This is a genomic window from Ehrlichia minasensis (assembly GCF_004181775.1).
In the GTDB taxonomy this organism is placed as follows: Bacteria; Pseudomonadota; Alphaproteobacteria; order Rickettsiales; family Anaplasmataceae; genus Ehrlichia; species Ehrlichia minasensis.
This window is the reverse complement of sequence record NZ_QOHL01000004.1, coordinates 1-55,335: the sequence shown is the minus strand read 5'-3', so window position 1 is coordinate 55,335 and position 55,335 is coordinate 1. Positions and strand designations below refer to the sequence as shown.

At 29.8% G+C, this 55,335-nt stretch carries 36 protein-coding genes and 1 tRNA gene; 13 read left to right on the top strand and 24 right to left on the bottom strand.

Annotation, left to right across the window (positions count from 1 at the left end):
• Window positions 1-754 precede the first annotated feature (754 nt).
• The 3 genes from DRF75_RS01565 to gmk all read right to left on the bottom strand — a co-directional run bounded on the left by DRF75_RS01565 (window position 755) and on the right by gmk (window position 2,939).
• Window positions 755-827, bottom strand: a tRNA-Val gene (locus DRF75_RS01565).
• 47 nt (window positions 828-874) lie between these two features.
• Window positions 875-1,777: a bifunctional methylenetetrahydrofolate dehydrogenase/methenyltetrahydrofolate cyclohydrolase FolD gene (gene folD / locus DRF75_RS01560; protein WP_129992543.1), complete on the bottom strand. Its 903-nt coding sequence runs from the start codon at window positions 1,775-1,777 to the stop codon at window positions 875-877.
• A 532-nt stretch (window positions 1,778-2,309) separates the two neighbouring features.
• The gene (gmk, locus tag DRF75_RS01555) at window positions 2,310-2,939 is read right to left on the bottom strand and encodes a guanylate kinase (RefSeq protein ID WP_045171080.1); all 630 of its coding nucleotides are present in this window, start codon (window positions 2,937-2,939) and stop codon (window positions 2,310-2,312) included.
• Between the two features lie 416 nt (window positions 2,940-3,355).
• Between gmk and ccmC the strand changes: the two genes are divergently transcribed.
• The 3 genes from ccmC to ruvB all read left to right on the top strand — a co-directional run bounded on the left by ccmC (window position 3,356) and on the right by ruvB (window position 7,115).
• Entirely contained in the window at window positions 3,356-4,060 is a 705-nt protein-coding gene (ccmC, locus tag DRF75_RS01550) for a heme ABC transporter permease CcmC (RefSeq protein ID WP_045171075.1), read from the top strand.
• An 8-nt stretch (window positions 4,061-4,068) separates the two neighbouring features.
• Entirely contained in the window at window positions 4,069-4,641 is a 573-nt protein-coding gene (gene ruvA, locus DRF75_RS01545) for a Holliday junction branch migration protein RuvA (protein WP_045171081.1), read from the top strand.
• Between the two features lie 1,484 nt (window positions 4,642-6,125).
• Complete coding sequence (gene ruvB / locus DRF75_RS01540) at window positions 6,126-7,115, top strand: Holliday junction branch migration DNA helicase RuvB (protein WP_045171076.1); 990 nt, start codon at window positions 6,126-6,128, stop codon at window positions 7,113-7,115.
• A 724-nt stretch (window positions 7,116-7,839) separates the two neighbouring features.
• Here ruvB and DRF75_RS01535 read toward each other — a convergent pair.
• The 12 genes from DRF75_RS01535 to DRF75_RS01480 all read right to left on the bottom strand — a co-directional run bounded on the left by DRF75_RS01535 (window position 7,840) and on the right by DRF75_RS01480 (window position 23,001).
• Window positions 7,840-9,051, bottom strand: a complete 1,212-nt coding sequence (locus DRF75_RS01535; protein ID WP_045171077.1) for a multidrug effflux MFS transporter — start codon at window positions 9,049-9,051, stop codon at window positions 7,840-7,842.
• 322 nt (window positions 9,052-9,373) lie between these two features.
• On the bottom strand, window positions 9,374-10,231 hold the full coding sequence (gene thyX / locus DRF75_RS01530; protein WP_045171082.1) for an FAD-dependent thymidylate synthase: 858 nt from the start codon (window positions 10,229-10,231) through the stop codon (window positions 9,374-9,376).
• Between the two features lie 997 nt (window positions 10,232-11,228).
• Entirely contained in the window at window positions 11,229-12,005 is a 777-nt protein-coding gene (locus DRF75_RS01525) for a succinate dehydrogenase iron-sulfur subunit (protein WP_045171058.1), read from the bottom strand.
• A gap of 36 nt (window positions 12,006-12,041) precedes the next feature.
• Window positions 12,042-13,838, bottom strand: a complete 1,797-nt coding sequence (gene sdhA / locus DRF75_RS01520; RefSeq protein WP_045171059.1) for a succinate dehydrogenase flavoprotein subunit — start codon at window positions 13,836-13,838, stop codon at window positions 12,042-12,044.
• Between the two features lie 877 nt (window positions 13,839-14,715).
• Window positions 14,716-16,461, bottom strand: coding sequence for an ABC transporter ATP-binding protein (locus tag DRF75_RS01515; RefSeq protein WP_045171060.1), 1,746 nt, complete (start codon window positions 16,459-16,461; stop codon window positions 14,716-14,718).
• Window positions 16,462-16,463: 2 nt separating this feature from the next.
• Window positions 16,464-16,793 (bottom strand): iron donor protein CyaY, encoded by a 330-nt coding sequence (gene cyaY, locus DRF75_RS01510; RefSeq protein ID WP_045171062.1) that lies wholly within the window; start codon window positions 16,791-16,793, stop codon window positions 16,464-16,466.
• Window positions 16,794-16,973: 180 nt separating this feature from the next.
• Window positions 16,974-18,239 (bottom strand): serine hydroxymethyltransferase, encoded by a 1,266-nt coding sequence (gene glyA / locus DRF75_RS01505; RefSeq protein WP_129992542.1) that lies wholly within the window; start codon window positions 18,237-18,239, stop codon window positions 16,974-16,976.
• Between the two features lie 63 nt (window positions 18,240-18,302).
• Window positions 18,303-18,929, bottom strand: coding sequence for a 50S ribosomal protein L9 (rplI, locus tag DRF75_RS01500; RefSeq protein ID WP_045171109.1), 627 nt, complete (start codon window positions 18,927-18,929; stop codon window positions 18,303-18,305).
• A gap of 20 nt (window positions 18,930-18,949) precedes the next feature.
• Window positions 18,950-19,237, bottom strand: coding sequence for a 30S ribosomal protein S18 (gene rpsR / locus DRF75_RS01495; RefSeq protein ID WP_045171107.1), 288 nt, complete (start codon window positions 19,235-19,237; stop codon window positions 18,950-18,952).
• Between the two features lie 13 nt (window positions 19,238-19,250).
• Window positions 19,251-19,580 (bottom strand): 30S ribosomal protein S6, encoded by a 330-nt coding sequence (gene rpsF / locus DRF75_RS01490; RefSeq protein ID WP_011304804.1) that lies wholly within the window; start codon window positions 19,578-19,580, stop codon window positions 19,251-19,253.
• A gap of 137 nt (window positions 19,581-19,717) precedes the next feature.
• On the bottom strand, window positions 19,718-20,320 hold the full coding sequence (locus DRF75_RS01485) for a CvpA family protein (RefSeq protein WP_045171108.1): 603 nt from the start codon (window positions 20,318-20,320) through the stop codon (window positions 19,718-19,720).
• Between the two features lie 8 nt (window positions 20,321-20,328).
• A complete protein-coding gene (locus DRF75_RS01480) occupies window positions 20,329-23,001 on the bottom strand; it encodes a TRAP transporter fused permease subunit (protein WP_240729877.1) in 2,673 nt (890 codons plus the stop codon).
• Between the two features lie 461 nt (window positions 23,002-23,462).
• Here DRF75_RS01480 and radA point away from each other — a divergent pair, with 461 nt between their 5' ends.
• The 5 genes from radA to ligA all read left to right on the top strand — a co-directional run bounded on the left by radA (window position 23,463) and on the right by ligA (window position 28,498).
• Window positions 23,463-24,815 carry a DNA repair protein RadA gene (gene radA, locus DRF75_RS01475; protein ID WP_129992541.1) on the top strand — a complete coding sequence of 451 codons (1,353 nt, stop codon included), beginning with the start codon at window positions 23,463-23,465 and terminating at the stop codon, window positions 24,813-24,815.
• Window positions 24,812-25,309, top strand: coding sequence for a DsbE family thiol:disulfide interchange protein (locus DRF75_RS01470; RefSeq protein ID WP_045171012.1), 498 nt, complete (start codon window positions 24,812-24,814; stop codon window positions 25,307-25,309). The genes radA and DRF75_RS01470 overlap by 4 nt, the downstream gene beginning before the upstream one ends.
• A gap of 566 nt (window positions 25,310-25,875) precedes the next feature.
• Window positions 25,876-26,097 carry a BolA/IbaG family iron-sulfur metabolism protein gene (locus DRF75_RS01465; RefSeq protein WP_045171013.1) on the top strand — a complete coding sequence of 74 codons (222 nt, stop codon included), beginning with the start codon at window positions 25,876-25,878 and terminating at the stop codon, window positions 26,095-26,097.
• Between the two features lie 6 nt (window positions 26,098-26,103).
• Window positions 26,104-26,436 carry a Grx4 family monothiol glutaredoxin gene (gene grxD / locus DRF75_RS01460; protein ID WP_045171015.1) on the top strand — a complete coding sequence of 111 codons (333 nt, stop codon included), beginning with the start codon at window positions 26,104-26,106 and terminating at the stop codon, window positions 26,434-26,436.
• Window positions 26,437-26,464: 28 nt separating this feature from the next.
• Window positions 26,465-28,498, top strand: a complete 2,034-nt coding sequence (ligA, locus tag DRF75_RS01455) for an NAD-dependent DNA ligase LigA (RefSeq protein ID WP_045171016.1) — start codon at window positions 26,465-26,467, stop codon at window positions 28,496-28,498.
• A 1,178-nt stretch (window positions 28,499-29,676) separates the two neighbouring features.
• Here the strand turns inward: ligA and DRF75_RS01450 are convergent.
• The 3 genes from DRF75_RS01450 to DRF75_RS01440 all read right to left on the bottom strand — a co-directional run bounded on the left by DRF75_RS01450 (window position 29,677) and on the right by DRF75_RS01440 (window position 33,605).
• Window positions 29,677-30,855, bottom strand: coding sequence for a ribonuclease D (locus tag DRF75_RS01450; protein WP_045171018.1), 1,179 nt, complete (start codon window positions 30,853-30,855; stop codon window positions 29,677-29,679).
• Window positions 30,856-31,030: 175 nt separating this feature from the next.
• Entirely contained in the window at window positions 31,031-33,205 is a 2,175-nt protein-coding gene (locus DRF75_RS01445; RefSeq protein WP_240729876.1) for a sensor histidine kinase NtrY-like, read from the bottom strand.
• A gap of 136 nt (window positions 33,206-33,341) precedes the next feature.
• The gene (locus DRF75_RS01440) at window positions 33,342-33,605 is read right to left on the bottom strand and encodes a cold-shock protein (protein WP_045171021.1); all 264 of its coding nucleotides are present in this window, start codon (window positions 33,603-33,605) and stop codon (window positions 33,342-33,344) included.
• A 437-nt stretch (window positions 33,606-34,042) separates the two neighbouring features.
• Between DRF75_RS01440 and DRF75_RS01435 the strand changes: the two genes are divergently transcribed.
• The 3 genes from DRF75_RS01435 to ccmA all read left to right on the top strand — a co-directional run bounded on the left by DRF75_RS01435 (window position 34,043) and on the right by ccmA (window position 36,858).
• Window positions 34,043-34,858 (top strand): SDR family oxidoreductase, encoded by an 816-nt coding sequence (locus DRF75_RS01435; RefSeq protein ID WP_129992540.1) that lies wholly within the window; start codon window positions 34,043-34,045, stop codon window positions 34,856-34,858.
• A 300-nt stretch (window positions 34,859-35,158) separates the two neighbouring features.
• Window positions 35,159-35,722: a dCTP deaminase gene (gene dcd / locus DRF75_RS01430; RefSeq protein WP_045171036.1), complete on the top strand. Its 564-nt coding sequence runs from the start codon at window positions 35,159-35,161 to the stop codon at window positions 35,720-35,722.
• Between the two features lie 503 nt (window positions 35,723-36,225).
• Complete coding sequence (gene ccmA, locus DRF75_RS01425; protein WP_129992539.1) at window positions 36,226-36,858, top strand: heme ABC exporter ATP-binding protein CcmA; 633 nt, start codon at window positions 36,226-36,228, stop codon at window positions 36,856-36,858.
• A 527-nt stretch (window positions 36,859-37,385) separates the two neighbouring features.
• Here ccmA and DRF75_RS01420 read toward each other — a convergent pair.
• Window positions 37,386-38,429, bottom strand: coding sequence for a COX15/CtaA family protein (locus DRF75_RS01420; RefSeq protein ID WP_129992538.1), 1,044 nt, complete (start codon window positions 38,427-38,429; stop codon window positions 37,386-37,388).
• Between the two features lie 441 nt (window positions 38,430-38,870).
• On the opposite strand from DRF75_RS01420, the gene DRF75_RS01415 reads away from it, so the two are divergent.
• Window positions 38,871-39,632, top strand: coding sequence for a DsbA family protein (locus DRF75_RS01415; protein ID WP_045171026.1), 762 nt, complete (start codon window positions 38,871-38,873; stop codon window positions 39,630-39,632).
• A gap of 13 nt (window positions 39,633-39,645) precedes the next feature.
• Here DRF75_RS01415 and DRF75_RS01410 read toward each other — a convergent pair whose 3' ends face one another.
• Entirely contained in the window at window positions 39,646-42,969 is a 3,324-nt protein-coding gene (locus DRF75_RS01410) for a hypothetical protein (protein WP_129992537.1), read from the bottom strand.
• Window positions 42,970-43,227: 258 nt separating this feature from the next.
• A complete protein-coding gene (gene hisS / locus DRF75_RS01405; RefSeq protein ID WP_045171028.1) occupies window positions 43,228-44,469 on the bottom strand; it encodes a histidine--tRNA ligase in 1,242 nt (413 codons plus the stop codon).
• Window positions 44,470-44,654: 185 nt separating this feature from the next.
• On the opposite strand from hisS, the gene purC reads away from it, so the two are divergent.
• Window positions 44,655-45,383: a phosphoribosylaminoimidazolesuccinocarboxamide synthase gene (gene purC / locus DRF75_RS01400; protein ID WP_045171030.1), complete on the top strand. Its 729-nt coding sequence runs from the start codon at window positions 44,655-44,657 to the stop codon at window positions 45,381-45,383.
• A 243-nt stretch (window positions 45,384-45,626) separates the two neighbouring features.
• Here purC and DRF75_RS01395 read toward each other — a convergent pair whose 3' ends face one another.
• From DRF75_RS01395 to DRF75_RS05020, 3 genes are all read right to left on the bottom strand, one after another.
• Complete coding sequence (locus DRF75_RS01395; protein ID WP_129992536.1) at window positions 45,627-47,171, bottom strand: hypothetical protein; 1,545 nt, start codon at window positions 47,169-47,171, stop codon at window positions 45,627-45,629.
• A gap of 103 nt (window positions 47,172-47,274) precedes the next feature.
• Window positions 47,275-51,951 (bottom strand): hypothetical protein, encoded by a 4,677-nt coding sequence (locus DRF75_RS01390; protein ID WP_129992535.1) that lies wholly within the window; start codon window positions 51,949-51,951, stop codon window positions 47,275-47,277.
• 287 nt (window positions 51,952-52,238) lie between these two features.
• A partial coding sequence (locus DRF75_RS05020; RefSeq protein ID WP_165375554.1) for a hypothetical protein occupies window positions 52,239-55,335 on the bottom strand: 3,097 nt, incomplete at its 5' end.

The window sequence follows — 55,335 nt, the reverse complement described above, 5'->3', positions numbered from 1 at the left end:
CATACATTTAACTTTAGCTAATTCCTTACAAATAAATTTACTATAAAATTCTATACAGAGAATATAACAGGCCAATTTACACCAAGATATATATTACACCAATCTCAGTTATATTTTAAAATACTTTACACAATAGATTTTTAGCATGCACTATAAAGTCAAAACTGACATAAGTAAGGGATCATTACAAATCACACTGCTAACTGATTAAATTCATACATTTAACTTTAGCTAATTCCTTACAAATAAATTTACTATAAAATTCTATACAGAGAATATAACAGGCCAATTTACACCAAGATATATATTACATCAATCTCAGTTATATTTCAAAATACTTTACACAATAGATTTTTAGCATGCATTATAAAGTCAAAACTGATATAAGTAAGAGATCATTACAAGTCACATTGCTAACTAATTAAATGCATACATTTAACTTTAGCTAATTCCTTACAAATAAATTTACTATAAAATTCCATAATACATCACAGTACACAATGACACAGAACCCAATAATAGAATATAACAAGCTAATCTAGACAAAGATATATTACATCAATTTTAGCTACACTTTTAAGTATTCTAACAATACAATTCACAACATGTAATACACAACAGAAAAAGGTCAATACTGATAAAAGTAAAATAATCAGAGAATTATATTGTCAATTTACTTAATGCATACACTGATAATTACTTTTCAAAAAATTTACAAATAATAAAGAAACATAAATATTAAAAATAAATACAGTGGGCGGTAACAGACTCGAACTGCTGACCTCCTCGGTGTAAACGAGATGCTCTACCAACTGAGCTAACCGCCCTATATTATTTATTTATAAACCATAAACCTATTTACTGCAATAAAGAATTACAAGTCCAGATATTTTTCAACAAAACTCTCAATACCAGATTGATTACAAGCAGCTATTACAGTGTTAACCATTAAGAATGCAATAGTCATAGGACCTACGCCACCTGGAACTGGAGTAATAGCTGAAGCTACATTCTTAGCCTCAGCAAAATCAACATCACCAACAAACTTCTTAACTCCATCTTCTTCAACAGAATTGATTCCAACATCTATAACAATTGCGCCAGGTTTAATCCAATAAGATTTTACAAAATTAGGTATACCAACAGCAGCTACAAGGATATCAGCCTTAGCACAATAATCAGATAAATTACGCGTAGCTGAATGCACTGTAGTAACAGTACAATTTTCACCCAATAACAAACAAGCCATAGGCTTACCTACTATATTTGACCTACCTATAACTACAGCATCACTGCCAGATAAATTATGCGTGACAGTTTTAATTAAATAAAGACATCCACTAGGAGTACAAGGTATTAAACAATTTTTTTTCTGCCCAGTAAAGAGTCTTCCAACATTATCATTGTGAAATCCATCAACATCTTTTCTTGCATCAATAGTATTAATTATTAAATTTTTATCAATGTGCTTAGGTACGGGAAGTTGTACTAAAATTCCATGAACACTATCATCATTATTCAACTCACGTATTTTATCAATCAAACTGCTTTCTGATGTAGTACTTGGTAACAATATTGTTTCAGACCTTAACCCTAACATTTCAGCTTTTCGCTGTTTATTACGTACATATAAATGACTTGCAGGATCATCACCAACAAGTATAACAATCAGGCATGGTACCAAATTATACTGCAATTTTAAATCATTAATACAGGTAGCAAGTATACCGGTAATATCTTCAGCAATAGCCTTTCCATTTATAATATTCGCTTTCATTAAAGCCCAAAAACTATTCTTACATTTACAGATTAGTGTATTTTATAGAAAACTTCAACAAACATTAACAACAAATTTCTGAAGTATCACATCATACATCTTAACAATTTTCTTTAATTTTCATATTCACAATTTTATTTAGTTTATTACCTTTATAATTTATTTATTACTCACAAAACCCTTATATTTTATTTATAATAAACTTAATTAATATACAAAACTCACTTCCAATTAAAAAACTAATGCATTTCAAATTCATATCAAACTAATTTAGCTTCAAATATATCTATATTAAAAATGGTAATTTTCAGGTACAGCACTACAATAATAATCTTTTCATTTAATATAATTATCTGCAAAGCGTTTAAGGGATATTCCATGTTATACTATCAATATTTCTTAAGTAAAAACACATTCAATCTGGTTTACACTACCTCCCATATAATTAAAATCAACTAATGTAATATGTCAGCTTTTAATACACTTATATAAAAGTGTTAATTCTCAACACACATGAACCATACTAATTCTTTCATTTAATATAATTATCTATAAACTGCTTTAGTAATATCCTGCGTTGCACTTTCAACCTTTCTGAAGTGAAAATACACTTAATTTGGTTAACACTTTCTTCTATATCATGATTAACAATCACATAATCATAACGATAACAATGATCAATTTCAAAAGCAGCCTCTCCTAATCTTTTTTTCACGATATCACTTTTACCACTACGATTATATAAACGCCTTTTTAACTCTTCCATAGATGGAGGCAATATAAAAACACTCACTACATGTTCCCTCATAATATCAATTAATTTAAATGCACCTTGCCAATCAATACTAAATAGTACACTAATACCAGTAGTAATATTATCCATAACAAATTTACGAGGTATGCCGTAATAATTCCCAAAAACTTTAGCATATTCCAACATTTGATTTGCATTACATAAATTAATGAACTCATGTTCAGTTACGAAAAAATAATCTCTACCATCAACTTCACCATCTCTAGGCTCACGAGTAGTCACAGAAATTGATCTAACAAGATCATTTTGTAATTTATCAATCAACAAATGTGAGATTGTAGTTTTACCGCCCCCAGAAGGAGAAGATATTACCAACATTATCCCCCTACTTTTTAAATTATTATTCACCTTATACTTACCAAAAACATAACAACTACAATAAAAGTCTTGAGTATAAATATTCAATATAACAAAAATTTCATCATTTAAACAAATCCACACTATACATTATTCAGTAATAACTTAACAAAAAGAAAATCATTCATAACACTTAAAGTGCACTAATATAAAACCAACAGACTATCGATACAATCTAATTGCATAAAAACATATATTTGAGAATATCAATTTGATGTATCAAAATTACTAAAATCTTTCATAAAAGGAAAATTATCGTAATATGCTTACATATATACAACTCACATAAAAGTATACCGAAACTTTTAGGCCATATGACATACTGACATATCACAACAACCTATCATATAGATTGCTTAATCCTGTAATCTATGTTACTTTAAACAATCATGTAATTACTTTATATTATGAGTAAATTTATCAGCTATACAAGGTCAATTTTACCATATACAGTATCATTATTCTTTATTCTCTTAGTATGTAGTTTATACATGGTATTCATTTCTTCTCCACCAGATTATAAACAAGGAGAATTTGTGCGTATTATGTACTTACATGTACCATCTGCGTGGATTTCACTTGGATCTTATACATTAATGGCAATTTTCAGCTTTATCGCACTAGTATGGAGGAATGTGATTTCAGCAATCTTATCCCATGCAATTGCTCCACTTGGTTTAACATTTACATCCATATGTTTAATTACAGGTAGTATATGGGGTAAATGCACATGGGGAACATGGTGGGTATGGGATGCACGTTTAACATCAATGCTAATATTGCTTTCTCTCTATTTAGGATATTTATCACTATGGAACTTTTTTGACAATGAATCTAGAGCAATGAAAGCTGCATCAATATTTGCAATATTTAGTGCAATTAACATTCCAGTGATCAAATTTTCTGTCAACATATGGACAACATTACACCAACCTGCAAGCATACTACGTAAAAGTGGTATCGCCATTGATACATCAATGTTAATACCCCTCTTCACTATGTTTGCTACATTGGGTTTGCTATTTTGCATACTGTTAATACTTAGGTCACACACACTAATCAATTTACGTAAAATTAATTCTAAGCTCATTTTGTTAAATAATATTTTTTGAGGAAAGTATTGATAGGCAGTCTTACAGGCATCATAGAAGAAATATATATTAATCACATTATATTAAATGTAGGTAATGTTGGATACATAGTTCACGTTTCACAGAGGGTCTTACAGAATTGTAAAATTGGAAACAACATTAAACTTTACATAGAAACCCATGTAAATAGAGATAACTTAACACAGTTATATGGATTTTTAGATAAACAAGAGCAAGACTATATGAGAATGCTCATTACAATAAATGGCATTAATTATAAAACAGCAATGTCAATACTAAGTAAGCTATCACCAGAACAAATCTTTTCTGCAGTAGTAAGTAACAATAAAAATGCATTTAGAGGAAATGGAATAGGAGAAAAACTTGCAGGACGCATCACAACTGAACTTCAATACAAAATCAGTAAGATGCCAATAGAAGAAACCATGATAATAAAAGAAGATGATTCATTAGCTGCTCTTATAAGTTTAGGGTACGACAAACTCAAAGCCTTTAACGCAATACAAGAAATAAAATCCAATTTCCCTAATGCTAACATACAAGAAATCATACGTAGAGCATTACAAAAGCTTTCACAATAATTATACTAAGCATGTCACTCATACCATATGAATTAAGACTATAGATCATATAAAACAAAATTCCATTCACTTAGTATCACAGTTTTTTCACATAAACATTATGATTTAAAATTACATTTTTAACAGTTATGCTAAATTCAAGCATATAGCTTATTTGGATAAAATCACCACTCAATATACTTTATACTATGCTATATTTCTAACTATATAATGTTTACACACAAGTTAATATAATTACTTAGATGAAACAAATTTATCTATATAAAATTTATAGTTTTTTTATAGAAAACATCATTTTAAATAGAAGCACTAAGTTATACATGGCATGTCACTCTCAAATAAAGTTTAGTCAATATCTAAACTCTATACTCTCAAGAATCATTCTACATTTACAGGTTACATAAGTTCATATATAAATTGCACAATAGCTCAGATAAAAAAATTTTTTATCTACATAAAATCATCATTCAGGCAATACTAAACTATACAAACATGTCACTCTCAAAGTAAAGCTTATGTAATAACTTATTGCAAAACAAACTTTTTACTAAACCACATTTACAGTTTTTTATATACTTTACCACCAAAATCATATTCTCAATAAATATACTACTCTTTCAAGTTATATAATGTCATATACATATTGATATAATAACTTAAACAAGTTTACTCATATAAAATTTATAGCTTTTTTACAGAATTTCAAACAGCAACACTAAGCAATACAAGTATGGCACTTCCAAATAAAGTTTAGTCAATATTTTTATAACATATCACTAATCACACTTATAGTGCTTTATATATCAACACTTAATACTATACCGTCAAGAATCATTCTGCATTTACAGGTTACATAAGTTCATATACAAATTGCACAATAGCTCAGACAAAAAAATTTTTTATCTACATAAAATCATCATTCAGGCAATACTAAACTATACAAACATGTCACTCTTAAGGTAAAACTTATGTAACAACTTATTGAAAAACAAACTTTTTACTAAATCACACTTATAGTTTCTTTACATATATCATCATTAAAATTACATCCACAGTCTAAGTTATATTTTCAAGCCATATAATGCTCACATACAAATTGATATAATAATTTAGATAAAACAAATTTTAACAAGCAGTACTTTAGTCTTTTAATGCAAAACTTAAGTGATATTATCAGAACTTTCTATCTTTAATTAACAAACTCCTATCTTAATTTTTAATATCCTATTTCAATCAATAAACTTATATCCTTTAGTATCTTATACAGCAAGATATTCTAACAATATGATACTTATATAAACAAATAAGCTTTAATATCACTTGATATAGATTTCATGTAAAACACTTGCTTTTCACAAAATGTAGAAGCCATAATAATGTTTTTTTTAATTATAAAGAAATTACTAATTTATCTATAATAATATATTATACTTTTATACTTTAGGATACACGAAGTTACACATAAAACATGATAAGAAAACCTTATGAAAAATATATTACAAAGTACTGAATGCCTAGAAGATCAACAAAATGTCTCAATGAGACCTAACTTACTAGATGAATTCATAGGACAAAGCAGTGTAGTTAATAATCTAAAAATTTTTATAAATGCAGCTTATACAAGAAAAGAACCAATGGATCATGTACTATTATATGGCCCACCAGGGCTTGGTAAAACAACACTGGCACATATAATAGCTAAAGAATTAAAAGTAAATTTTAGATCTACAGCTGGACCTCTATTAAGCAAAGCAGGAGATTTAGCTGCAATACTCACCAATCTTCAAGCAAAAGACATATTGTTTATAGATGAAATACACCGTCTAAACCGGAATATAGAAGAAATACTATACTCTGCAATGGAAGATTTTTGCCTAGATATAATAGTAGGAGAAGGATGTGGAGCACGTACTCTTAGAGTAGACTTACCACCATTCACTTTAGTGGGAGCCACTACACGCATCGGATTATTATCAAACCCACTACGTGACAGATTTGGAATACCAGTACATTTAGAATTCTACTCAATTGAAGAGCTTATAAAAGTAATACAACGTGCTGCAAAAGTTATTAAGACAAATATTTCTGACAGTGGAGCACAAGAAATATCATTAAGAGCTCGTGGCACACCCAGAATTGCACTTAGATTATTACGCAGGATAAGAGATTTTATAGAAGTAACAGAACACAATAAAATTATTACAGATACATTTGCAGACAAAGCACTATTACGTTTAGGTATTGATAAATTAGGGCTAGATAGACAAGATATTCAATATCTCAAGTTTATATATGATTCCAACAACCCAACTGGAATAGACACAATATCTTCCGGGTTATCAGAAGATACAGGAAATATAGAAGAAACTATAGAACCATATCTTATCAAGATAAATTTTATACAACGTACACCACGTGGCAGAGTAATTACTCAAAAAGCAATATCTTATCTTAAAGAACAATCATACATTTAATAATATTTAGAGAATAAAAACCTATTTCAGACCAAAAATGAAATACCACAAGAACAAAGGTCTTTACATCAAAAAAATAGTGAAAACATACTGCATAAAACTATACAACACAATTAATAACTTCGTTTATTAGTTGGACACATCTCATTTTAACCTTACATATAACTATACTCAGCACAATGCATAAAAAACACAAAATTTCACATTAAAACGATCATGTTTTTTAATAATAATTCAGCCATCTACTATACATATATCTCAGATTAATAATGTATCAATAACACTACTCAATCATCAAAAAATTTTAGAAACATACAAAAGAACCCATAGAAATATACCTAAAATAAACGTTACATAACCACAGAATAATCACAAAAGTACTTGATCTCAAAAATATCTATTTTATATAAATCTACATTAAAGTAATACATTAACCTATCTGAAACAGATAATTGTCTATCATTTTCTCTAAATTTTTCCTGTAATTTTTAGTCTTTCACCTAATAGCTTACTACATTTACTATTCAACATAAAAGATACTGAAATACAAAACAATACTTCTCTATATCTTACAGATTCACATAGTAGAGTAACTAGACTAAAATAATACTGGCTAAAAAAATTAATAATAAGCTACCTTATATTTCAAAATAATAAAAAACTACATTAATAACGCATTTAAAAGTCTCAAAATTATAAAAATGCGCTATTGTAAAAAAACTAGTTATACATCCACAAACTTAGATCTATCACTCTTATCTGTCACTTGTAAAAAAGCATATATTATAAGGCAAATTACGGAACAAATTATTGGAAACAGTATTATTGGAATTAGAGTACCATCATAAAAGCACCCTAAAATATAAATACCAAATGCACCAAAAATTGTTTGTAAAAACAGAATAAATGCAGACCCTATTCCTGGTTCTTTAATTTCAGAAAAGGCAGCTGTCATATTATTACCAAGAATAAAAGCAATACCCATGCCAGATGGCATCCACATAATTTCTGCTAATAAAGGACTGATTTCAATTATTTGATAAAGTAAAAGTACTATCAAATCTGATAAAGTAGTTAAAATTAATCCTATAAGTAACATATTGTTGATTCCAAACCTATCGACAAACCTTTGATTAATAATTGCGCCAACAATATATGCAGCTACATTAATAGCAACAAAATAACCATAATAACCAACAGGTACACCCATATCATTAACAAAAATAAATGGTAAGTTAGCTACACATGACCAAATCCACATAATGGTAAAACTTTGAATTAAAGCAAAACCACAAAATCTAACATTTAAAATAAGTTCTTTATATTTTCTTACAATAGATAAAAAAGATATACTACTATCAACACTATCAAAAGAAATAGTCTCTTGCAAAAACATAAACAAACTAACCAAAACTAATACTGCCATAATAGATATGGTAATAAATAACATGCTCCAATGATAACCATGAGCTATAATAGCACTACCCAAAATTGGAGCTATCACAGGAGCAAATGCTACTGCTACATTTACTATAGAGATATTTTTAGCGCACTCATTCCCTGAATACATATCTTTAATAATGGCATATCCAACAACTCCAGCCACACCTGCACCAAATCCCTGAATAAAACGCATGATAATTAACATAATAATACTATTAGAAAAACAACACATTATGCTTGCTATCATAAATATTCCTATACCTAACAGGATAATAGGTTTACGTCCATAATAATCAGATAATGGACCATATAATAATCCAGAAACAGAGATTCCTACCAAATTTAAACTCACTGTTAACTGAACAATAGTATGGTCTACATTAAAAAATTCACTAATTTTTGGTAATGCAGGCAAATATATATCAGAAGACATATCACACATTACAATCACAGCAATAATAAGCACTAGAATACTTTTTTTTAAAATTTTCATAAAATAAAACAAAATCCTTAATTAATAAACACATAGTTAATATAATATTTCATACCAAATCATTGTAGATAATTAAATTATTCTAAATTTCTTTAACCTAATATTCCAAATCTACCATTTAATTATAGATTACCTAGAACACTATTAAATACAGAACAATAAATATTTAAAATAATCTTTAAATTATTTGATCAAGAAAAAAACATTATTATATCATTATCCTATAAAACCTAACATACAACATTAAAAATACTTAAAATTCTATAAGATTCTAATATATATTAAACACAACAACTAAGACATACAAAACTTATGATATTTTTTATCGTTCATTTTCTAAAATAGCCATCAATTCTTTCCATTCTCTTTGTCCAATACTAGTATCTTCACGCGCAACTTTTTCTCCAGCAATTAATTTTCTTACAACATCCAATGCACTTTTTGATAAATGCCGTGATTCCAAAGAATATTCAACAAAAGCTGCATAAGTTAACGGAACCCATTTTTTTACAATCTCTAATATAACTTTTGCATACACTCTAATCTCATACTGAGCATTCATTTCAGATCTCAATTTTAAAAAATGTAATAAATTATGCAAATCTATTTTCCAATACCACTCGGTATAATAATTCAAGGTAAGATTAACACGTGATATTTCTCTAGAAACACCTCTCTCCAAAAGTTTATTATAAGTTTCATACACCATATTAGAATCATGTATTAAAAGACTAGTAACACAATCAGCATCCTCATAAGATAATCTACTGCCTCTACCCTGAGCATTACTTTCAGATTGCTTTGCTATTTGATCATGTTCTGGAACATAAAATTCATGATCTAATACAGAATACCTTGCAGAATATTCATTGACATTTGCAGTACGATGACGCACCCATTGTCTTGCAACAAATATAGGTAATTTAATATGAAACTTAATTTCACACATCTCAAACGGAGTAGTATGTGAATGACGCATTAAATAATTAATCAATGCAGCATCCTGACTTACACTCTTAGTACCTCTACCATAAGATATTCTAGCAGATTGTACTACAGATTCATCAGACCCCATATAATCAACTAATCTAACAAATCCTTTATCTAAAACTTTATACTCTTTATAAAGAATTTCCTCTAACTCAGGGACAACCGTACGCCTTGTAAGCTTAGACTCCATCAATTCCATCATTACCCCCTTACATTAATTATCCCCCATACTTAATACTAGCAATTGCCTACATTAGATCAAGCTTTAAAAATTAACACCTACCATACATGACAAAAGCAGTATACTACAAAATTTAAATTTTTAACACCATAGCTAAAATTCTTCCCATCACATAAAGCTAGTAGTACAAAATCTTTATAAACTTCATAGAAAAACAATACAAATGTAATTCTTATACTATCTATATCGATAATAACACTCAAAAATATAATAATAACTAACTGTATTAAATAACATCACATATTGATTGTAATCATATTCTGAAACCTACTATTCAAATTTAAGTAAATACAACCTTTGCAAATTTACAGTACAAACAACAAGTAGGTTACAATCATATTTCATAATATGTACAACACAACAAAATAACCTACCACACTAAAAATTCATTGCATTAAATAACATCACATATTGATTGTAATCATATTCTGAAACCTACTTTCAAATCTAAGTAAAATACAACCTTCGCAAATTTACAGTACAAACAACAAGTAGGTCACCACCATATTCATAATATGTACAACACAACAAAATAACCTACCACACTAAAAATTCATTGTATTAAATAACATCACATATTGATTGTAATCATATTCTGAAACCTACTATTCACATCTAAGTAAAATACAACCTTTGCAAATTTACAGCACAAACAATAAAAATGTAACTACTATACTTTCTATTTTTACATGTATCACACCGTAAAAACATAACAAATCGCCTATAGCAAAAATTCATTATATTTAAGAAAGGTATACACTTCATTACAATATATAGATCAACTACCTTACTTAACCATAGTAAAGCAAAAACCTTATAATTAATAATGTAAATCAATTTAATGTCACCATTACATCTTCTACAGTCGTAGATATAACAGTTTGACACTTAATAAGTTGTCTATACAAAATATCAGCTATGGTTAATAACTTTGCTAATACTGTTATTACCTTCTCACCATCATCTGTTTAATATGAGCAATTGCTTTTGCAGGATTTAACCCCTTAGGACAAGTTTTAGTACAGTTCATAATAGTATGACAGCGGTATAATTTAAATGCATCATCAAGCATATCTAATCTACTACTTGATGCTTCATCTCTACTATCAATAAGCCATCTATAAGCTTGTAATAAAGCTGCTGGCCCTAAATACTTATCTGAATTCCACCAATAACTAGGACAGCTAGTACTACAACATGCACATAATATACAGTCATATATCCCATCCAATTTACTCCTGTCTTCTATTGTCTGTAACCTCTCCTTATTATGGTTAGGTTCTTCAGCTTGCATCCATGGAGTAACCGACTCATATTGTGTATAAAAATTACTTAGATCAGGAACTAAATCTTTGATAACATGCATATGTGGTAAAGGATAAATCTTTACATCTGATTTAATATCTGATATTGCTTTCGTACAAGCTAAAGTATTTGTACCATCAATATTCATAGCACATGAACCACATATACCTTCTCTACACGATCTTCTAAATGTTAATGTAGAATCAACTTCATTTTTGATCTTGATTAAAGCATCTAAGACCATTTGTCCACATTCATCAAGATCTATAAAGAATGTATCAATCCTTGGGTTCTCGCCATCATCTGGAGACCATCGATATATCTTAAAACATTTTACATTTTTCGCATTTTCAGGTGCGTGATGAACTTTACCATTCCTGTTAATCTTAGAATTTTTAGGTAAACAAAATTGAACCATAGTTAAACCTTTTAAATAACCACTTTAGAGACGTTGTTAATATACCCTCTTCTGTGGAGGAAAATATTGAACATCATCTGTTAAAGTTGTTTTAGCAACATCTTTATATTTTATCTTGACAGAACAATCCGCAGAATCGTACCACGCTAAACTATGTTTCATCCAATTCTCATCATCACGTTCAGGAAAATCTTCACGCGCATGAGCACCTCTACTTTCTTGACGATTTGCAGCACATTCCATAGTTACAACAGCCTGTGGAATCATATTAGTTAACTCTAATGCTTCAACTAAATCACTATTCCATATCATACTTCTATCTTCAACTGCAATTTCAGATACAGATTCAGCAACACTTTTAATATTTTTCTTACCTTCTTCCAGCACTTCTTCAGTACGAAAAACAGCTGCATGGTTTTGCATTACATTCTGCATATTATTACGTATTTCTGATACACGTAAGCTACCTTTTGAAAATCTCAACGTATCAAACCTATCAATTATCCAATCCTCCAATGACTTCTTTATCGGAACATGCAACATGCCAGGTTTAATTAATGCTTTTGCTCTAATTGCTGCTGCCCTTCCAAAAACTACCAAATCAAGTAGCGAATTAGAGCCTAAACGATTAGCACCATGCACAGACACACAAGCTGCTTCTCCTATAGCAAAAAGCCCTGGTACTATTTTTTGTTCACCATTACTTAAAGTAACAACTTCACCATAATAATTTGTAGGTATACCACCCATGTTATAATGAACAGTTGGTAAAACTGGTATTGGATCTTTTGTAACATCTACTCCAGCAAAGGTATGCGCAGTTTCACTAATACCTGGCAATCTTTCACTAATAACTTTTGCACCTAAATGAGCTACAGATAAATATACATGATCCTTTTTAGGACCTACACCACGACCTTCTCTGATTTCTAAAGTCATCGCTCTACTAACAACATCACGAGATGCTAAATCCTTAGCTTTTGGAGCATACCGCTCCATAAATCTCTCTCCTTCAGAATTAATTAAATATCCACCTTCACCTCTACAACCTTCGGTTATTAAACATCCAGCACCATATATACCAGTTGGATGAAATTGTACAAATTCCATATCTTCCAGAGGTAAATTAACACGAGACACCATACCTCCACCATCACCAGTACAAGTATGTGCACTTGTGGCAGAAAAATATATTCTACCATAACCACCTGTAGCAAGCACAACAATATGGGCACGGAATCTATGCAATGTACCATCACATAAAGACCATGCAATGACACCTTTACATTGACCTTCCTCGTCCATGATTAAATCAATAGCAAAATATTCTACAAAAAACTTAGCATTATATTTCAAAGATTGCTGATACAGTGTGTGAAGTATAGCATGACCTGTCTTATCAGATGCAGCACATGTACGCACTGCTGGCTTACCCTTACCAAATTCTGTAGTCATACCACCAAAAGGACGTTGGTATATCTTACCTTCACTAGTACGAGAGAAAGGTACACCATAGCGCTCAAGCTCAATTACAGCCTCTGGAGCATTTTTGCACATATACTCAATAGCATCCTGATCACCAAGCCAATCTGAACCCTTGACTGTATCAAACATATGCCATCTCCAGTCATCTTCAGAAACATTTCCCAATGCAGCACTAATACCACCTTGAGCTGCTACTGTATGACTCCGTGTAGGAAAAACTTTAGATATACATGCAACAGACAACCCAACATTAGTCATACCAAAAGTTGCTCTTAAACCAGCTCCACCAGCACCTACTACTACAACATCATATTCATGATCTATAATATCATATGCAGAACTAGACATTGGAAAAAACAATATTTTAAAATAATAAACATAATTAGGCTATCACAATAACACAGGGAGTCAATATAATTCATAAGTTAAATAAGTTCATAATGTAACTTATAATTTTATTAAAAAACCAACTATAAACATATTTTTTACTTAATAATATTTAATTACATAATATCAATTTCAAACAAAATTCAAAAAACAGACAATTCTAACTTCAAATTATCAGCAGTTAAAAATTGCATCATATTTTATGATCACTAACAGCACACTTAATATGTTAAAATAATTAACTTATTAAATAAAAATATGCATCTATAAAATCCTCATGAATAAACCAAACACATACACTGATCACCAATATGTATTGTCAACATATTAATAATTTTCAATACTACTTTTAATATATATCTTGTAACATTAATATAACCATTAGATAATATACCTAACATTCTTAACAATCTATCTATCAAAATAGAAATATGTACTAATAGATTCTATAAACAAATTGAGCATACAAAAACTACTTATTGATAACTCTCGCCTATTGTTAACATATCTATAATTTTAAATATTACTCACATACCTTTTAAAATATATAACATCAGTTCACACATATGATATGCTTAAACAAATCTATCTATTAAAACAAAAATATCTATTAATGCATGTTATTAAATAAACTACTTATTGATAACCAATACTGATTGACAATACATTTATCACTCAAATCCATATTAAGCATACATTATATTTAAGAGTGGAGCACACTTCAGCATCATTTATTATGCAAATTTTCCATTTCTAAAAATACTGCATATCCATTACTCACTGTCACTATAGCATATAAAATACTCCATCATTATAAATTATAAGAAAAAAACAGATTTTACTGATGATCATCTGAAAAATAATCACTTGATAACTGTAATTTCGCTAATTTTGTATATAAACCATCTTGCTTACTTATCAACGACTTATGTGTACCTATATCATCAATACATCCATTATTGAACACAATTATTTTATCTGCTTTAATAATAGTCGACAACCTATGAGCTATGACAAGCATTGTTTTATTACCCCTTAAATTATCTAAAGCATCATGTATTAATTGTTCATTCTTTGAATCCAAAGAAGATGTAGCTTCATCTAATATCAACACACCTGAATCTTTCAATATAGCTCTTGCTATAACAATTCTTTGTTTTTGCCCTTCAGATAAACATAAACCTCTTTCACCAACAAAAGCATTAAATTTCTCTGGTAGACTTTCTATAAAATCAAGTATACAAGCTATTTGTGCTGCTTTTCTGACCTCTTCATATGTAGCCTCAGTGACACCATAAGTGATATTATCCCATATTGTTCCAGAAAACATTATAGGACTTTGAGGTATAACACTAAAAAGAGAACGTAAATTCTTTATTGATAATTCCTTTATATCAATACCATCAATAGTAACATTTCCTGTGCTGATATCATAAAAACGTAATAGTATATTTACTATAGTACTTTTACCACTACCAGATGGACCAACTAATGCAACAACTTGTCCTTTATCAATAGTAAATGATACATTTTTCAATGCAGGAACATCTGGCTTACTAGGATAATGAAAAGTGACATTATTTATTGAAACTTTATCTTTTATTTCTTTAATTTCCTGTGGATTCGCTACTTCAATAATATCTGAAGGCATTGATAATATTTTAGAAATATCTCCTGCAATTCTAGATGCTTTTTGTATATCATTGAAATTATCTCCCATATTATTCACTGAACCAGCAGCTATTGCTGCATAAAATATAAAAGAAAAAAGAGAACCAACAGTTATATTACTATTTAATACTTCTCTTATCCCAAGTGATAAAACAAACCCTATGGATACCATAGCAGAAGTTATAATCAACGTAACCAACAATGCACGTAGAACAATATATCTATTTGTTATACTCAGTGCACTAGTAAGTAAATTTGCAAATTTCTGTTTTGTAAGTTCTTCTTTTGAAAAAGACTGTATAACATACACACCGCGATATGTTTCCTCAACAAAAGAAGTTATATCATCAATACCTAAACGTACTTTACTGTATAATAGTTTTACTTTTTTTCCAAGAAAAGTCAAAATTACCAAAATTATTGGAATGACCACCACAGTATACATAGTCAATTTAAAATTAGTATGTATTAACATTACAATACTACCAAGCAAAGTAGTTACATTTCTCAGTATTGTTGACATACTAGCACTCAAAATGACTTGAAGAGTTGATGTATCTGCCATTAATCTTGTAATCAAACTTGATATACTATTGCTTTCAAAAAATCTTGGAGAAAAATGTATGATCTTATTATATAACCTTAGCCTAATACCAAGAACAACCCTTTCACTACCATACCCAGTCAACCACAATCGTAAAAAGGATGTCAGTGCAACTATTAAAACTATAGCAAGTAAAAACAATAATGAATTGTTGATAGAACTAACATCAGAAGTCGCAACCCATGAATCCACTAAATTATGTAAACCATATCCAAACGCTAAAATTGTTATAGAAGATACAGCAACTACTAAATATGCAAATATAAAATATAACAAATGAGGCTTTACAAACTGAAATAATGCTTTCATTTTTACATCACAATATCAAATAATACCTTCATCTCAATTCTTAGAAAACTAAATAACTCATCATTTTTACCATTTATCCATGCATTTAAGGATTTATCATAACTAAATCTTACTGACCCACTAATAGGAGAAGCAACCCAAATTTGCATAGAAGGCTCATGTTTATTAATAATATACAAGTTACCATTATTATCTGATATTTTCACTACTCCATCGCAATTTTCACAATCTAATACACCATCAACATCTACTTTGTCTATCATTTCAGTTAAAGTATTTAAAAGGCTATAAGATAAATTCTGAAAATCAGACATACACAAAGAATGTGACATTTTTTCCATTTTACAGTCCAACCTATAGTAATAAATATTTATACAACATGAACCATCACCAAAGAATTAAAAAATAAGATTAGCTACATGCTAACCTTATTAAAAAAATAGGCAATACAAATTAATAATAACAAATTATTTAATCTTTTAAAATATTACATGATATTACTTTACATTTACTTAAGAAATAAAATCAGAAGTTAATTCTTTAACTTTTCTTATCACATCCTGTTCAACAGATAATTTAACAGCATCACTAGCCTTTAAATTATCAATAACGTCACAGACCATATTACCAATCTCTTTAAACTCTGATTCTTGTAAACCTCTAGATGTTTCAGCAGCACTACCAAATCGCAAGCCAGAAGTTATAAAAGGTTTTTCTGTATCAAAAGGAATAGCATTTTTATTACAAATAATTCCTAATCTCTCCAACGCAAGCACTGCATCCTTACCTGTAACACCTTTAGGACGCAAATCAACTAAGACTATATGAGAATCTGTGCCATCTGTAACAATATTAAGCCCCCTTTCTTTAAATACTTCAACCAAAACTCTAGAATTTTTAATTATTTGTTTTGCATAATCTTTAAAATCAGGTTTCAATGCTTCTCCAAATGCTACAGCTTTTGCAGCAATAACGTGCATTAATGGACCTCCTTGCATACCAGGAAAGATAGAAGATTGAACCTTTTTATAGATATCTTCACAATTAGTCATTATGACTGCACCTCTAGGACCACGCAAAGTTTTATGAGTAGTAGATGTAACAACATGAGCATATTCAAAAGGTGAAGGAAATTCTCCAGCAGCAATTAATCCAGCATAATGAGATATGTCAGCTAAAAGATATGCTCCAACTTTATCAGCTATTTCTCTAAATCTTTTGAAATCTATTGTACGAGGATAAGCAGATGAACCAGCAATAATTAATGTTGGATTATGCTCAAGCACTAGCTTTTCTATTTCATCCATATCCAGTAAAGCAGTATTACGATCAACTTGATACTGAACAGCATTAAACCATTTACCCGAAATACTAGGAGCAGAACCATGAGTTAAATGACCACCACAATCAAGTGATAATCCAACTACTGTATCACCTGGTTTTAATAACGCAGCAAATACACCCTGATTAGCTTGCGAACCAGAATGCGGCTGAACATTTGCAAATTTACATCCAAATAACTTACATAAACGTTCTATTGCCAGATTCTCTACAATATCTGCAAAGTGACATCCACAATAATATCTTTTACCAGGATAACCTTCCGCATATTTATTCGTGAATATAGAACCTTGAGCTTCTAAAACTGCTTTACTAACAAAATTCTCTGATGCTATTAACTGTAACTGAGAATTTTGCCGATTTAATTCTCCGGAAATACAGTCAAAAACTTCTACATCTACATCTTGTAAATTGTTATCTAAGATATATCTAACCATAGAAATAACCCCGTAATAAACTAAAAAAAAACTTAACAGCGTTATTACAATTAGATATATTTATTACTCTATAATATTACTTTCTTCTTCTCTACCATTTTTTACACCACTACTATCCATATCATCACTAACGCTATCAAGCTTTAAACTCTCATCCACTGGTGTATCACTTCCTTCTTCTACTTTTTCTTTTTCTATTTTTCTTTTCCTTTCTGCATGCAACTTTTGTGCTTGCATAGCACCTAAATCATTCTTAACTACATAAAGTGTAATAGGAAGCACTAAGTCAGGGTGTAATTCCAAATTAACTACATATTCACCAATATACTTAATTACAGAGTAAAAAAATATATTACGATAATGTATATTATACCCCTTATCAGACAGTAACTTAGATATACATTTTGGAGTTACAGAACCAAAAAGCTTCCCATCATCAGCTGCCTGCCTAGTTATAATTAGGAACTCATCTTCTAAAGATAACTTTAAAGCTTTTGCCGCTTCTAACTTTTCTAAATTTTCCCTTTCAATTACCAAATATTGTTCTTCTAAACTCTTTAAATTTTCTTTAGTTGCCCTAACTACTTTTTTTTGCGCCAATAAATACCTCGCATACCCTGGTTTTACTTTAGTTACTACACCAGCCTTACCAAGATTTCTAATACTCTCTTTTAGAATAATTGATAACATCATTAACCTACAAACAAATATCAACAATAAGGCAACAAAGCTAAATAACGAGCCCTTTTTACAGCAGTAGACAATAACCTTTGCTTTCTAGATGAAACAGAAGTAATTCTACTAGGTAATATACGCCCATATTCTGAAGTAAATTTAGATAATAGAGCTTTATTTTTATAATCTATATCTTCATTTGGACATTGTTCTAATGGGCAAGCTTTAGACCTCTTAAAATATGGCCTTTTCAGGTAAGCCAAAGGGGAATAAGCAGTAGCACTAGAATTATTAGAATTTACTTTCTTATTTTTCTTTAACATAATAAATATCCAACTATACTTGATTTGCTTGTATCATCAAAGAATCACCTTTTGGCAACTTATCTTTCTTAAGACATAGAAAACGTAAGACATCTTCGTTTAACCTAACCTTACGCTTAAACTCATCCATGCTACTAGGAGTTGCTTTGATATATATCATACAATAATGCCCTTTGTTCATCTTATCTATGGTATAAGCAAAATCCAAAAGCCCCCAATACTCATACTTAAGAAGTTCAGCACCATTTTTTGTTAATAAGGACGACAAACCCTTAACCAAGCCTTCCAACTCATACTGAGTTAACCCTTGTTGTGCTATAAAAGTAAATTCATATAAAGGCACGCCTTCTCCTTAACAAAAACCAACTACGCCATTATATAAAATATTACATTATAATCAAGTTAATTATTTCGCTAATTGGATGTTTTTATTATTTGATTACCGTGTAATCTAAAGAATATTAAATTTTTCTGTCCCAATTATTCTTTGTGCTTCAATTTTTTCTTTTTAATGTTATTAGCAGTATGCTTCTTCTCAATGATATCTTGCACCACAGACTCTACTTCATGAATCTTCTCATGAGTAGTTTCAGGTATAATATCATCTACGTAAGTATTAAATACATAAAATACATTGTAATAATAAGAATTTACAAACCAAGAAGGCAAAACTTCCTCTTCTTCCTCACCTTCCTTAGGAACTGACAATGCATAACAAGAAGTTTCTATAATAAAAAACAAGAAATATGAAAACACTATCCCCTTAATAAACCCTATAAGCAATCCACCAAATCTATCAATTATAGTACATCTTACTGAAGACAGAAGATGCATAATCCATCCATTTATAATCATCATAGCAACAATTATCAAAATAAAGACAGTAATTGTAGACAAAATCTCTGATATAATATCAGAAACAACATACTGACTATACAAATTAGCAAAATAACCATGATATTTAATAGTCAATAATACTGATATACAAATACCACACAACCCAAATATTTCTTTGATAAACCCTCTAAAAACACCAATTACTACTGATAATGATATAATTCCAATAACTGCTACATCTAGCATAAATTCTATTACCGCTTTACTAAACCACTTTTTCTAGTCTGCAAAAAGATTATTAAAATCAACAGTATGATAGCTATTAAATAAACATAAGTAACATGATAATATTTCTTTAATGACAATGCCAACTCCACAATGCAATAGCTTTCATCCATATCAGATGGCTCTATGTAACTCCAACTTGCTATATCTTTAATTTCCAAACGGTCATTAGATGCTCCATCCGGATTAACAGCAATCCCAATATTTTTATCTAACAAATCAAACAATGTGCCTTGAAATTCAACTCCCTGTATCTTATCTTTTAATGGAACTATTACTTCCTTCCTTATACCATCAGACTGTTTTCTACTTTCCACAGTAAATTTCATAGCACTATCTTTAAGAACTACAAATCTGTCATGTAACTTAGAAAATGGTATAATATCGTAAGGCGAAACAAACAATTTAGTAATATAATTAGGCATAATTAGTATTACACCCAACATCAAAAGCATAATAGACTCATATAACTTATTTTTTCTAATAAAATATCCCTGCATTGCAGCAGAAATACTTAATATACCAACCAATGAAACAAAAATTATAAAGATGTTATACCATATATTGGTAATATCATATAGAATAAGCTCAGTATTAAATATAAATAAAAATGGAACAATCATAGTTCTGACATTATATAAGAAAGACTGCACTCCAGTTTTAAATGCATTGGCTTTTGCAATAGCAGCAGCAGCATAAGATGCTATCCCCACAGGAGGAGTTACATCTGCCATAATGCCAAAATAAAATACAAACAAATGAATAGCTATTTGTGGAACATAAAAACCACTTTTATGTATAACAGAAGTTAAAATCGGAGCCATAAGAGTTGATACAATTATATAACATCCTGTTGCAGGCATACCCATACCCAACACTACACATATCACTGCTGTTACTAATAAAGTAAAAAACAAACTACCATGAGCTATCGAATCAAGTAACCCACTAATTGATAAACCAAATCCAGTCAATGATACTGCACCTACTATTATACCTGCAGCACCAGTTGCCACCGCAATAGCAATCATATTTTTAGAAGCAACAACCATAGCCTCATATACTTGCTTCATACTTTCACAGAATACAGAACATAAATTCATTATCCGTTTATCAAATAAAGCATATATTGTATCTTTAGAAAGCAACATAAAAATCAAGAATAAATTTGTCCAAAAACAAGACAATGCGGAAGATAATTTTTCAACAATTAAACACCATACTAAAATGAAAATTGGAATAAAATAATGGATCCCATACTTAAAAGTCTCTGATAATCTTGGACATTTATTTTCCCCTGCATCATCATGCCCTACTGTTCTTTTTTTCTCACCTTTGAACTGATAAAATAATACACCAATATACACAGAAATTAAAATTAACGATATACAATATATACTTTTATCTAGAAATATAGCTTTAATCCCTGGTATATAAAGCCCATATATGCTAATCCCTTCTATTAATACATAAATTACAGATGAAAATATAACCAAACATGTCACAGATATAAAAAATCTTAAAATGCTAAAATAAATGGATCTAGCTTTAGTAATATCAATAACAGGACGCATATCTAGCTTACACGCTTCCAAATGCACAATATAAAGCAAAGTAACATATACCATGACCGCAGGTACAAAAGCATACTTTACAATAGTAGCATAAGGAATAGACAAGAATTCAGACATTAAAAATGCTGCTGCACCCATAACTGGAGGCATAATTTGCCCATTAACACCAGCTGATACTTCTATAGCAGCAGCTTTTTCAGCACTAAGTCCCATTTTTTTCATTAATGGGATTGTAAAAGACCCTATAGTTATAGTATTAGCAACTGATGAACCAGACATCATACCCATGAAACCAGAAGCAATAACAGCAGCCTTAGCTGGCCCACCAACAAATCTACCAAGTAAAGCGAATGAAAGTTTAATAAAGAAATTCCCAGCTCCTGCTTTATCTAAAAACGCGCCAAATAAAACATATAAAAATACAAAATTAGAAGATACAGCAAGTGCTACACCAAACACCCCTTCTGAAGATAACCATGCATGAGATGCAATAGCAGAAAAATTATGACCTTTATGAGCAATAATATCCGGCATGCTCTTTCCAAAATAAGCATATATTAGAAACATTAAAGCAATAATAGCTATGGGAGCGCCAATAGCCCTTCTTGCCCCTTCTAACAGAAATAAAAGCCCTAAGAATGCCATGATTAAATCAAGATTATTAGGCATTGCTATCCTAAAAGATAAATCTTCATAAAATACAACAATATATAATACCGACATACAAGATAGTATCGCAGAAACCCAATCTAAGGTCCTCAAGGTTTTATTAAAATTTTTAGATATAGGTAAAAACAAAAACAACAATGAAAATGAAAATGCCAAATGAATAGCTCGGGATTTTACATCAGGAAATATTGCCCATTCTAAACCATGATCAACCAACCAAAATGGCAATGGAGATGCTATGAATAACTGGAAACAAGCCCACAAAAACGCTATAAAACTTATTGTATAACTTGTAATTTTATTATCATCATTAATTGGCCTAGAGGAAGCTAATTCCCTGTCTATTAAGTGTTGTATATGCTCTGCTTCCTTTTTCATTATATAATTAATCCCTTTCATGACACTTTATTAGTTAATAACATTACATACTTTTCACGTCAATAAAATATGACCCTAAAGTAATATAGGTATTTTCCTAAAATATACTTAATAAAACAAAATAATACGAATATTTCAATCAATGCAAATTAAAAATTCTTATTAAGAGATACATATTTAATATTAAAAATTTTTATATTGTTGACATATACTAATTACATTTCAAAAGTATACAACACTATTCAAGCCACTACAGCTTATCATTATTAAACTTATATCTTTTATTTTCACATTCAAATATATGAAGAACAACTTTAATAAAATATTTACTAATAATATATTATTTTTTAACAGAATTCAAATTTTCCTATATATCCTACAACAAGAATAAAACACAAGCATACCAAAAAGCTTCAAGTAGCTAAGATATCTTTTATTTGCTAGAATTAACACTAATATAGCATAATTCATAATTTACAGATATGTCTACAAAAGTTCTCTACATCTGCCAAGTTTGCGGAAATCAAACACATAGGTGGACTGGCAAATGCAACGCATGTGGCAGTTGGGATAGCATTACTGGCGAAACAGCTACAGAACACTTAATAAATACACAACATAACCCTGAAATAAAGCTAAGCTCATTATCCGATAAAAATGCAGAAATATCCCCACGTTTCATCACCAAAATCAGTGAATTAGACAGAGTATTTGGAGGTGGAATAGTCTTAGGAAGTAGTACACTCGTAGGAGGAGAACCTGGAGTAGGAAAATCAACACTACTACTCCAATTAACATCAATTTTAGATAAAAATTTCTCTACATGCCTTTATGTATCAGGAGAAGAATCCATAAATCAAATAAAAATAAGAGCAGATCGCCTACAAATCACTCAATCAAACATTCAATTATTAGCCACCTCATCACTATCAGATATTATCTTTTCACTCAAAAAAAACAAAGATTTCAAATGTGTTGTAATTGATTCAATCCAAACTATATACGATAGTAGGATATCATCATCACCAGGAACAGTAGTACAAATACGTATGTGTACCCACGAGTTAATCACATTCACAAAACAGCACAATATAATACTATTTATCTTAGGACAAATAACAAAAGATGGCCAAATAGCTGGTCCAAAAACCCTAGAACACATGGTAGATACAGTACTATATTTTGAAGGAGAAAATAATAGTCAACTACGAATTCTGCGCACAGTAAAAAATAGGTTTGGACCTACTAATGAAATAGGTGTATTTGAAATGTCTGATAAAGGATTAATACCTGTAAAAAATCCTTCATCTCTTTTTTTAGCTAAATCACAAAATAATAACATAGTTGGTAGCGCAGTTTTTGCTGGCATTGAAGGATCAAGACCCATATTAATGGAAATACAATCACTAATTGCAAATACAAACATGGTCACACCAAGAAGAGCAGTAGTCGGGTGGGATGTCAATAGATTGGCAATGATCATTGCGGTATTAACTGCAAAATGCAATATATTTCTAGGTGATAAAGAAGTCTATCTTAACATTGCTGGTGGATTAAAAATATGTGAACCAGCAGCAGATTTAGCTATTGCAGCATCTTTAATATCAAGTTTTATTAACGTAGCAATTCCAGCATCAACAATAATACTAGGGGAAATAGCATTATCGGGAGAAGTCAGGAACGTATCAAGTATTGATTCACGATTAAAAGAAGCTCATAAACTAGGCTTTACAAAAGCTATTATTCCACTTAATAATAAACATGTTTTTACTGATATTAATACGGTAGAAATAGGTCATATAAAAATGTTAAAAAAATATCTTATTGAACTATGAAAATCATCGCTACAGCTTTATTAGTATGTTTTTTAACATTCGTTGCAATATTTACAAAAGTGCTATTGAATAAAAACACTGTACCCAATAATACAGCCAGAATAGTATTACCTATACTCTTTACAGAAGATCAAGTATTTGACACAAATGATTTGATCGGACATCCATATATACTAAACGTATTTGCTTCCTGGTGTACAACATGCCAAGAAGAACACAAATTATGGGTAGAAGTTGCTAAGAAAAAAACAATAAAAATATATGGCATAAACTATCTTGATACAGAATATAAAGTAAAGGAATGGCTGAAAAAACACGGTGACCCATATACTAAAATAGCTAAAGATTACTCTGGTAAGGTTGGAAGTATATTAGGAGTAACAGCAGTACCTGAAACTTTTGTTTTTGATAAAAATGGGAAAATGCTATTACAAATACATGGCAATATATCTAAAGATATATTAGAAAACCAAATATTAAAACTCATACAATAGAAATACTATAATCACTGTAAAAGTATACCTTGATATTCTCTACTGTGATATTATCACTAAAATCAAAACAACTAAATCAATATAATTAGATAACACAACATCATTACATATATTATGTCAGTCATTAGATAGCACATTAAGTGTACAGGTACATAAAACTTCTGTTTCTCTAAGAATGGAAAAATGCTATTACAAATACATGGCAATATATTAAAGATATATCAGAAAATCAAATATTAAAGTTTATCATTAAATATGTAATTATTGATTTATATAACAAGTTTCAACACATTTCCTCAGTATTATATTGAAATATACCTTATATAATAAATAACGTTACAGCTAAACTTGATCATAACAACATATCTTTTCAATAACTATAAAACATACTTTTTGTCTACCTTAATTCTAATAGCAATATATCTACAACATTGTATTTTCAAATGTTTGTTACATTCAACATAAACATACTTAAATGATATATTTCTAATAGCTTTAACTATTTACCTACATATTAAAGCATGCTATATTGAGTTAGTACTATATCAATTTATAATTTGTTAAAAATGACTATCACACAATCCCAACTGGAAATTCTAATAAAAGATGCTTTTCCAGAAGCTGAAGTAACTATTACCAGTCTTGTAAATGATAATAATCACTATTCAATCAAAGTAATCTCAAATCAGTTTCAAGGTAAATCAAAACTAGAGCAACATAGAATGATATACAAAGTGCTAGATGGATTAAACATACATGCAATACAAATACAAACAGGGTGTAAGTAATATACTATGAAAAACGATATAATGGATAAAATAAAACATGATATAGAAAATAATGATATAGTTTTATACATGAAAGGAGACGCTGATTTCCCACAGTGCGGGTTTTCTAGTGTAGTAGTTAGTATTTTAAAAAAAATGAATGTAAACTTTAAGAGCATCAACGTATTAGAAGATTTAGAATTACGTGAGGCCATTAAAGAATTCACAAACTGGCCCACTATACCACAATTATACGTTAAAGGTGAATTTATTGGTGGGTGCGATATAGTTAAAGAAATGTACCACAGTGGCGAGCTTCAGGAATTGCTCAGTAAAAACAATTTAATTTTAACTCAATAATACAAAATACTTTTTATTGAAACTAATTATGAAGCAAGAAGAAGCTAAGTTAGAATTAGATAAACTAAACAGTCAAATACAGCATCATGACTTTCTTTACTATACACAGGATAATCCAGAAATCAGCGATGCTGAGTATGATGTATTATGTCACAAAAGAAACTTAATACTTGAATCATTTCCAGCACTTGCCTTAAGTAATAATTACCAAGACAATGTAGGTAGTGCTCCAGATGCAAAGTTTGCCAAGGTAAAACATGCAGAGAAAATGCTTTCCCTAGATAATGCTTTTAATGAGCAAGATATAGAGAAATTCATCACAAGAACTAAAAAGCTACTAAACATGGACAATAGTCAATCTATACCTATATCTTGTGAATTAAAAATTGATGGATTATCATTTTCTGTGATATATAAAAAAGGAAAAATTTTTCAAGCATCCACAAGGGGCAACGGGTACTTCGGTGAAAATATTACAAACAATGTAAAGACTATAAAAAATCTACCACATACTATCCAAAATGCACCAGATTCTTTAGAAGTCAGAGGTGAAATATACATAGATCGTAGTGATTTTATACAACTCAATAAAGATGGAAACAATTTTGCAAACCCGCGTAATGCTGCTGCAGGATCCATCAGACAATTAGATATCAATATTACCACTCAACGTAAGTTAAAATATTTTATGTACACAATAGTTAATACTAAATGTCTAACACAAGAAGAAATATTGAATCAATTAAAAACTTGGGGATTTTGTATCAATGAACATACTATCACTACAAACAATATTGAAGACGCTCTTAATTTTTACAATCAACTTTACAACAATAGAAGCAACATCACTTATGACATTGACGGCATAATATATAAAGTCAACGATATAAAATCACAACACATCCTTGGCGCAACCAATAAATCTCCAAGATGGGCAATAGCTTACAAATTTCCTGCTGCAGAAGCCAAGACCTTAGTAAATAAAATTTCTATACAAATTGGTAGAACCGGAGTATTAACACCAATAGCAGAACTTGCTCCAATTAACATAGGTGGTGTAATAGTAACAAGAGCAAGCTTACATAACAAAAGTGAAATAGAACGCAAAGATATACGTGAAGGTGATTACGTAATTGTCAAAAGAGCAGGAGATGTCATACCTCAAGTAGTTGATGTAGATAAAAATCTCAGAGCTCAGGAATTAACAAAATTCATTTTTCCAACAACATGCCCATCATGTGGTAGCAATTTATTTCAGGCAGAGCAAGAAGTATCAATATATTGTACAGGAGAATTATTCTGTAAAAACCAAATTTTGGAGAAAATTAAGCATTTTGTATCAAAAGATGCTTTTAACATCATTGGATTTGGAAAAAAACAGCTTTTGTTTTTTTATGAACAAGGTTTAATAACAAATATTGCTGATATATTCACACTAGAAGAGAAAATACGCAATAGTGATTTAAAATTAGAGTCACTACATGGGTGGGGAGAAAAATCTATACATAATTTACTTTCCGCAATTAATAATAGTAAAACTATCAGCTTAGAGAATTTCATTTTTGCATTAGGCATAAGATTTGTAGGAAAATATATAGCAAAAACACTAGCCAACTATTTTCTATCATATGAAAAATGGTATCATGAAATGTTAAGATTAGCTCAAGATGAAAATTATCTGCTCAACATACAACAAATAGGCTACAAAACCATACATTCTCTCAAAATGTTTTTCACAGAGCAACACAATTTAGACACAATAAATAATTTAGTAAAACATATAACAATAACAGACGTAAAACCTACTTCCCATTTATCACTTTTACATGGGAAAACCATAGTTTTTACTGGTGAATTATCAAGTATGTCAAGACATGAAGCAAAAACAAAATCAGAAACTGCAGGAGCAAAAGTTTCCTCATCACTATCAAAAAACACAGATTTTTTAATTGTAGGGAACAATCCAGGATCAAAACATAAAAAAGCACAATCCTTAAATATACAGATTTTAACTGAAGATTTATGGTTACAGTACATTGAACCAAATACCGATGAAAATTAGTAGTAATATCTGAAAATAAGCAAACTCTAAATAACATGCTATAAATTTTCGTGTTTTATACTCATAACAAAATAGACACTCAGCATGTATAAGAAAATTATATTAATAATCTAGTATCAAAAACCAGCCACTACTAAATAACAAGCTTAGTAGAATTAGTACTATAAAAACAAATGCTTATCTTCGGCAATAGTAACACTATATTCCACATGAACAATCAATTCACTATTGTTATTATGTAAAAAACTTACACACAACAATTTACAATAAAAACACCATAGCTAAGTTCTACAAATAAAATACGGCATTAACACGACACATTCTTGTCTATAAATATTTAGCTTAATACTTATATAAAACACAATATCCAATATGGAAAAGAAAAGTTTTATTTATAACACATTACACAACCCAACAACATAAAGAATTTTACGAAACTTGTATTACTAAAATAAATGCTTATCTTTACAACAGTAACACTACATTCACATGAACAATCAATTCACTATTGTTATTATGTAAAAAACTTACAGACAACAATTCGCAATAAAAACACCATAGCTAAGTTCTACAAAAGATATATCATTAGCTACAATTAGTATTCATCTCACTATAAGTAAAAAAATAAATATCCAATATTTGAATACAATAAACTTATGCCACCAATTTCATGAAGACACTATTACAAATTATCACAACCATCACTTTAATATAAATTATACTCAATACTACATTCAGACTCATAATACTGTGCTTTAAATGCAATTATTTTAATCTATAAATTTCAATAAAGATTTATATAATAGAAAAACACACTTACTAATAATAATCACACTGCGGTAAAGATAGCTATAATATACTATCATCTAATGTATCAAAAATCTTTAAATTTTTATTAACAAATTAAGAATATGCTTTAAAATTACTACTCTTAATAGAACCAATCCATATCAACCACAGGACTTATAAACACTAACAGTACAATACTAAAAAAAACTATTATTACTCATTAACAATATTAAGCTTGCACTTATCCAAAAGAGTGAGATTATCTCGCACTTAAAACTATCTATTCTTAACAATATTACCCTATATTGACTTAAGGCTTTGTAAACATTGATTAATATGAAAGAAAAGTCATTATACTAATGATATAATATTTTAGAAGCCATTTATTCTTAATTAGCAATATCAGATTGCATATCTGCTAAAGTAGTCATTATATCTATAAAATTATTATCTAAGACTTGTGCTGAAACTATAATCTTGGATTTCCCTTGCATAAATTTTTCTATCTCACATCCGAAAAATTCATACCTCCAACCCTTCATTACATAACTAAATTTACCACTAAGTAATTTAATTAAGTTACCTTTAGAAGTAACTAGTTTCTGTGAGATGTTATTTTTATAACATAAGTTGTATAATAATATAAGCAGTATATTTAAAACAGATTGATTATAATTAGTATCTATATTATATAACTCATCAACATTAACAGATTGGTTGTTATTAATAATTTCCAAAAGATCACCTACTATACTATGTGTCAAATACTCTTTCTTTATGTACTTACTTAAAGTACTAATATCACTCCTTCTAATAAAATCCTTAATTAAAGACAGTATCACCTTATTTCTCAATATTAATTCACGGTTAAGATTAAAAAACTGAGCTAATTTTTCCCTCCATTCAATTACAGATTTCACAACAATAATTTCTTCTCTTGTAATATCAGAAGAAAGATCAGGAATATCACAAACATCACTATAGTTAAGTTCTTGTAACACTATATTATCCATCTCCTCTAAGAACCATGATAACTTTCCAGCATCTACTAAATTGTCATATAATATTTGATAAAGTTCATGCAAATATATAACATCATTCAATGCATATTGAATTTTATCAGGAGATAATGGACGCAGCATCCAATTAGATCTTTTTAAGCTTAACTTATCTAGTGAAATTCCCAAAAATTGCTCTACTAATTTAGAATATCCAACAGCATTTTCATAACAATAACAAAACATAGCAGCAATTTGAGTATCAAATATCGGATTAGGAATTTTTGGAAATTTTGTTAACAATGCATCTATATCTTGTTTACAATCATGAAAAACTTTCACTATATTTTTATTATACAAGATAGAGCTTAAAGGTGACAAATCCATATCACTTGCTAATACATCAATAACAAACTGTTCCTTACCATATGCAACCTGCACTAAACACAACCTAGGATAATATTCATTACTATTTCTCACAAATTCAGTATCAATTGCAATAAACTTAGGTTGCAACATAAGTAGATTATTACACATATGTTCTAAATTTTTCACACTATCAATCAACATACACTTTTATCTTGCTCCATAATCTAAATTTTAACCCGCAGTACAGAAATATCACGTTCACTAAAAGCTATCAATATAGCATAATCTCTATATTAGATACTCCAAAGACGATTTGACTGTTAACACTAATATTGATTTTATTCCTAATGATAATCAAACAATCTCATTTCACTTATCAATTATCTCTATGATCGTTACATTTTACAAATGTTAACTTAACCACTCCACCATCTTTAATATTATAGAAACCTATTGTTGCATTATGCTCATCCAGTATTTTCTTTACTATAGACAGACCTAGTCCTGTCCCTTGAACACGAGTTGTAACATAAGGTTCTGTAAGTTTTTCTATAAGCTCCTCTGGGAATCCGATCCCATTATCCTGAATTTGCACCTCAACATAATTTTCACCATCAATTACACTAATTGTTATTAGACCCTGTACATCAGACTTCATATCAATTGATTCACATGCATTTTTAAATAAATTAATAAAAACATGATTAATCTGACTTTTATCTAATACAACAAAAATCGGTTGATTTGGTATATTCAATTCATAATTTACAACACAACGACTAAACTGTCCAGAAAATGCTAACTCTTTTACTACACTACAAATATCATGTCTAATTAATACTGGATCAGACATTTTTGCAAATTTAGCAAATTCATCAACAATACACCTAATGCTTGTCACATGACGAATTATCGTTTCAATATACCTTATAAAACTTTCCTTATCAGAAACAATCTCATTTTGATATTTACTACTTAACCTTTCAGCAGCAAGATATATTGGAGTAATGGGATTATTTATTTCATGGGCTATTCTTCTTGCAACATCAGACCATGCAGCTGACCTTTGAGCATCAACTAAACTTGAAATATCATCAAATGTAATAATATAACCTTTACTAATACTACCAAATATTTTTATTCTTACAGATAAAGTAAACGACTTCTTATTTCTTACAACAGCAATCTCATCTTTCATTTTAGAACTTTTAATCAAGTCAGACATTTCAGGAAATATATCATCAAGCTCCCCGTGTAAGATGTCATCTGGAGCTAATAATTCCCTTGCTTTCTCATTCATCAAAGTAATTATACCAGCACAATTAACTGCTATTATCCCAGAAGAAACACCAGATAAAACAGCTTCTATAAACTCCCTTCTCTCATTCATATCTTGATAAAGCTTTATCAATTGTGAACGCTGGCTATTAAGCTGCGATACCATTTGATTGAATGCACGTGCAAGTGTGGACATTTCCTCACCAACTTTACCCTCTTCTATCTTAAAAGATAAATCACCTTTTTGAACTTTTCTTGTAGCATAGAATAAGTCTAACAGTGGACGAACTATATCACCAGAAAAGTTAATGCCATACCAAATAGCAGTAAACAATAACAACAATGATATTAAAATAAATATCATAGAAAATTGTATTTGCAGTGATGATATTTGCGATTGTAGATCTCTATATGACTTCACTGCTCCTTTTGTTGCAGATAAATGTGAAGTGACTTTTCTATCAATAAAACGTCCTACCATAACATAAGTAGATGAAAATCCATCAAGCAAAAGGAAGGCACGTATCATATCCTCTTTAATAACAATAACAATCTTACCATTATCTATTTTATCTAAATCATACCATGGAATCATGTCAAAACTTGATGTAAAACTAAACTTACTATTTGCTATCACTCTACCCGGCTGAAAAATCAATACCTCAGCTAATCCTAGTAAATCTGCTTTAGCTTGCACAATATTCTGTAACGCTACTTTATCGTAATTCAAAATTACCTTATGACCAGCTATATAATGTGAAATAGCTAAAACATCTGAACGAATATTCCTTTTATGTTCTTTCAAATACGCTTCAGCTACTTGAATAGATTCATGCATAACAGCTTCAACTCTCTTATTAAACCAAGCTTGAATACTATAATTAAAAAATAAGGTAGAAAAACCTGAAATAATAATTGTTGGTATAACAGCTACCACTGAAAACATTAGAACAATCTTTGTTTGCAAATGAGAACCTAAGCGTCCTCTTTTTCTTTGTATCCATATATTGATTAACCTGTGGGATACACTAGTAATCAATAACATAAATAATAGCAAATCAAAAAATACTAACTTGATAGCCTTACTATGATCAGGGCCAAGTGGATCATCATGATGAAAAACAACACAATAGGTTATAATTGAAAATAAAAAAATAGATATTGCTAAAAATGAAGCAATAATTCTAAAAAACTTAAATTTAATTATATTGTTATATAACTTTATAAACCAGTTTTTCATTAGTATATTACATGCTGAACAAACTACTGACACAAATGTAAACAAAAACCAGCTCTTAGGTTTGACAACACACTATAACATACCTAATACAGAGGGTATTATAAGAAAACGCTACAAACCCCTTAAACATAATAAATACATAAAAAACATTTATAGCGTATTACATGATTTAGCTTTCTAACACCTCAAGATTAACAGCTGAAAACTTTCCATTATTTTTATCAAGTTGATACTTAACTTTTTGGCCTTCTCTTAAACCATCAATTTTGCTTCTTTGCAATGCAGTAATATGAACAAAAATATCCTTAATATCTTGACCAATATTTTTTACCCTATCACCTTGATCTTTACAAATAAAACCATAACCTTTCTCTGAACTAAACCACTTTACATATCCAGTGTAAGTTGAATCATCCACTAACCGTTGAGACATTAAAAATCCTTAAAAAATAAAATAAACGCATAGACTATACTGCTAAGAACATACTAAGACAATAACATGTACTAAAACATACAATACCATGTTAGACTAAGGGTAAAGGTTAATATATTTTTTGCAAGTAAAATATTAATTTCTATACTATGTTATTCATACATTTATAATTTTTATTAGTAGTAACATTAATAAAACTCATCTCTACAACTCACACAATTACAATATCACTACTAAATTTCCCAGAAAATGCCAATCCTTTTATTACACTATAAATTAATTAATACTGGCTGACATTTCACTATAGTATGGTAATGTCTTAACATTAGTGGAGTACCACATTCAGTCAATCACATTACAAATCACGCAATGTACAATTGAATTGATTTTCGTTAAAATTTATTATAATAGTAAATATTTCATATTCACTTTAAACTATGCACTTATTTTGTTTCGGATATGGATACACAGCCAAGTTTCTCGCACAAAAACTACTACCCTTAAAATGGAAAATCAGTGGAACATCATTTAACAAAATATCACACAATGAAAAGGTAAATTTGTTAAATTACAATTTCCCATTACCAGAATCTATATTCTCTGATGTTACACATGTACTAATATCAATTCCACCAGAGGGAGACAACGTACTACAAAAGTATTATAAATACTTAAAAAAAATCAAATGGTTAGGATATTTATCCGCAACAAATGTATATGGTAATCACAATGGCAATTGGGTAGATGAAACATCTTCAACAAATCCATTGACTTCCAGCGGTATCAATCGTTTAAAACAAGAAAAAATATGGTACAACTCCAATCTTCCATCACACATTTTCAGACTTTCAGGTATATATGGTCCAACCAGAAACGTACTATGTAACCTTATTCAAAACAATGTTAAGTATATTATCAGTGATACTATGTTTTCTCGTATACATGTAGAAGATATAGCAAATATTTTATTTACATCAATAAATAATCCAAATCCCGGAAGTATATACAACTGTGCTGACGATTTACCTGCACCATATTCAAACGTAATTAGATATGGGTCTCAACTATTAAATATTAAAACACCAGAACCAGTGCTATTTGAAGATTTATCAGATAATATGAAAAGATTTTATTCTGAAAGAAAACTGGTAAGCAACTTAAAGATAAAGAATGCATTAAACATATCATTACAATATCCTAGTTATATACAAGGGCTACAAAATCTGATAAAAATTGAAAAACCATTGACTTAACAATAAAGATTTATAAAAAACTTAATTATTTTATATAACAATTAATTTTTAACAAAGGGTATTACCCATTATAAAACTTTCACACATTACTTATTAATTATACGTATTATTTAATACAATATTAATGTCCAATACAATACCCAATCAAAAACATATTATCCAGTAGTAACTATTAAAAATATTTGTTGCCATTACATAAAATGTTATAATTTGTATACACAATTTTAAACTTGCATTAATTAGTGATTAATTGTAAATGTTTTATTCGCTATCTAAAAGATGCTATTTGAGAGGCTAAATATGTCAGTCATGCCAGATCATTGGATAAAAGATAAGGCTATTCAAGAGAAAATGATTGACCCATTTATTGATTATAAAGAGAGCAGCGGGATTTTATCATATGGATTATCATCATACGGATATGACGCAAGAATAGATAATAAGTTTAAGATATTTACAAATGTTAATCCAGTAACAGTCGATCCTAAAAATTTTCCACTAGGAAGTTTCATAGATAAAGAAGAAGATATATGTATTATTCCACCAAATAGTTTTGTTCTTGCAAAAACTGTTGAGTACTTCAAAATACCAAAAGATATACTTGTAATGTGTGTTGGAAAATCAACTTACGCAAGGTGCGGAATCGTTGTCAATGTCACACCCTTAGAACCTGGTTGGGAAGGATACGTAACGTTAGAGTTTTCAAATACTACACCTCTACCAGCAAAAATTTACGCATTTGAAGGGGCATGCCAATTTATCTTCCTAAAAGGAGATAGTCAGTGCAATCTATCTTATAATGAAATGAAGGGTAAATATATGAAACAGTTAGATGTTACTTTACCGATAGTAAACAATAGTTAAACACCACACTTAGTCAATCACTTAAAGACAAGCATTATCAGATCACTGATACACAAACTCTACATCTTCAACTATATACTACAACAAGGTATCTTAAAACATGAAATACTATAAGCCAGACCTTAGATATACACATTTAGTAAGCTTTCAACACATCCCATACTAAAATACCTTACAGTACAATCACAAAAAGCATTCCACTATGCACTGTCAGATATTGGACATACACATTAGTAAACGTTACATTTCCAACTACCATAAGATATTTTACAATCTAGCTATCAAAATATTTCACTATGCATTGTCAGATCTTAGATTACATATTAGTAAGTTCTATACTTTTAATCATATCCCACATTAAAGATATCTTGAACACTTACATATGGCACAATCTAGTACTTTTATATACACTGATAAATAATATTAAAATCTTAATACTTATTGCTACCACTTGCAAAAAGCTACTATTAGTAGTATAAGTGTAAGTTTGAAGTTATAAAAATATGCTAGAATGTACAGATCTTGCATGCATTAGGAACAACAAATGCTTATTTTCTAAGCTTAATTTCACTACACAACAAAATCTATTAACATTAGTTATAGGAAACAATGGTAACGGTAAAACAAGTCTACTAAGGTTACTTGCAGGATTAATCCCTATAACACACGGTAGTGTAAAGTATAATGGACAAAACATCCACAATTCTGATACATACTTTACATCTCTCACATATATAGGACACAAAAATTTTTGCAATGATAATCTCACTGTTTTGGAAAATATGCAATTATGGGCAAATTTAAAAAATACCAATGAGTTAATAGCAGCTACAATATGTTTTTTCGAATTACAATTAGTATTAGATATAAAATACAAGGACTTATCATCTGGCTGGAAAAGGAGAGTTGCACTATCAAGATTATTAATATACAACACTAATATATGGATTATAGATGAACCATTTGTTCATCTTGATGCCCATATAAAAGAATTAATATTAGAGCTCATTTCTACAAGATTAAAACAAAAGGACAGCATTGTCATAATATCTGACCACACTAAAGCCACAATATATGGTGAATGCCAAGTTATAGACCTTAGCACATTAAAAAGTCAGCAATTCAACTACTTATAATCTATCTATACTAATTTAATACTTTTTTTGAATATTACAGAAATATACGCAGAGTGCTAGTCTTACAGATTTAGCATTTTTAAAATTTAAAGATAAAACTACCTATCATTTAATTCCTATCTAGCATCATTCTTTTTGAACATTATATTTATCAAAACACATTTTCACATCACTAAACAAAAACAATATATAACCAAATAACACAGAATATACATTCATAATTCTAAACTATAAATTTTAAAAATTAAGTAGATAATTACTTATAACACAACATATACCTATGATAAAATAATTTTAAACTTACAGCAGTATATAACATATAGATATAGCACATTGCATAATTTGATTCATAATATCAGAGTAGCTTAACTAAGTGATAGTCATTTCATTAACACAGCAAGTAATTCAACAAATGACTAAACTTTAAAAAAATTCAAAACAGGTATTCAGACAGAAAAATCAAAAAGTACAAAAATTTACACTATACAAAAATAACTTACTTATCAGATATAAAAAACCATTGTACCTTAAGATACAAATTTAACACGTTGTAATCTCAGCAATTTCACACAATGCAATAAGTATGTGTTAATAGCAAATAAAATGAAAGCTGTAACTTGATGCAAAGATGCAAGAGCTATAGGCACATTATATATAAATGTCAAAACACCAAAAGTTAACTGTATAAATAAACATGCTAGTAATAAATAAGATGGAAGAAAATTTAATCTTAATATTAACAAAGTTGTAGAAATAACAATCAAAATGAGAACTGCAATTACTTCATGTATCAACTGTACTGTCAGAGGATTATCAAAAATATTAGACCACAATGGCTTCATGAATAATAAATCCTCTAACATGAGTCTTCCTTCTAAAAAAGGAACAGTTTTATGTAACAGACCAGCATTTAATCCAGCCACTAATGACCCAAATGTTATCTGAATAACAATCAATATGCTAATTATATAAAAAACTAATATGTTATTCACTTTTAAATTATAAGTTACACTTAAAATAACAGTAGATAAAAATTGCTGCCACAAAAGATAGAAAATCAACAATGCTAATAACAAGTGTGCTGTTAATTTATAGTGGCTTACATGAGGACGGTCAATTAACCCACTCTTGACCATAAGCCATCCCATAACACCCTGAAACAGTATTAGAAAACAAATGATTATAAAATTCATTATCAAATTTTTATTGAGTTTTTTCTTATATGTAAAATACAGAAACGGTAACAAAAATATTAATCCAACAATTCTCCCAAGTAATCGATGAAAGTATTCTATTAAATATAATTTCTTAAATTCTTGAAGTGTAATATTAAAATTCAGATATTTAAATTCTGGAGTAGACATATATTTTATCTTTTCCACTATCCATGTTTTTTCACTAACTGGTGGGAAGATTCCAATCACAGGATTCCATTCAGTAATGGATAAACCAGAATGAGTAAGACGTGTTATACCTCCAACAAAGACCATTAGCAATATTCCAATAGAACATATACATAACCAAACTTTCACACTAACACATACATGTTCAGTACTATTAGCAACTTTCATTATAACCATTACAATAATCTTAATACTACAAACAAGAACTTATATTTATAGGATGATACAAATTCTAAAAATATTTATACATTGCTATCTAATTTACACTACAAAACAAAGACAATAAACATACTTTTATTTAAACATTATATAATTTCTAACATTTTACAAAAATAAGAACTCATACTTAATGAATTATGCAAATGCGTAAAACATTTATGCAGTACAATTCATGTTAGAATATAAAATGAATTCTACAATACATATAACACTTTTCACTTCAATATAGTTAATCACATGTTGTAGATGCAGACAATCACTTAATAAATATAAATACAAAAAATTCATAAACACTACAACGTCATACATATACTTTTCAGAGATTTCCACTATTGACTTCATCAAAAATTTATAGTAGCTTTAGCATTCTACATTTTTTAAGGCATAATAATGCTAAGGATCTTATTTTTATTAAGCTTAGTGCTACTAGTAGCAAGTTTTCCATTAATAAATAACTGGTTATCTAATAAATCTGGTAAACCTACAGTAGATAAAGAGACAATTATTGCAATTGTTGAAGAATACATATCAAATTATCCTCAAAAAGTGATAGACCTGCTCACTAAAGGGCAAGTGCGAGCAGAGAACGAAGAAATGAGTCAAAATATAAAAAAATACAAATCTGAATTGGAAAATACTTTATATCCTTCAGCTGGAAACAAGGATAGCAAAATAGTATTCGTAGAGTTTTTTGATTACTCATGCGGTTATTGCAAAATGATGTCTGAAGATATGAAACAAATAGTACAAGACGGTAAAGTGCATGTTATATTTAGAGATTTTCCAATACTTGGTGAGTCTTCACTTAAAGCTGCTAAAGCAGCATTAGCTGTATATATGATTAATCCAAATAAGTATATAGACTTCTATTATGCAGCGTTAAATCATAAGCAACAGTTTAATGATGAGTCAATATTAAGTATCATAAAATCAATAGGTATAGCTGAAGAAGACTTCAAAGTATCGTTAGCAAAAAATGCTGATGCTATAGATAAAATGATACAATCTACCAGAGAACTAGCACAGAACATTAATATAAGAGGCACTCCTGCTATTATAGTAGGTGATACATTTATCGGCGGTGCAGCTGATATATCAACTTTAAGAAGTAAAATAGATATGCAGAAACAAGCCATTGAAAATAATTACTAAAAATTTTCAGTCTTTAATGCATCTTATCATTGTTAGGTTTTACTTGAAAGACATCCAGACTACTAGTTTCAGTAATAACGTGTTCACTTTCAAGTAAGTACCCCTCTTCCTCAGTAACATCATCTTTCTGATTGCAAATTTGTGCAGCTGTAATACAACAGCACAATACCGACATGATTAAACAAACAACAGCTACTGCTACACATGTAACAAACAACGTTGTATTCTCTTGATCTACAGCAATAAATAGAAATAAAACAGATATACATCCCATAACTAAAGCTATTACAGGAGTAGCATAAACACAAACATCCTTATCAAACAATGATGTACTTTCTTTCTTCTTATCTAAGTGTTTTTTACGGTAGAAATCAGAACCAAAGTATGATCTCAAACCATCTTCCATTTTAGATACTTCAACTCTATCAATTTCTGATTTAAAATCAGTATCATCAAAATCAGATGTTAACTTTTTATATTTATGACTAACTTTATCATCTGTTATAATTAAACTGCTTGTACTTGTGCTTTCATCTCTAATATCACTTAATTCTATAATACCTATATTTGGGTCGGGTTTCTCATCTTCAGCAATTTTACTTACCTTATACCACATTTCATCTATAGCCAAAATTCTATCTTCATCACTTCTTGAAAAAAATTGAGAAAATAAAGGCTCTTGCATAACAGCTTGATCAATACCTAAACCACAGCTTTCATCTGGTAAAATTGCAGCTAACAAATTATAATCTAGAAGAAATTTACCTGTAGTTTTTGCAATGTTACGAGCGTTTCTAATATCTAATTCAGCATCAGCATGATTCAATTCCCTTAACTTGATAATGCTTAAACAAGCATTTTTAAGAACTTGCTCATTAATATTTAAACACCCATCTTCTCTTATCAAAAGTTTAACTAATCTCTCTGTAATAATATGCCTACCTTTAATAATTGCTTTATTTTTAAATGAAGTCATAGGTGCATTTTGTAACATCTTTTCACTATTAAGAGATTTCAGCACTGCAACAAACATTTTCTCTACCGCAATGCTTTTCTTTAATGAAGTTTTATAACATAAATCCACCAAATCATCAGATAACCCAGGATAGGTTAGAATATTAAACAACAAAAACGCAGGTGAACTTAAATCTGCAGAGTATAAATCCTCTCCAATTTTTTCTGCATTATACAAACATACATAAGATACAACTAGTTGTAACAAAAGAATACTTGATTCTTTATCAAAACACTTACAAGGGAATACTTGTATTCCTGTATCAGATTCATCAATTAAAAATGATACTGGAACATCACCTAATATATCAGCAAAACCTTTGCAAAATTTTACATCATACTCCATCTCAAGATCACGTAAAGAGATATTAAACCTTTTGGCACAAATATTAAGCATATTGTTTATCTGATTATATACTTCACAATGATCATCAGATAATTTCTCTAGACTATCTGGAGAAAAGTCATAAGGTAATCCTGGTTGAACATATTTTAACAAATTTAAGATAACAGAAAAATAAGATGCTAATTCTTGCTTCAACTTTTCTTGCATCATATATAGGCTATTGTTACTTCTAGAACGTTTATAAGCAATATGAAAAATATTTAACATTTTTAATATTAAGTTCCTTTCCAAAAAATTACCAAAAAGAAGCTTAATCAATAAACCACCTATACTATTACTAACACTATTATCAATAACACCATTAGATCTTTTAAATACTCGACATAACATTACTGATGCTTGTTGAGCTTTTAACTCATGTGTTTTCTTACATTCTAGCAAGACATCATATGCTAGATTTGATCTTGTCAGTTTTTGCCCTAAGATTTCCCCACACAACAAATGTTGCACTAAAATAAAAAATAAATGTTTTTCAAACTTAACTTCTGATAAATCAATATGCTGACAATGTAATTCTTTTACCATACCTGCAAAAACTTTCCTATATTCTTTAAGTAATACTTCAGTATCACCCCCAACCATATTAGCAATGTCAGATAGCTCATTATAACATACACCATAACACATACTAACCTGCTCTATTGGCACTCTGTTAACAAAAGCAGCATGATAACATAAAGACATTAATTCAAGTAACAACTCAAGACCACATTTACATTCTTTGTTTTCATCAATATAGTAAAAATTAAACTTACCTAATGCTGTCACTAACATAACATGCATCTCGTTTACATCTTGCGCTAACAGAGTTTTATATAACTGCAACATATATTCTAATTGCAACATCCTATTAAGCTTTCTAGTCCTGAATATTTCATAAACAGCTAAGGAAACGTCATAGAAAGCAAAAACACTCATCTGACAAGAAAATGGATTATATGACTTCATATCACCACTAACAGCAGCTAGTGAACCTCTTGTTGATAGACATATATCATTAAATATACCTGCGTTAAATTCATCTATACTTCGATAACATGCATATATATCTTCTACATTAAAGACATAAAATAAATCCTTATAAAAATTAACAATATCTACTTCACACGCCATACCAAGATTACTTGTGAATACTTTAGGTAATTTATCCAACTCATCACAAATAAACTGGCATGTCATAGAAAAAATTTGTTTTCCAAATGATTCACTAAACTCACCAGAATTAATTCTTACAAATTCATTCATAGCAGCTTTATACATAACAAGGACAAGCATCCTCATTTCTACATTTTTTTCTTGTAGTGCTAACCCTGCTCTAGCTTCACAATAACTCAACTGAGCACTTTCAATTATATCAGATAGCTTAGAACGTAATGACGAATAATCTATTTTAAAAACTAAATCTACAAATTTTTCAACATATGGCAACAACACATCGTTAGGAATTTGATCTTTACTTGTTTTACCCTGCGTCATGATACTTGCACAAAGCTCAAACAGATCATCAACTAACATATCAATCATTGCATCATTATTATAATGTTCTGACCCCAATTGCAGTTGACAAGCGTAACAGTAAAAACGCAGTAGTACATACATTTGAATAGTCCATAAGTATGCTCGACATACTAAATCAAGTTCACCAGATTCATTTAATCTTTCCAAAATATATTGATAACTCGTATAATTTCTGTGATCACATGCTTTAACTACAAAATTCATTTCTTTTGTGCTTACAATGTCAAATTTGCATCCACCATATAATACGAAAGAAGGAGTATTTTGATGAAAAGACTGTATAACAGCCAAGCATGCTAATATTTCTTCACTAGTGAACCCATGACTTCTTAAAAAAAGCGCAAGGCAACTAATTTCATGCCTAATAAAAGCATTTTGTTTAAACTTACCAGTTAACATTTCACACTCACCATCACTAATAAATAAAATATGCTATTTACAAATAGCAAAATGTTTTTACTATTTTTAATCTAGCTTAAAGACTAATTGCTAACCCTCTTTTTAATACAAATTATATTTATTACTATTCACTAACATGTATGTACTTATCTTAGTATTTAAATTGAATACATTAATTTTTGAACAACTATTATTATAATATATTTATAGTATATTAAGAAAATATTTTTTAACACTTAATACTATTTTAATAAACTGCTAGATTTTATTGTACAATGCATCCAGTAAATTACCTTTTCCCACTTCTTGCTGCTCACCAGTTTTCATATCTTTTACCTGTACAGTATTACTTTTTAATTCCTCATCACCAAAAATTAAAACTATGCTATTATCACTTATTTTTCTCAACACATTCTTTAAACCAGTATTCTTATAGTTCCAACCTACAGAAATACCTTTACAACGTAATTCATAAGCAAGTTTTAAAGCATACGACATTGCATCCTTACCTATAGGAACCAATACTACATTTCTAGATTCTTTGTGTTCATAATCCATTAGTGCACTTACTCTTTCAATCCCCATAGCAAAACCAATAGCAGGCGTATCATTTCCTCCCATAGACTTTACCAATCCGTCATATCTACCACCAGCAACAACTGCATTTTGTGATCCTAATTCAGACGTTGTGAATTCAAACACTGTATTACAATAATAATCTAATCCCCTTACTACATTATGGTTCAATTGATAAGGAATACAAAGATCATTTAAGCCATCTAGAACCTCTTTAAAAAAATCACTAGAGCATTTGGTGTAAAAATTCGCAATACTAGGAGCATTCAACAAAACTTCACAATCTTCTGGAGATTTAGAATCTAATATCCTTAGAGGGTTTGTAATGAGTCTACGTTGGCTATCCGGTGATAAATCCTTTTTATATTTACTTAAATATTCAACAAGACTAAGTTTATATGAGCTCATAGTCTCTTTATCACCTAAAAAATTAATTTCTAATGTAACATTATCCAACAACTTTAATTCACTCAGAATACTATAACCTAATGCTATCATTTCAACATCTGCAAGAGGACTATCACTCCCAAAAAACTCAAAATTAACTTGATGAAACTGTCTTTGACGACATTTTTGAGGACGTTCGTAACGAAATACTGGTCCACTAGAAAACAATTTAACAGGAGTAACTAAATTCTTACTAATTAATAACCTCACAATAGCAGATGTAAACTCCGGTCTTAGTGTAATATTCTCACCGCTTTTATCCTGAAAATTATACATTTCCTTTGCTACAACATCTGAATCATCTCCTAGAGTCTTAGTAAACACCTCAGTAAACTCAATAATTGGCGTGTCAACAGCTACAAACCCATACCTATTTGCTATTGATTGAGACAGATGTTGTATATACTGAAACTTATAAAATTCAGCACCTAATAGATCTTTGGTACCTCTAACCTCTTTCAATTTACTACGCTGCATAAAACCTCAAAACTACATTATACTATCCTGAACTATATACATACTATTTTAACCAACTTATACATTAAATATTTTTTAAATAATAAATAAAGTACTGTACATTAATCCTAAATTTAAAAAGTTAATTGCTAAACCGGTCACAAGGAGTATACAATAAAAGGTTATATAGGTATCACAAGTATATAATGAAAAACAGAGAAAAAATTTACGAAGGGAAAGCAAAGATAATATTTGCAACATCTAATCCTTTAGAAGTAATACAACATTTCAAAGATGAAGTTACTGCTTTTAACAACAAAAAAGCAGATATTATTAATGAAAAAGGGATCATCAATAATTATATTAGTAGTTTTTTAATGAAAGAGCTTACAAACAAAGGTATAAAAACACATTTTATATCATTGTTAAATCAAAGAGAACAGTTAGTAAAAAGGATATCAATAATACCACTCGAAATTGTAGTAAGAAATCTATCAGCTGGCAACTTTAGCAAAAGATTTCAAATAGCAGATGGTACATCCTTTAAATCACCTATTATTGAGTTTTACTATAAAAGTGATAAGTTATCTGACCCCATGGTAAGTGACGGACATATTTTAAGTTTTCAATGGCTTACAAATCAAGAATTAGAAAAAATAAAAGTGCTATCTTTTAAGATTAATGAAATCCTTAGTGAGCTTTTCTTAAATGTTGGCATTAAGTTAGTAGATTTTAAATTAGAATTTGGAAGATTATATAACAATAAAGAATCAGATTTATTATTAGCTGATGAAATAAGCCCTGATACGTGTAGGCTGTGGAATATCTTAGACAATAGAAAATTAGATAAAGATCTTTACCGCATGAATTTAGGAAATGTAATAGAAGCATATAAAGAAGTTGCTCACAAATTAAATGCCATTACTACAATTTAATAATACATAATTGATAACAATAATTGGAAAAAACTAATATTGTAACGTACTACTTTATACAGAATTTATAATAATTTACTTTATTATTAAGAAGCCTTTAAATTTTGCTACATCATACAACATAATACATTAATCTAAAATAATTACATTTCAAAATACTAAAAAAAACAACGTTTTTATCAAACATAGAAATCAACATAATACAAATTTTTCTTAACCATCAAAAAATATCTAGATTTATTATTACACAGCCTTTGACAGTATATTAAAATAACCACTCACACTGCTACACCTTACACGTGAAATAGAATTGTTACATATTTGTGATACCAATACTTCTAAGTTCTCCTTTAATTTTTGTATCTCACCGTCTATATACTGCACATCTTGCTTTAAAATTAGCAATGTACTACTATTTACCCCACTTGGTGACTTTATACTTTTTCTCATACGTTTTAACCAAGTAACCCTCGATGCAATCTCTTCATCATATTGAACAAAATCACTCAATAAAAAATCAACTAGAATATTCTTATAATTCTCAGCAGCAAAAAGTAATTTTTTCATATTACACATCTGATCTATAATATCACTTCTTTGATCACAAAGGCTTTTTACGATAGCTTTTGTTCCTTCATGTTCACACACAATATTACTAAAATTATATTCTTTTGTTATAATTGCATATATTGATTTAAATTGATTATTGTAAAGAAATTTAACAATTCTTTTTTCATACCCTTCAATGTCTCGTTTCTTACAAGACATGAGTATTTTTACTAGAAAAAATTCTATTTCTTTACCTACAGTACGAAACCGCGATGATAATATTTGATAAATTTTTGTATATGCATTACATATATTTTCAGCTGACATAACAATCTTTATAACATTCTTAAATGTTAGACTAAATTCCCCATATAGCTGGGTTTTATATGTATCACTCTTTGTACGTTGACACGCTTCCGTACCAAAAACATGATAAGTAATCTCAGAACAAATAGTTTTAAAACTATGTTTTACTTGACTAAATAAAAAACTTGACTTTAGCAAGTTACTATTACTTCCAAAAATAATATACTTAACCATTAACATATCAATCCGCGATATTGCAAAAGTAGATACCATAACATTACAAATACTATCATTATCAATAACGTCACTTGCAGATAATATTTCCGATATAGAAGGGATGCATTCCAATACATCAAAATCCCGATTTCTAGTTTTAGAAACCACATTCATAAGCTCTTCATACTTCTTTAGTAATTCATCATTATGCTGTTCTACACTATCCTCTACAATATTCTGTTCGGTGTTTTTCCTTACTTTTTTATTTAACTCATTAATGACTTTATAATAATCCTCTATTGCTTTCTTTTCTACTCTAGCTGCTAATCTTGTAGCATTTTTTCTCATTATAAAGAATCTAACAAACTTATCTATTGTACAATTAATACATTTTCTCACAAAACTATCATTTAACAGTATTTCTTTATTTTTTATCAAAGCAAGAACTGCCATAATTTCAGTATCTTTTTGTAATGTTCGCAGTGATTTATCTTTATGTATTAACATTTTAAAGAACAGTATTAGCAACTCATAGAATTGAAAATTATATTCATATGTTATCAATAATGTTCTAACTTTCTCTAGTTCCTCTTTCTCTAACTCTAATGAATTCACTATTTCCATGAGGTATTGTCGCCTCATTAACTGATGCTCAATAACTAACGTACTTTTAAATAAATTAGGACTTGATTTACTAAGATTAACTTTTCTATACATATATAACACTCTATTTAATATATATTAAAATTTTCCATAAATAATATATCATTTACAATATATTTTTATAAAAAATTTATAACTATACTAACTATTATGTTAACTATACTGAACGCACGTTACCACAAGCAGACACAACTTCATATCCGTTTGTAGTAGAACCTAACAACATGCCTCTTGTTTGTCTAGTATTCAACAGAGCAGCTTTTTTAGAATTTATTTGTTTCATTCTCGATATTACATTCTTTACAACATTACTAGCATCTGCTATCGAACATTTTAATACTAACCCTAACATTTCTAAATCTTTACCAGTACCATTTAATATAAAATTACCTATAGTACAACAATTCTTTACAATGTTATTAGCTTTATCATCGTAAATACCAAAATCACTAATAATACATGATACAAGACTATCAATATAATCAGAATTATTCTCTATAAGTGCTATCCTCTCATTTTCAAGTTGCTTGATTTTCGCTTCACACTCACTCAACAATACTGCACTACTACCAAAATTTGCATTAAGCGCACTTAACTCCTTTTTTAAAGTTGCCACACTAGGCTTAAACTTGGATAAACCAAACTTACCATGCTGTTTTCCATCACTAACAACTGCTTTATCAATTTCTGCTCTTTTTTTCTCAATTTTTCCACTAATTTTCAACTTCTGATCTAATAACTTTTTACATTCCTTATTCAGCACACTTGTATATTCAATAATAACAGCATAATAACAAAGTATTCTCTTTAGATAAAAATTCTCACAAATCTTTCTGTCATTAAGTAATACCTCTAATAATTTCCACTCATTATCCGCCACATTACCGCCAGAAAATATCCTTACAAAAACTGGAGATATATTTTTAATAATTGATAACAATAACTTTTTAGTAACTGATCTGTCACGTTCTTCTAATAATACTAAACTTGTATCCTCTGACCCAACAGAATCAATATCTACAAAATCCATTTTCAAAGCTTTCATATGCAATTTAATTTTCTCGTAACAATCAACAAGCAATGTTGCCTGTTCTCTTACAACGCCATCTACGTTTGACTTCGACGTTACATTACCTTGTTTCTTTTTCTCTTCAATTAAATTATAGATTAATAATTCATATCCATTATTAATAAGAGGCAAACACTGAGTATCATCCTTTATAGTACTAGCAACACGTTCTACTACAGGTACAGTCAATGCAGCTTCACACGTTTGACTATTAGAAATCTCTACTGGACTCAATATACACGAAATAGTAGATCCTATTAATTTTTCACTAACACTACTACTTGCTAAATGATTATTAGTCCCAGTAGGCAGCTCTTTCTGAATTTCAGATGTATCAATAATTGCAGCAGCAGGTTTTGCTGATGCATTTTCCATAAAAAAATCTTTTTCTAAATCAAACACAGCTGCAGAAGTAGGTTCGATAGACTTCTGGCTAACATTATCATTTACTGGATGACAAATAGATTCATCAAATAACCGACCTTTCATTTCAGTTGTGTCAATACTCTGAGTAGCAGATGTTGCTAAGTCTTCAACGCCTTGATCAACAGCACATACTTGTACATTTGTTTGCTGCAATCCAGACAAATATTGTTCCAACTCCCGTGATAATCTTGGTTGTAAAAATTTTGATCTATCACCTATATTAGGATTTGCAATATGAGGATAAAGTACATTAATTTTACGAGCAGCTGTATTAAATCCACTAGAAATAAAACTAATACCATTTTTAACTTTATTCACACAAACATTTTTTATTCCATTACTAACAACATACATAGTCTTAAGTGCATTTTCATCACTTTGCGAAACACTAGATCGTTGTTTAGTCTCCTTAGATGTATCAATATTAGAAGGTGCTTTTGCTACACCAAATCCTGTAGGAGACAATGCCAATTCTTGGTCTACACTACTTGCTGATTGATAAACAGTCTTAGTAGATCCCTGTATTTCAGATGTACTAATAATTGGAGCAGGATTTTCTTCTGTACATTTTATATAAGACTCTTCTGCTAAATCAAATGCAGCAACAGATAGTATTAATTCCTGTCTACCACTACTATTTGCTAAATGACTATCAGTACCAACAGGCAGTTCTCTCTGCGTTCCAGCTGCACTACCAATTACAGCAACAGCTTTTTTCTCCTCTTGACCCTCAAGTTTTTCTTCTGAGTCAACTGTAAACTCAGGTTCTATAAATTCTTGAATTACACAACTATTTGCTAAATGACTATCAGTACCAACAGGCAGTTCTCTCTGCATTCCAGCTGGACTACTAATTACAGTAACAGGTTTTACTGACATATCTGTAATACTTTCACCAAAATTACCTACAACTGTTCTCTGTAATCCATGTAATTGTTGTGATAACCCTTGTTGTAAAAATCTCGCTCTAAAACCTATCATACCAGGGTTTGTATGACGTGGATAAAGCATACTAACTTGATTGTAAGCAAATAGTTGTTGTAAACCATACGCAAACCTCGGTTGTAAAAATCTATCCACAAAACCTATATCAGAATTTGCATCACGTGAGTCACGTCTATCAATTTCATTAGCAGCAAAATTAACCATACAAGTAATAGAACCATGATTAATTTGGCCTACAAAAGTATTTTTTGATCCACTACTAACACTATATGCAATTCTAAACACAGTTTTTTCTCTTGGTAAGACATCAGATAACTGTTTATTCTCCCCAGACATATTAACATCAAAAGAATCTTCTGCTGCATCAACCACAGATCCAACAGCATATGGCACTAATTCCTTACCCAAACTAGCACTTATTGATTGATCAAGAGCTTCATTAAGCGGTTCACTCTTTATTGTAGCTGTGCTAACATTTTCAGAAGAAAATCCTGCTGATACAACACTACTAGAAGACTTCTTTTCTGAATCAAAAGCTATAGGCTCTACAAATTTTTGACTTACACTATTACTTTCTACAACACTAGTATGTAGTTCTTGCGGTATTTCAGGCGTGCTAACAGTTGCAGTAGATTTTGCTAATGCATCTTCAATAGAAGACTTTTCTGCTAAATCAAAAGCATTTGTAATAGCAGCATTATCCAATACAATAGTTTTAGAATCTCCATCATTTAGAGAAAATGATTCAGGATCTACAACATCAACCAGCGTTGTCCTTTCATGAATATTTGCTTCACTATTATTTGCAGCATTTTGTACCGTACTAACATCATCAGGTAAAGTAACAAAACAATTTTTAGTAGTCTTACCACAATCAACAATACCTTGACCAGTAGACATATTTGTTTCATATTTCAAATGTTCTTGATTTGTAGAAAGACTAAATTCTGTACTACCTTTTTGTTTATACCCCACTGCACATTTTTCTTCATTATCATCAGACTCCGTATCGGAATAAATAACAGTCGGATACTCAGCAAAACTTACATGTTCTTCTTCATCAGGCAAGACTACATATTCACTTTGAGACATATCCTTTATTACTAAAGTTTTCTTACTTTTTGCTACATATTCTTCTTCCCTTATTCCAGTTGTATAATTAGCTACTGGGTTAACACTAGACAAAACTGAAATATCACTATGTTTACTACCTGTAGTAGTACCAAGAGAAAACAACATTGAATTATTATCACCTACTGAACCTGCATTACCAGGTACCCCAACAGCTGGGTTAAGGTTACCACCTGTATAATCTTTAATACTATCACCTTGAGCTGCACTTACACTTTTGTTTTGTAATCTACTACTAATTCTTTCTAGACCCTCTTCAATAGCTTGAGCAAAAACACCATCATATGTTCTTCTATTAGAAGCTTCACTAAAAGGATCTGGCTTAACATGAGAAGAATATACACCTAAAGCTTTCTCATCTTCACTATCAGAATAAAGTGTACCATCAGAATATGGGACTTTTTTCTTTGTTCCAGAACATAACAAACATGAATCACTGTCATCATCTGTTTCTAAATCTGCTAATTTGTCATCTAAAGCTTCGTCATAAGACGTAGTAACAAATGAAGCCATACCTTTACTTACACTACTTCCAATATCATTAAAAAGTTTACCACTAATATCTTGACGTGCTGTTTTTGTCACACTTAAAGTCTCTTGAATTTGCACCGCTGTCTCTTCTCTTCCAATTATATGAGTTTCTTGTGTAACATCATGTGCATTTGATTGTATACTACTAGATCCTACACTACCAAAAGCAGAGTGCTGAGCACTCAAATTAAGATCATCATCTATTACTTCTTCTACTAAGCAACTATAACTTGCTAAGCCTTCTCTAGAAGTATTAATAATTGGCGCAAAACTTTCATTTGTATCACTTTCAACATTCTTAGCATGTTCATCTACTTGCATTCTCTCCTTCACATCCAAAGTTTCTTGAGTTTGCATTGCTCTATTTATTTGCTGTATTCCAGCTGCATCACTTGTTTCTTGATCAACATTAGGTGTACTTGGTGGTACACTATTAGATTCTTCATCAGTAATAGTCTGAGCATTCAGAAATAAACCACCTCTAATACTTTCATTTTCACTTTCCTCATCGCAATAAAGTAAATCTCGATCTATATCATTACATTCTTCATTATCACTAGCTTCTCCTAATTCTAAATCTGTACTATCTATTGCTGGACATTCTATAGCCTGCATTACTCTCTTATTATGCCTATATATCATAATCAAGAATATTGATGTCATAAGTAATATTAAAAATATTAATACTAATATAGCAGCAACTAACAGTGCTATTCTATAATGATCTTTCACAAATATACCATGCAAACACAAAAACTAATTTTTATTAATATAAGTAGTATCTTTTTTAAGAAACTTATTAATTATCATACTAAAAAAATACCTTAAAGATCAAGTATTATTAAAATTTAAAAAAATATCTTACTTAATAAATTAGTTAATCTTAACATAAAAAGCATCAAATCCATGCAAAAAAATCTTTCCTTTTTTAAATCAATAAAGAATTATCAAACAAATGTTATTTTTTAGAACTCAATGCTTTTTATTAAGTTTAGAAGTGTTTACAAAATTAATAACTACTACCTCAATTGACTTGAAGCAAATTCATTAACATTTGCTCCGCCACTTAACATGCAATGCATATCTCCAACAAATTCACCTCTCATTGGAAAACGATATCTAGCATGTACTAACCTTAGACAATCATTTTTAACAGCATTAAATACGAAGTTTACTTCACATTTTTTCAAGTGTCCTCTTACCATTTCATTAGATTTTAACTGTAATTGCTTAACAAAAAATGTCTTTAATACTTTTAGATGAACTAACACATTCTCTTGTAGAGTATCTTTATGAAATAACAAACAACTGCTTACTACTTTACCTTCTTCTCTCTTTTGTAAATACTTATTTGCACCTTTAATTATTGCGTTATTTATAGTACACACCTTATTATATATGGTATATGCTGCTTCATTAAAAACCCTAATATATACACCAGATATTGCATTTTTTACTGCAAAACCTATTCTCCATTTGACATTAGTTTCTATAAAATCACGTATATTTTTAATTGAGCTTGAAGAATTAATACAAACTTCATCCTGCTGTATGTCAACCTTTGCAAAAATATTCTTCATATCTTCCATACACTCATTCACTATTCTCTTGCCATACTTATCCCATAGTATAACCTCCTGCGTCATACACCACTTATTAATACTATTTCGTATAAGATTATCTACATACATAATGCGTGAATCAGCAATATACAGCAACTCTTTAAACTGAATGTCAGCATCACCCTTACTTTTTAATTGCAACAACAATTTACGCATCATAGAAAATTTTTCACCTAATACTTCAATTAAAGTTCTATTGAAACCATCATCACATAAAATAGTAATTTCACCTAAATTGATTATTGACGGCACAAAATCTGCAGCACTACTCCCTTGAGACCTAAGGTCCATAACATTGCTTCTACTTCTCCTAATATTTGGATTAACCTTAACAGATTTACCTTTCTTATCCTCAGTTGTATGACCTTCAGGATTAACTACCCCTACTAAACTAAATCTAGAACTTTCCTTATGCATAGCAGATGCACTTCTCACTAATGATTTATTACTGGTGCCTTTTCTATTAGGCCTATCTGTTGCAATATCAGGCATATTTTCTACAGCATGTTTTGCTATACCTACACTACTTGATCTTTCATCTCTTACTGGAATTCCAGATTTTTTTAATGTAGACTTGCCTGTTCTTAGATCTTGATACATCACTCGTTGCAAACTGTGACTATTATCATTATCTTGTACTGGCTCTGCTATTTTAACTTCACTAGACTTAGCACCAGACGCACAGGCAACATTACCACCACCTTTTTCTACAGATTTATCTTGATGAACTACATGCTTTTTCTTTCTATCACTAGATTTCACTAATTTCATTATTGAAGCAATACGGCCACTAACTGGTACACCACTTGTCCCAAATTTTTTACTTCCAGACGAACCAGATCCACCATCAGCTACCGACTTCTTACCAACATCACAATCAGGTGTTTGAGAAACTACTTCTATATCATCCGACTCATGCACAGGCATCTTCTCTACTAATTTTTTCCTAGCCACTGACTCCCGCATTACTGGTACATTACTTCTATACCTTTTAGGAATAGCACCACTACGCACTTCTGCTTGAACAACTATTGAATTTTTCATACAACTCATTGTCTCTTGACTTTGAGAAATATCCACTTTCTCAGAAATTCCACTAGATTCCTCAACCCGCGTTATTGTAGGAACTGTAGTACAAGACGCATCATCTTGTCTGATAATACTTTGTATACTTACATCACTACTTGCAAATTCTTGTAGATAATGCAGTGCATTCGTCAAAATATCATCTAATGAAGTTGGATCTGCTATCACATGAACACTGCTTTCACTAACATTACCAATTTCTTGATCATTAGACGGTACTCCAGTTTCACAAGCAATGACATCTTTTAACTTTACACCTGAGTCTCGCACAACACTTTGTGAAGTTTCCGAATTATCCTCAGTTCCTACAGTTGTGCATACAACCTCCTGAGATTCAGAAACCACAGGCTTAACACTACTCTGTAAAATATTAGAAATATGATCTTTCATATTTATTAAATCTCCTTGATTAACAATAAAAATTCTACCATTTTTTAATCTTCCAAAAGTTTTTAAACATAAAACGATATTTTGTAGCATCGCAGTACAAGAATAACTACTTACATCGTAACAACCAGGACTATTCAACCCTCTACTTCCTTCAAAAAAACTTCTCACCGAATGATTTGAATGGAAAATTGGTACGTCCTCAAATTTTACACATACTGTCATACTATTTATAGTAGGACACATCATAAATTTTGAAAAGCTAAAACTAACATTATCACATGCAAATCTATTACTAGAATGAAATGATAACCTATGATTAAATACATAAGATGTAAAATAATCAAACCTTACTTCCACAAAATCTACATCATTACACCTATCCAGTTTTGTATCATTGACACTTACTATACTAAGATCAGCATCACAAGTTTGTGATCTTATAAGGTTACTACAAGAATCATCAACTTTATCACAATAATCAAACTCAGGTATTACCTGACATTTAACTGTAGCATCACTTTCTGAAATATCAGATGCAACACAATCATCAAGAAATGAAACACTGTAAAACGCTTTAGCATTTTTAAAACTCCCAGCCATCATTTTAGAACAATAAGGTTGAGTCAGAGTATCTAAATCCTCTGAAACTTCAAAACTCCAAAAATACTCATCAGAAGATGACTCTAGACTGCTATGCACAATCATATCTTCAGTAATTTCTTCTATAGCTGTAGGGTTGTAAGTTTTACGCACAACATCAAACCTAGACTTTCTTTGATTTACTGCATTTACACATCCACTTATACTAACATCTCCATCAGAAAGTTCTTCACTACTATTGCCTATTACATCTCCAGCAACTCTCGCCATAGCTGCAGGGTTGTAAGTCTTACGCACAACATCAAACCTAGACTTTCTTTGATTTACTGCATCTGCACATTCACTTATACTAACATCTCCATCAGAAAGTTCTTCACTACTATTGCCTATTACATCTCCAGCAACTCTCGCCATAGCT

What these genes read in the sequence shown, in the direction of transcription:
- folD (WP_129992543.1), bottom strand. Translation starts at nt 1,777, where the DNA reads ATGAAAGCGAATATTATAAATGGAAAGGCTATTGCTGAAGATATTACC.
- ccmC (WP_045171075.1), top strand. Translation starts at nt 3,356, where the DNA reads ATGAGTAAATTTATCAGCTATACAAGGTCAATTTTACCATATACAGTA.
- ruvB (WP_045171076.1), top strand. Translation starts at nt 6,126, where the DNA reads ATGAAAAATATATTACAAAGTACTGAATGCCTAGAAGATCAACAAAAT.
- DRF75_RS01535 (WP_045171077.1), bottom strand. Translation starts at nt 9,051, where the DNA reads ATGAAAATTTTAAAAAAAAGTATTCTAGTGCTTATTATTGCTGTGATT.
- thyX (WP_045171082.1), bottom strand. Translation starts at nt 10,231, where the DNA reads ATGGAGTCTAAGCTTACAAGGCGTACGGTTGTCCCTGAGTTAGAGGAA.
- DRF75_RS01525 (WP_045171058.1), bottom strand. Translation starts at nt 12,005, where the DNA reads ATGGTTCAATTTTGTTTACCTAAAAATTCTAAGATTAACAGGAATGGT.
- sdhA (WP_045171059.1), bottom strand. Translation starts at nt 13,838, where the DNA reads ATGTCTAGTTCTGCATATGATATTATAGATCATGAATATGATGTTGTA.
- DRF75_RS01515 (WP_045171060.1), bottom strand. Translation starts at nt 16,461, where the DNA reads ATGAAAGCATTATTTCAGTTTGTAAAGCCTCATTTGTTATATTTTATA.
- cyaY (WP_045171062.1), bottom strand. Translation starts at nt 16,793, where the DNA reads ATGTCACATTCTTTGTGTATGTCTGATTTTCAGAATTTATCTTATAGC.
- glyA (WP_129992542.1), bottom strand. Translation starts at nt 18,239, where the DNA reads ATGGTTAGATATATCTTAGATAACAATTTACAAGATGTAGATGTAGAA.
- rplI (WP_045171109.1), bottom strand. Translation starts at nt 18,929, where the DNA reads ATGTTATCAATTATTCTAAAAGAGAGTATTAGAAATCTTGGTAAGGCT.
- rpsR (WP_045171107.1), bottom strand. Translation starts at nt 19,237, where the DNA reads ATGTTAAAGAAAAATAAGAAAGTAAATTCTAATAATTCTAGTGCTACT.
- DRF75_RS01485 (WP_045171108.1), bottom strand. Translation starts at nt 20,320, where the DNA reads ATGCTAGATGTAGCAGTTATTGGAATTATATCATTATCAGTAGTAATT.
- DRF75_RS01480 (WP_240729877.1), bottom strand. Translation starts at nt 23,001, where the DNA reads ATGAAAGGGATTAATTATATAATGAAAAAGGAAGCAGAGCATATACAA.
- radA (WP_129992541.1), top strand. Translation starts at nt 23,463, where the DNA reads ATGTCTACAAAAGTTCTCTACATCTGCCAAGTTTGCGGAAATCAAACA.
- DRF75_RS01470 (WP_045171012.1), top strand. Translation starts at nt 24,812, where the DNA reads ATGAAAATCATCGCTACAGCTTTATTAGTATGTTTTTTAACATTCGTT.
- DRF75_RS01465 (WP_045171013.1), top strand. Translation starts at nt 25,876, where the DNA reads ATGACTATCACACAATCCCAACTGGAAATTCTAATAAAAGATGCTTTT.
- grxD (WP_045171015.1), top strand. Translation starts at nt 26,104, where the DNA reads ATGAAAAACGATATAATGGATAAAATAAAACATGATATAGAAAATAAT.
- ligA (WP_045171016.1), top strand. Translation starts at nt 26,465, where the DNA reads ATGAAGCAAGAAGAAGCTAAGTTAGAATTAGATAAACTAAACAGTCAA.
- DRF75_RS01450 (WP_045171018.1), bottom strand. Translation starts at nt 30,855, where the DNA reads ATGTTGATTGATAGTGTGAAAAATTTAGAACATATGTGTAATAATCTA.
- DRF75_RS01440 (WP_045171021.1), bottom strand. Translation starts at nt 33,605, where the DNA reads ATGTCTCAACGGTTAGTGGATGATTCAACTTACACTGGATATGTAAAG.
- DRF75_RS01435 (WP_129992540.1), top strand. Translation starts at nt 34,043, where the DNA reads ATGCACTTATTTTGTTTCGGATATGGATACACAGCCAAGTTTCTCGCA.
- dcd (WP_045171036.1), top strand. Translation starts at nt 35,159, where the DNA reads ATGTCAGTCATGCCAGATCATTGGATAAAAGATAAGGCTATTCAAGAG.
- ccmA (WP_129992539.1), top strand. Translation starts at nt 36,226, where the DNA reads ATGCTAGAATGTACAGATCTTGCATGCATTAGGAACAACAAATGCTTA.
- DRF75_RS01420 (WP_129992538.1), bottom strand. Translation starts at nt 38,429, where the DNA reads ATGAAAGTTGCTAATAGTACTGAACATGTATGTGTTAGTGTGAAAGTT.
- DRF75_RS01415 (WP_045171026.1), top strand. Translation starts at nt 38,871, where the DNA reads ATGCTAAGGATCTTATTTTTATTAAGCTTAGTGCTACTAGTAGCAAGT.
- DRF75_RS01410 (WP_129992537.1), bottom strand. Translation starts at nt 42,969, where the DNA reads ATGTTAACTGGTAAGTTTAAACAAAATGCTTTTATTAGGCATGAAATT.
- hisS (WP_045171028.1), bottom strand. Translation starts at nt 44,469, where the DNA reads ATGCAGCGTAGTAAATTGAAAGAGGTTAGAGGTACCAAAGATCTATTA.
- purC (WP_045171030.1), top strand. Translation starts at nt 44,655, where the DNA reads ATGAAAAACAGAGAAAAAATTTACGAAGGGAAAGCAAAGATAATATTT.
- DRF75_RS01395 (WP_129992536.1), bottom strand. Translation starts at nt 47,171, where the DNA reads ATGTATAGAAAAGTTAATCTTAGTAAATCAAGTCCTAATTTATTTAAA.